The sequence below is a fragment of the Oxalobacter formigenes genome (genome assembly GCF_002127965.1).
GTDB classification, from domain to species: domain Bacteria; phylum Pseudomonadota; class Gammaproteobacteria; order Burkholderiales; family Burkholderiaceae_D; genus Oxalobacter; species Oxalobacter formigenes.
In genome coordinates, this window is the sequence record NZ_CP018787.1 from 1 (window position 1) to 57,476 (window position 57,476).

Annotated in this window: 63 protein-coding genes and 1 other annotated feature (1 of these 64 running past the window's edge); of the genes, 18 read left to right on the forward strand and 45 right to left on the reverse strand. The window is 48.6% G+C overall.

Annotated features, from left to right (window positions below):
• Positions 1-558, reverse strand: a sequence feature (16S ribosomal RNA rRNA prediction is too short).
• Between the two features lie 607 nt (positions 559-1,165).
• Both ychF and BRW83_RS00020 read left to right on the forward strand, forming a co-directional pair.
• Positions 1,166-2,257, forward strand: a complete 1,092-nt coding sequence (gene ychF, locus BRW83_RS00015; RefSeq protein WP_005882730.1) for a redox-regulated ATPase YchF — start codon at positions 1,166-1,168, stop codon at positions 2,255-2,257.
• 144 nt (positions 2,258-2,401) lie between these two features.
• Positions 2,402-3,559 carry an HNH endonuclease gene (locus BRW83_RS00020; protein ID WP_005882728.1) on the forward strand — a complete coding sequence of 386 codons (1,158 nt, stop codon included), beginning with the start codon at positions 2,402-2,404 and terminating at the stop codon, positions 3,557-3,559.
• Positions 3,560-3,656: 97 nt separating this feature from the next.
• On the opposite strand, the gene BRW83_RS00025 is transcribed toward BRW83_RS00020, so the two are convergent.
• Genes BRW83_RS00025 through BRW83_RS00045 form a run of 5 tightly spaced genes read right to left on the reverse strand, consistent with a single transcriptional unit; the run spans position 3,657 to position 7,901 of the window.
• Complete coding sequence (locus BRW83_RS00025) at positions 3,657-3,905, reverse strand: YfhL family 4Fe-4S dicluster ferredoxin (protein ID WP_005882726.1); 249 nt, start codon at positions 3,903-3,905, stop codon at positions 3,657-3,659.
• A 59-nt stretch (positions 3,906-3,964) separates the two neighbouring features.
• Positions 3,965-4,453 (reverse strand): pantetheine-phosphate adenylyltransferase, encoded by a 489-nt coding sequence (coaD, locus tag BRW83_RS00030; RefSeq protein ID WP_005882724.1) that lies wholly within the window; start codon positions 4,451-4,453, stop codon positions 3,965-3,967.
• Between the two features lie 38 nt (positions 4,454-4,491).
• Complete coding sequence (rsmD, locus tag BRW83_RS00035) at positions 4,492-5,133, reverse strand: 16S rRNA (guanine(966)-N(2))-methyltransferase RsmD (RefSeq protein WP_050757806.1); 642 nt, start codon at positions 5,131-5,133, stop codon at positions 4,492-4,494.
• Positions 5,134-5,169: 36 nt separating this feature from the next.
• Positions 5,170-6,519, reverse strand: a complete 1,350-nt coding sequence (locus BRW83_RS00040) for a M16 family metallopeptidase (protein ID WP_005882719.1) — start codon at positions 6,517-6,519, stop codon at positions 5,170-5,172.
• A 38-nt stretch (positions 6,520-6,557) separates the two neighbouring features.
• Positions 6,558-7,901: a M16 family metallopeptidase gene (locus tag BRW83_RS00045; RefSeq protein ID WP_005882717.1), complete on the reverse strand. Its 1,344-nt coding sequence runs from the start codon at positions 7,899-7,901 to the stop codon at positions 6,558-6,560.
• 71 nt (positions 7,902-7,972) lie between these two features.
• On the opposite strand from BRW83_RS00045, the gene ftsY reads away from it, so the two are divergent.
• The 4 genes from ftsY (at position 7,973) to rpoH (ending at position 11,754) form a co-directional block, all read left to right on the forward strand.
• The gene (gene ftsY / locus BRW83_RS00050) at positions 7,973-9,028 is read left to right on the forward strand and encodes a signal recognition particle-docking protein FtsY (protein WP_005882714.1); all 1,056 of its coding nucleotides are present in this window, start codon (positions 7,973-7,975) and stop codon (positions 9,026-9,028) included.
• An 11-nt stretch (positions 9,029-9,039) separates the two neighbouring features.
• A complete protein-coding gene (locus tag BRW83_RS00055; RefSeq protein WP_036604126.1) occupies positions 9,040-9,720 on the forward strand; it encodes a cell division ATP-binding protein FtsE in 681 nt (226 codons plus the stop codon).
• Entirely contained in the window at positions 9,717-10,646 is a 930-nt protein-coding gene (locus BRW83_RS00060) for a cell division protein FtsX (RefSeq protein WP_005882710.1), read from the forward strand. The genes BRW83_RS00055 and BRW83_RS00060 overlap by 4 nt, the downstream gene beginning before the upstream one ends.
• Before the next feature lie 208 nt (positions 10,647-10,854).
• Positions 10,855-11,754: an RNA polymerase sigma factor RpoH gene (rpoH, locus tag BRW83_RS00065; RefSeq protein WP_005882708.1), complete on the forward strand. Its 900-nt coding sequence runs from the start codon at positions 10,855-10,857 to the stop codon at positions 11,752-11,754.
• A gap of 21 nt (positions 11,755-11,775) precedes the next feature.
• Here the strand turns inward: rpoH and BRW83_RS00070 are convergent, their stop codons facing one another.
• Positions 11,776-12,552: a methyltransferase domain-containing protein gene (locus BRW83_RS00070; RefSeq protein ID WP_050757757.1), complete on the reverse strand. Its 777-nt coding sequence runs from the start codon at positions 12,550-12,552 to the stop codon at positions 11,776-11,778.
• A 178-nt stretch (positions 12,553-12,730) separates the two neighbouring features.
• Here BRW83_RS00070 and BRW83_RS00075 point away from each other — a divergent pair, with 178 nt between their 5' ends.
• Positions 12,731-13,492 carry a phosphoribosyltransferase family protein gene (locus BRW83_RS00075; protein WP_005882704.1) on the forward strand — a complete coding sequence of 254 codons (762 nt, stop codon included), beginning with the start codon at positions 12,731-12,733 and terminating at the stop codon, positions 13,490-13,492.
• Between the two features lies 1 nt (position 13,493).
• Complete coding sequence (locus tag BRW83_RS00080; RefSeq protein ID WP_005882702.1) at positions 13,494-13,964, forward strand: tRNA (cytidine(34)-2'-O)-methyltransferase; 471 nt, start codon at positions 13,494-13,496, stop codon at positions 13,962-13,964.
• A 72-nt stretch (positions 13,965-14,036) separates the two neighbouring features.
• On the opposite strand, the gene dnaJ is transcribed toward BRW83_RS00080, so the two are convergent.
• The 5 genes from dnaJ to BRW83_RS00105 form a co-directional block, all read right to left on the reverse strand.
• Complete coding sequence (dnaJ, locus tag BRW83_RS00085) at positions 14,037-15,176, reverse strand: molecular chaperone DnaJ (RefSeq protein WP_005882700.1); 1,140 nt, start codon at positions 15,174-15,176, stop codon at positions 14,037-14,039.
• A 176-nt stretch (positions 15,177-15,352) separates the two neighbouring features.
• A complete protein-coding gene (gene dnaK / locus BRW83_RS00090; protein ID WP_005882698.1) occupies positions 15,353-17,299 on the reverse strand; it encodes a molecular chaperone DnaK in 1,947 nt (648 codons plus the stop codon).
• Between the two features lie 133 nt (positions 17,300-17,432).
• A complete protein-coding gene (gene grpE, locus BRW83_RS00095) occupies positions 17,433-17,987 on the reverse strand; it encodes a nucleotide exchange factor GrpE (protein WP_005882696.1) in 555 nt (184 codons plus the stop codon).
• A 110-nt stretch (positions 17,988-18,097) separates the two neighbouring features.
• Positions 18,098-19,753: a DNA repair protein RecN gene (gene recN / locus BRW83_RS00100; protein ID WP_005882694.1), complete on the reverse strand. Its 1,656-nt coding sequence runs from the start codon at positions 19,751-19,753 to the stop codon at positions 18,098-18,100.
• A 53-nt stretch (positions 19,754-19,806) separates the two neighbouring features.
• Entirely contained in the window at positions 19,807-20,700 is an 894-nt protein-coding gene (locus BRW83_RS00105) for an NAD kinase (RefSeq protein ID WP_005882692.1), read from the reverse strand.
• A 331-nt stretch (positions 20,701-21,031) separates the two neighbouring features.
• Between BRW83_RS00105 and hrcA the strand changes: the two genes are divergently transcribed.
• Complete coding sequence (hrcA, locus tag BRW83_RS00110) at positions 21,032-22,054, forward strand: heat-inducible transcriptional repressor HrcA (RefSeq protein WP_005882690.1); 1,023 nt, start codon at positions 21,032-21,034, stop codon at positions 22,052-22,054.
• 3 nt (positions 22,055-22,057) lie between these two features.
• On the opposite strand, the gene pyrF is transcribed toward hrcA, so the two are convergent.
• Positions 22,058-22,888, reverse strand: a complete 831-nt coding sequence (pyrF, locus tag BRW83_RS00115) for an orotidine-5'-phosphate decarboxylase (RefSeq protein WP_005882688.1) — start codon at positions 22,886-22,888, stop codon at positions 22,058-22,060.
• A gap of 51 nt (positions 22,889-22,939) precedes the next feature.
• On the opposite strand from pyrF, the gene BRW83_RS00120 reads away from it, so the two are divergent.
• Positions 22,940-23,863, forward strand: coding sequence for a DMT family transporter (locus BRW83_RS00120; RefSeq protein ID WP_081442210.1), 924 nt, complete (start codon positions 22,940-22,942; stop codon positions 23,861-23,863).
• A gap of 24 nt (positions 23,864-23,887) precedes the next feature.
• On the opposite strand, the gene BRW83_RS00125 is transcribed toward BRW83_RS00120, so the two are convergent.
• The 11 genes from BRW83_RS00125 to ilvD form a co-directional block, all read right to left on the reverse strand.
• A complete protein-coding gene (locus BRW83_RS00125) occupies positions 23,888-25,495 on the reverse strand; it encodes a sensor domain-containing protein (protein WP_005882684.1) in 1,608 nt (535 codons plus the stop codon).
• A 40-nt stretch (positions 25,496-25,535) separates the two neighbouring features.
• Positions 25,536-25,760 (reverse strand): hypothetical protein, encoded by a 225-nt coding sequence (locus BRW83_RS11925; RefSeq protein ID WP_155811816.1) that lies wholly within the window; start codon positions 25,758-25,760, stop codon positions 25,536-25,538.
• Positions 25,723-27,900: a sodium-translocating pyrophosphatase gene (locus tag BRW83_RS00130; protein WP_005882682.1), complete on the reverse strand. Its 2,178-nt coding sequence runs from the start codon at positions 27,898-27,900 to the stop codon at positions 25,723-25,725. The genes BRW83_RS11925 and BRW83_RS00130 overlap by 38 nt, the downstream gene beginning before the upstream one ends.
• A 71-nt stretch (positions 27,901-27,971) precedes the next feature.
• Entirely contained in the window at positions 27,972-28,628 is a 657-nt protein-coding gene (gene adk, locus BRW83_RS00135) for an adenylate kinase (protein ID WP_005882680.1), read from the reverse strand.
• A 153-nt stretch (positions 28,629-28,781) separates the two neighbouring features.
• A complete protein-coding gene (gene kdsB, locus BRW83_RS00140) occupies positions 28,782-29,528 on the reverse strand; it encodes a 3-deoxy-manno-octulosonate cytidylyltransferase (protein WP_036603378.1) in 747 nt (248 codons plus the stop codon).
• A 25-nt stretch (positions 29,529-29,553) separates the two neighbouring features.
• Positions 29,554-29,736: a Trm112 family protein gene (locus BRW83_RS00145; RefSeq protein WP_005882676.1), complete on the reverse strand. Its 183-nt coding sequence runs from the start codon at positions 29,734-29,736 to the stop codon at positions 29,554-29,556.
• Entirely contained in the window at positions 29,717-30,730 is a 1,014-nt protein-coding gene (lpxK, locus tag BRW83_RS00150; protein ID WP_232451491.1) for a tetraacyldisaccharide 4'-kinase, read from the reverse strand. Before lpxK ends, BRW83_RS00145 begins: the two co-directional genes overlap by 20 nt.
• 83 nt (positions 30,731-30,813) lie before the next feature.
• On the reverse strand, positions 30,814-31,242 hold the full coding sequence (locus tag BRW83_RS00155) for an ExbD/TolR family protein (protein ID WP_036603375.1): 429 nt from the start codon (positions 31,240-31,242) through the stop codon (positions 30,814-30,816).
• A 21-nt stretch (positions 31,243-31,263) separates the two neighbouring features.
• Entirely contained in the window at positions 31,264-31,866 is a 603-nt protein-coding gene (locus BRW83_RS00160; RefSeq protein ID WP_036603372.1) for a MotA/TolQ/ExbB proton channel family protein, read from the reverse strand.
• 48 nt (positions 31,867-31,914) lie between these two features.
• A complete protein-coding gene (argH, locus tag BRW83_RS00165; RefSeq protein ID WP_005882668.1) occupies positions 31,915-33,312 on the reverse strand; it encodes an argininosuccinate lyase in 1,398 nt (465 codons plus the stop codon).
• A 126-nt stretch (positions 33,313-33,438) separates the two neighbouring features.
• Complete coding sequence (gene ilvD, locus BRW83_RS00170) at positions 33,439-35,295, reverse strand: dihydroxy-acid dehydratase (RefSeq protein ID WP_005882665.1); 1,857 nt, start codon at positions 35,293-35,295, stop codon at positions 33,439-33,441.
• A 208-nt stretch (positions 35,296-35,503) separates the two neighbouring features.
• Here ilvD and lgt point away from each other — a divergent pair, with 208 nt between their 5' ends.
• The gene (gene lgt / locus BRW83_RS00175) at positions 35,504-36,316 is read left to right on the forward strand and encodes a prolipoprotein diacylglyceryl transferase (RefSeq protein WP_005882663.1); all 813 of its coding nucleotides are present in this window, start codon (positions 35,504-35,506) and stop codon (positions 36,314-36,316) included.
• A gap of 24 nt (positions 36,317-36,340) precedes the next feature.
• Here lgt and recX read toward each other — a convergent pair whose 3' ends face one another.
• Together recX and recA are read right to left on the reverse strand one after the other, a co-directional pair.
• Entirely contained in the window at positions 36,341-36,787 is a 447-nt protein-coding gene (recX, locus tag BRW83_RS00180; RefSeq protein WP_005882661.1) for a recombination regulator RecX, read from the reverse strand.
• 53 nt (positions 36,788-36,840) lie between these two features.
• Positions 36,841-37,902, reverse strand: coding sequence for a recombinase RecA (recA, locus tag BRW83_RS00185; protein WP_005882659.1), 1,062 nt, complete (start codon positions 37,900-37,902; stop codon positions 36,841-36,843).
• A 252-nt stretch (positions 37,903-38,154) separates the two neighbouring features.
• Between recA and BRW83_RS00190 the strand changes: the two genes are divergently transcribed.
• On the forward strand, positions 38,155-38,727 hold the full coding sequence (locus BRW83_RS00190; RefSeq protein ID WP_005882657.1) for a DUF2889 domain-containing protein: 573 nt from the start codon (positions 38,155-38,157) through the stop codon (positions 38,725-38,727).
• A 193-nt stretch (positions 38,728-38,920) separates the two neighbouring features.
• A complete protein-coding gene (gene xseA, locus BRW83_RS00195; RefSeq protein ID WP_005882655.1) occupies positions 38,921-40,255 on the forward strand; it encodes an exodeoxyribonuclease VII large subunit in 1,335 nt (444 codons plus the stop codon).
• A 2-nt stretch (positions 40,256-40,257) separates the two neighbouring features.
• Here xseA and BRW83_RS00200 read toward each other — a convergent pair whose 3' ends face one another.
• Positions 40,258-41,391 (reverse strand): deoxyguanosinetriphosphate triphosphohydrolase, encoded by a 1,134-nt coding sequence (locus BRW83_RS00200; RefSeq protein ID WP_005882653.1) that lies wholly within the window; start codon positions 41,389-41,391, stop codon positions 40,258-40,260.
• Positions 41,392-41,418: 27 nt separating this feature from the next.
• The gene (gene aroKB / locus BRW83_RS00205; RefSeq protein ID WP_005882651.1) at positions 41,419-43,080 is read right to left on the reverse strand and encodes a bifunctional shikimate kinase/3-dehydroquinate synthase AroKB; all 1,662 of its coding nucleotides are present in this window, start codon (positions 43,078-43,080) and stop codon (positions 41,419-41,421) included.
• A 204-nt stretch (positions 43,081-43,284) separates the two neighbouring features.
• On the opposite strand from aroKB, the gene BRW83_RS00210 reads away from it, so the two are divergent.
• The 5 genes from BRW83_RS00210 (at position 43,285) to BRW83_RS00230 (ending at position 48,739) form a co-directional block, all read left to right on the forward strand.
• On the forward strand, positions 43,285-45,639 hold the full coding sequence (locus tag BRW83_RS00210) for a penicillin-binding protein 1A (RefSeq protein ID WP_036603365.1): 2,355 nt from the start codon (positions 43,285-43,287) through the stop codon (positions 45,637-45,639).
• 138 nt (positions 45,640-45,777) lie between these two features.
• Complete coding sequence (gene lptM, locus BRW83_RS00215; RefSeq protein WP_005882648.1) at positions 45,778-46,005, forward strand: LPS translocon maturation chaperone LptM; 228 nt, start codon at positions 45,778-45,780, stop codon at positions 46,003-46,005.
• A gap of 8 nt (positions 46,006-46,013) precedes the next feature.
• Positions 46,014-47,300 (forward strand): diaminopimelate decarboxylase, encoded by a 1,287-nt coding sequence (gene lysA / locus BRW83_RS00220; RefSeq protein WP_005882646.1) that lies wholly within the window; start codon positions 46,014-46,016, stop codon positions 47,298-47,300.
• Between the two features lie 39 nt (positions 47,301-47,339).
• Positions 47,340-48,035 (forward strand): ribosome biogenesis GTP-binding protein YihA/YsxC, encoded by a 696-nt coding sequence (yihA, locus tag BRW83_RS00225; protein WP_005882644.1) that lies wholly within the window; start codon positions 47,340-47,342, stop codon positions 48,033-48,035.
• 107 nt (positions 48,036-48,142) lie between these two features.
• Positions 48,143-48,739 carry a diacylglycerol/polyprenol kinase family protein gene (locus BRW83_RS00230; RefSeq protein WP_231284528.1) on the forward strand — a complete coding sequence of 199 codons (597 nt, stop codon included), beginning with the start codon at positions 48,143-48,145 and terminating at the stop codon, positions 48,737-48,739.
• A gap of 23 nt (positions 48,740-48,762) precedes the next feature.
• Here BRW83_RS00230 and cutA read toward each other — a convergent pair whose 3' ends face one another.
• The 18 genes from cutA to rplX all read right to left on the reverse strand — a co-directional run.
• On the reverse strand, positions 48,763-49,080 hold the full coding sequence (cutA, locus tag BRW83_RS00235) for a divalent-cation tolerance protein CutA (RefSeq protein WP_036603362.1): 318 nt from the start codon (positions 49,078-49,080) through the stop codon (positions 48,763-48,765).
• Between the two features lie 108 nt (positions 49,081-49,188).
• The gene (rplQ, locus tag BRW83_RS00240; protein ID WP_005882637.1) at positions 49,189-49,581 is read right to left on the reverse strand and encodes a 50S ribosomal protein L17; all 393 of its coding nucleotides are present in this window, start codon (positions 49,579-49,581) and stop codon (positions 49,189-49,191) included.
• A gap of 73 nt (positions 49,582-49,654) precedes the next feature.
• On the reverse strand, positions 49,655-50,632 hold the full coding sequence (locus BRW83_RS00245; RefSeq protein WP_005882634.1) for a DNA-directed RNA polymerase subunit alpha: 978 nt from the start codon (positions 50,630-50,632) through the stop codon (positions 49,655-49,657).
• A 67-nt stretch (positions 50,633-50,699) separates the two neighbouring features.
• Positions 50,700-51,323, reverse strand: coding sequence for a 30S ribosomal protein S4 (rpsD, locus tag BRW83_RS00250; RefSeq protein WP_005882632.1), 624 nt, complete (start codon positions 51,321-51,323; stop codon positions 50,700-50,702).
• A 93-nt stretch (positions 51,324-51,416) separates the two neighbouring features.
• Positions 51,417-51,818 carry a 30S ribosomal protein S11 gene (gene rpsK / locus BRW83_RS00255; RefSeq protein WP_005882630.1) on the reverse strand — a complete coding sequence of 134 codons (402 nt, stop codon included), beginning with the start codon at positions 51,816-51,818 and terminating at the stop codon, positions 51,417-51,419.
• Positions 51,819-51,842: 24 nt separating this feature from the next.
• A complete protein-coding gene (gene rpsM / locus BRW83_RS00260; RefSeq protein WP_005882628.1) occupies positions 51,843-52,208 on the reverse strand; it encodes a 30S ribosomal protein S13 in 366 nt (121 codons plus the stop codon).
• Positions 52,209-52,233: 25 nt separating this feature from the next.
• Positions 52,234-52,347, reverse strand: coding sequence for a 50S ribosomal protein L36 (rpmJ, locus tag BRW83_RS00265; protein WP_081442209.1), 114 nt, complete (start codon positions 52,345-52,347; stop codon positions 52,234-52,236).
• A gap of 33 nt (positions 52,348-52,380) precedes the next feature.
• Positions 52,381-52,599 carry a translation initiation factor IF-1 gene (gene infA, locus BRW83_RS00270; protein ID WP_005882626.1) on the reverse strand — a complete coding sequence of 73 codons (219 nt, stop codon included), beginning with the start codon at positions 52,597-52,599 and terminating at the stop codon, positions 52,381-52,383.
• 38 nt (positions 52,600-52,637) lie between these two features.
• Complete coding sequence (secY, locus tag BRW83_RS00275; protein WP_005882624.1) at positions 52,638-53,963, reverse strand: preprotein translocase subunit SecY; 1,326 nt, start codon at positions 53,961-53,963, stop codon at positions 52,638-52,640.
• Positions 53,964-53,988: 25 nt separating this feature from the next.
• Positions 53,989-54,420, reverse strand: a complete 432-nt coding sequence (gene rplO, locus BRW83_RS00280) for a 50S ribosomal protein L15 (RefSeq protein ID WP_005882623.1) — start codon at positions 54,418-54,420, stop codon at positions 53,989-53,991.
• Positions 54,421-54,444: 24 nt separating this feature from the next.
• Entirely contained in the window at positions 54,445-54,624 is a 180-nt protein-coding gene (rpmD, locus tag BRW83_RS00285; protein WP_005882621.1) for a 50S ribosomal protein L30, read from the reverse strand.
• Between the two features lie 11 nt (positions 54,625-54,635).
• Entirely contained in the window at positions 54,636-55,154 is a 519-nt protein-coding gene (gene rpsE, locus BRW83_RS00290) for a 30S ribosomal protein S5 (RefSeq protein ID WP_005882619.1), read from the reverse strand.
• A gap of 10 nt (positions 55,155-55,164) precedes the next feature.
• Positions 55,165-55,521: a 50S ribosomal protein L18 gene (gene rplR, locus BRW83_RS00295; RefSeq protein ID WP_005882617.1), complete on the reverse strand. Its 357-nt coding sequence runs from the start codon at positions 55,519-55,521 to the stop codon at positions 55,165-55,167.
• A gap of 12 nt (positions 55,522-55,533) precedes the next feature.
• Entirely contained in the window at positions 55,534-56,067 is a 534-nt protein-coding gene (gene rplF, locus BRW83_RS00300) for a 50S ribosomal protein L6 (protein WP_005882615.1), read from the reverse strand.
• A 10-nt stretch (positions 56,068-56,077) separates the two neighbouring features.
• Positions 56,078-56,473 carry a 30S ribosomal protein S8 gene (rpsH, locus tag BRW83_RS00305; RefSeq protein ID WP_005882613.1) on the reverse strand — a complete coding sequence of 132 codons (396 nt, stop codon included), beginning with the start codon at positions 56,471-56,473 and terminating at the stop codon, positions 56,078-56,080.
• Positions 56,474-56,487: 14 nt separating this feature from the next.
• Positions 56,488-56,793: a 30S ribosomal protein S14 gene (rpsN, locus tag BRW83_RS00310; protein WP_005882611.1), complete on the reverse strand. Its 306-nt coding sequence runs from the start codon at positions 56,791-56,793 to the stop codon at positions 56,488-56,490.
• 7 nt (positions 56,794-56,800) lie between these two features.
• Positions 56,801-57,340 (reverse strand): 50S ribosomal protein L5, encoded by a 540-nt coding sequence (gene rplE, locus BRW83_RS00315; protein ID WP_005882609.1) that lies wholly within the window; start codon positions 57,338-57,340, stop codon positions 56,801-56,803.
• 2 nt (positions 57,341-57,342) lie between these two features.
• On the reverse strand, positions 57,343-57,476 hold the end of the coding sequence (gene rplX / locus BRW83_RS00320) for a 50S ribosomal protein L24 (RefSeq protein WP_005882607.1). It continues 181 nt past the right edge of the window; the window shows 134 of its 315 coding nt (coding positions 182-315); its start codon lies off the right edge, out of view — the gene reads right to left on this strand; it ends in the stop codon at positions 57,343-57,345.

A 57,476-nucleotide genomic window follows, 5' to 3' on the forward strand; every position in this document is an offset into this window, starting at 1 on the left:
GTAATTCCGATTAACGCTCGCACCCTACGTATTACCGCGGCTGCTGGCACGTAGTTAGCCGGTGCTTATTCTTCAGGTACCGTCATCTAATCGGGATATTAGCCCAATCAATTTCTTCCCTGACAAAAGAGCTTTACAACCCGAAGGCCTTCTTCACTCACGCGGCATTGCTGGATCAGGGTTTCCCCCATTGTCCAAAATTCCCCACTGCTGCCTCCCGTAGGAGTCTGGGCCGTGTCTCAGTCCCAGTGTGGCTGATCGTCCTCTCAGACCAGCTACTGATCATCGCCTTGGTAGGCCTTTACCCCACCAACTAGCTAATCAGCTATCGGCCGCTCCAGGAGCGTGAGGCCCGAAGGTCCCCCACTTTCATCCTTAGATCGTATGCGGTATTAGCCAATCTTTCGACTGGTTGTCCCCCACTCTTGGGTACGTTCCGATATATTACTCACCCGTTCGCCACTCGCCATCAGGGTTGCCCCCATGCTGCCGTTCGACTTGCATGTGTAAAGCATGCCGCCAGCGTTCAATCTGAGCCAGGATCAAACTCTTCAGTTCAATCTCTGTTTCGATTGCAATACATTTCTGTATCAATCATTTCTCAAAATACTGACAAGGTTTCTTCTTTCGAAGTCCTTACTTTCTTCTGTGAACGTTTGTTTCTTTAGTTTCGCAACTAACAAACGTCCACGCTTATCATCTGTTTTCTTTTTAAAGATCGTCTCGCTTTACCACCTCTGCTCTTCCAACAAAGCGTTTTGTTTGTCATCAGCACAGAAACGAAATTATGAACCTCTTTTTAATCCTTGTCAACAACTTTTTTTATTTTATTTTTTTAAAACACCAAAAAACAAACTCTAAAATCGCTGCCAACTCCCCACCTTCCTCACCTCAAAACCACTTCAGTGCAGCGGAGAAATGAGATTATGGGCTTACCGCTCATCCTTGTCAACACCATCTCTTCACTTATTTCTTTTTTTGCCTTTTCACAACACTTTTACAACATTGTGACACCTGTGCCTCTTTCTGATCTTTTTGCTTTTGTGAAGACTTCCTATATATATAGAGGTATGCCAAACATTGACATCACTTATATAATTGTTAAAGTGCCTGGCACAGTATTAATTCTTATAGTTCTTTACAGACAATTTCAGAAAGACTTTCCATGAGTTTGAAATGCGGTATCGTCGGTTTGCCTAACGTCGGCAAGTCCACCCTTTTTAACGCCCTGACCAAGGCAGGCATTCCTGCAGAAAATTATCCTTTCTGTACCATCGAGCCCAATGTAGGTATCGTCGAGGTTCCCGATAACAGATTGAATGACCTGGCATCTATCGTCAAACCGGAACGTATCCTGCCCGCTGTTGTCGAATTCGTCGATATCGCCGGTCTTGTTGCCGGTGCATCGAAAGGTGAAGGACTGGGCAACCAGTTTCTGGCCCATATCCGCGAAACGGATGCCATCGTTCAGGTCGTCCGCTGTTTCCAGAACGATAATGTAGTGCACGTCGCAGGCAAAGTCGATCCCTTAAGTGATATCGAAGTCATTCAGACCGAACTGGCGCTGGCCGATCTGAATACCGTTGAAAGAACGATCGCACGGGAAATCAAGAAAGCACAGTCCGGCAATAAAGAATCCGCACGTCTTTGCAATATTCTTGAACGGGTTGCGGCGCATCTGAACAAAGCAGAACCTGTCCGTTCGATGGGGCTCGACAAGGAAGAAATGGAACTGATCCGCCCGTTATGCCTCATTACGGCAAAACCGACGATGTATGTCGCCAACGTTTCCGAAGACGGCTTTACCGACAATCCTTTACTGGACCAACTGAAACAATACGCCGAGTCCCAGAATGCACCGATTGTCGCAATCTGTGCAGCAATTGAATCTGAAATTGTCGAACTGCCTGAAGAAGACCGGGCTGAATTCCTTTCTGATATGGGCATGGACGAACCGGGTTTGAACAGGCTCATCAGGGCCGCGTTCAAACTGCTGGGATTGCAGACATACTTTACAGCAGGAGTAAAAGAAGTCCGCGCATGGACAATTCATATCGGTGATACGGCACCGCAGGCAGCAGGCGTGATTCATACCGATTTTGAACGAGGCTTCATTCGCGCACAAACTATTTCCTTTGACGACTATATCACCTGCAAGGGCGAAGTCGGTGCCAAGGAAGCCGGAAAAATGCGTGCGGAAGGCAAGGAATATATCGTCAAAGACGGTGACGTTCTGAACTTCCTGTTCAATGTGTGATTGATGCTATGAAATTTACAGAGCATATAGTTATATGCTCTTTATTTTTTAAAGCAAACTTACAAAAAAATTTTGAACTTTATTAAGTATCTACAGCGTTTTCCCCATAAAAACATGCTTTATTAATCATCATTATTTTTAGAAATGAAAAGATGTATTTATTGTCGTCAAGAAAAAGATGATGATCAATTCACATTAGAGCATGTTATACCTCAATTTTTAGGGGGTGCTTATACGCCCGAAAGTTTCAAAATTCGAGATGTCTGTAAAAATTGTAATAACAATTTAGGCTTATTTGTAGATGCCGGATTTGAAAAAAATTGGCTTGTCTCAAACAACTTAAGACAAGCAGCCTATGCCTTCTTTGACCCAGAGAATCCTACGGGATTGCCATTAATCTGTATGGGCAATTCTGATCTTGTACCCCCGCAATTACATGAGCATGAAGTATGTGAAACCTGGTTGGGTCCTTTAGGTGAGCAAATATTCTGGATACGACCTCATGATGAACGCTTATTTTGGTATGCCGGAGGCAATCCACGCACAGCAAAGAAAGTCGAGAGCCGAGCTTATTTTTTATTTTCTGAACGCTCTCTAAAAAATCCTCTGATCACTTGGCTAGCATTTCGCGATGCTTTTGAGGGAAGGAGGGTCAAAAAAATCATGTGCACCACTGTTTATGGGTCTAATCCGGAAGACATTGGTTTCAAGCGACCAGATGAATTAGATCAACTACGTATTGTGTTCTTTAATAAAGCATGTGCCGGGATGCAACTAAGGCAAAACCAAATCCCTTTTTACACCCATTTTGATTTCAGGTTTCTTGCTAAACTCGGAATTGGAATTTCTTATGCATTATTTGGAGAAAAGACCCTAAACACCAAATATGCAGACGAACTTTACAAAGGTTTGTGGCACAAAGAAGGAGATCCTCAACCACAAATTAATGGCAAAACAGCTCTATTTCATAAAAGTGATCCGATTTTCCAAAAGCTAACTGGAGAAGAAAATTCAGTGACTATTATTATCCAGCCTTTTCCTGAAGGCATTACGTTAAGTTTAAACTTAGGAACATCGCTAAATTGGATTATCAAATTTGCTGAGTTAAATAACTTATCTTCTAAAGAAATCGAACTTATCAAAGATGGATATGTAATATTGTTATTTCGACAGCTCAAAAGAGGAATTACAATGACCTTGGCAGACTATTTAGCTCATAAGACCGGTTTAAAGAAACATGCTGAACTTCTCGAAATTTCCTCCATGTTTGAGTTACATAAAGATTATTTTAAGAATCTATAAGAAATTTGATTCGAATTACTAAAAGAAAAATGAGAATTCATCAATAAAAAACTGTTAAAAAAAGGCCGCACAAGCGGCCTTTTTTTGTATTCCGGTCTTATTTTTTCTGAAGCCGGTTGAATTTGTCCATGAGCTGTTCAGGTGTTTCCCTGTGCGCCGGATCGCTGACGATACAGTCCATCGGACAAACCTGTTTGCATTGCGGCTCCGGATAATGACCGACACATTCCGTACACTTATCCGGATCGATTTCGCAAACTTTCTTGCCTAATGTAATGGCTTCGTTAGGGCATTCCGGAACGCAGATATCACAACAGATACATTCGTGAGTAATTAATAATGCCATTTACTTGCTGATGTCTTTCGTAAAATTACTGATATATCGGCTTCAGTCAGTCAAATCGCTTACGATTTCATTTCAATGACTTTTTTCTTCAGCCATTTTTCCACTGACGGGAAAACGAACTTGGAAACATCCCCGCCCAAAAAGGCGATTTCACGAACGATTGTACCGGAAATGAACTGATACTGGTCTGAAGGTGTCATGAACAGCGTTTCCGCTTCCGGCATCAAATACCGGTTCATGCCCGCCATCTGGAATTCATATTCAAAATCGGATACGGCACGCAAGCCGCGGATAATCACGCTTGCATTGTGGACTCGGACGAAGTCCTTCAACAGCCCGGTAAAACTTTCGACACGGACGTTCGGGTAATGTCCCAGAACCTCCTTGGCGATTTGCATGCGTTCTTCCATGGAAAAAAACGGTTTTTTGACACGGCTGTCGGCGACTCCGACAATCAATTCGTCAAACAGGCCGGATGCACGACGCACAAGATCCTCATGCCCTCTTGTCAATGGGTCGAATGTTCCCGGGTATACAGCAATAACCATTTTTTACTCTTTCAGAATTGAACTTTGTATATTATGCCTCAAGATTGGCCTGATGCCTTCATTTCAAGAAGATGATAATAAACCTGACCGGCTTTATTTTCCCTGCAAATGTGACATTTTTGCCCTTCCGGCAATAATTGATCCAGTTTTTCATCGCTGACGGCTTCATTCGACTCAACGTAAATCAATCCTCCGTCAGAAAGAAGTTTGACACACATCGGCAAAATCACGGGTAAAAAATTTTCCTGAAAAGGCGGATCGAGAAAAATCACATCAAACCGCTCGTTTGCCTCAATAAGCCGATCAGCAAAAGCGAAGGCATCGGCATGAACGATTTTTACCTGTTCGGCATTCAACTTTTTTTTGACCGCTTCCAGATGGGAATAAGCTGTCCGGCTTTCTTCAACTGTCACCACTTGCGAAAAACCACGGCTGGCCGCTTCAAAACTCAATGCCCCCGTCCCGGCAAACAAATCCAGACAACGCATCCGGCTGAATGTGTTTCCCTTTAAATGCGTGAGCCAGTTGAAAAGCGTTTCTCTTACCCGATCCGGGGTCGGCCTGAGTCCAGGTACGTCTGCAACCGCCAGTGGCGTTCGTTTCCAGATGCCACCGACAATCCGGACCTGATGAACCGTTATTTTGGAAGAAGTTTTTGTTTTGTCTTTTTTTAATGCCATTCTCTTTGATACCGTCATTCGTAAAACCGGCCTGTGTTATTTCTGATTGCCGACTACCACGGTAACCAATTCATTTTCAATCACTTTCTGGTGAAATGCCTTCTGTACATCTTTTATGGTTACCTTTTTGACCTTATCCGTCCAGGTATCCAGATAATCAATCGGCAGGCGATAATAACCAATCATCGAGACCAGATCCAGAATTTTACGGTTGTTATCCATTTTCATGGCAAAACTGTTGACCAGATGGTCTTTTGCCGCCTTCAGTTCAGCCTGTGTCGGTCCATTTTTCAGAAAATTGTCCAATGTTGAATTAACCACTTTCAAAGCCGCGTCGGCCTGTTTCTTTTCCGTTTGCAAACCAATCAGAAAAGGGCCTTTCTGAATCATCGGAGAAAAAGAACTGTACACACCATAAGTCAGCCCCCGTTTTTCACGAACTTCCTGCATGAGGCGGGAAGAAAAACCGCCACCGCCAAGAATGTAATTACCGACTGTCAGCGCAAAAAAATCGGGGTCACCCCGTTTTACTGAAGGCATCCCCATGAGAATATGCGCCTGAGTTGCCGGATGTGGAATGCTATCGGTTTTGGCGACGGTGGTTTTTACCTCCGGCATCACAGGCAAATCGTTTTTTGCAACAGCCAGTTTTTCACTGATCCGGTTGGCAATTTTTTTCGCACCATTTAAATCGGTATCGCCGACAATTGTGATGACGGCCCGGTTGGCGACATAGTGATTCTGGTGAAAGGAAACAAGATCGTCTCTGGAAATGGAATTGACCGTTTCAGGAGTAGCGCTGACGCCATAGGGATGTGACGGATAAATGTTCTTTTTGAAAGCCCTGGCGGCAATGGACTCCGGACGGGTTTCTTCTTCCCTGATGGAAGCGACAAGCCGTGCCTTGTCCCGATTGAGCAGTTCAGCCGGGAAAGAAGGCTTTGCCAACAAATCCGACAACAGTCCGATTGCCCTGTCCGATTGCTCCTGACCGGACAATACCCTCAGGGAATAACCGGCCTTGTCCATATCAACACTGTTGCTTCTCACTGCACCGACATCAGCAAACGTATCGAGAATCTTCGCTTCCGAAATTATCGCACCGCCTGCATCTCTGATGCCCTTGTCCAATGAAGCATTTGTCAGGCCGGCCAATCCGCTTTTTGCAGCCGGATCACGTCTTGAACCGGCATCGAAGTTCACATTGATATCGATAACCGGAATGGCATGCGTTTCGACAAACAGAACCTTTGTTCCATTTTGTGTCGTCCATTGCTGAATGGGAATGGCTGCCCATGCCGTTGTACTGACTCCAAGAAAAAACAGGATACCGACAAGCTTCCCTCTCAATGCCAGGGCAAGAAATTTTTCAGCGATTTTTTTCATATAAAACCTTCATCCATCCGTATAAGGAGCTGTCCTCTTTATTTTTTCTTTTCAGTCAATGCAACTGGCACCAGATTGGCCACTGTCAGTGAATCATCGGAAAAATATTTTTTTGCAACCGCCTGAACCTGTTCCGGTGTCACTTCTTTCAATTTTTCGATAATGCGGTCGATTTGTTTCTGTCCTATTCCCGACATTTCAAATACACCGATTTCCATCGCCTGACCGAACATGGAGTCCCGTTTGTAAATCTGGGAAGAAATCAGTTGTGTTTTGACCCTTTGCAATTCTTCCGGAGAAATGCCTTTCCCGGCAACATTCGCAATTTCCTGCTTCAGTCTTTTTTCCAGTTCGGCCACCGAAACGCCTTTTGCCGGGGTTCCTTCGATGACAAACAATGCCGGGCCACGACTGATGGCCGAATAATCCGCGCCCACTGCAATGGCTACCTGATCCTTTCGAACCAGAGAAGAAGACAGACGCGCATTGTCATAACCATCCAGCACCGTTGCCAGAACATCGAGGGCATAAACGTCACTATCCTTTTCAACATCTTTCAGAGCCGGAACCTTGTATGCCAGAACGACAGAAGGATTTTCTGCGGGTGCCTTGACCGCGACTCGTCTCTCGCCTTTTTGTATCGGTTCAACCTGCGGTTTTGTCGGGACCATTTTTTTCGGCTTGATGCGGCCAAAATGTTTTTCAGCCAGTTTTTTCACTTCCGCCGCTTTCACATCCCCGACGACGACCATCGTGGCATTGTTCGGCGCGTACCATCTTTCATACCAGTTTCGGGCATCGTTTACCGTCATATTCTGCAAATCGTTCATCCAGCCAACGACAGGCCAGTGATAAGGATGGGCATTGAATGCCGTTGCCCGCAATGCTTCGTCGACCAGTGCATTAGGCTGATCGTCCGTCCGCCAGCGGCGTTCTTCCATAACGACCCTGATCTCTTTCTGGAAATCCGCGTCCTTAAATTGCAAATTCTCCATACGGTCCGCTTCCAGCTCCATCATCTTCTCAAGATTTGCCTTCGGAATCTGTTGAAAATAGGCGGTGTAATCCGTATTGGTAAAGGCGTTGTCCTTTCCGCCCAAACCGGCGACGATCTTGGAAAGGCTGCCGTCGGGATATTTTTTCGTTCCCTTGAACATCATGTGTTCAAGCACATGGGCGACGCCCGTCGTTCCGTTCGTTTCATCCATCGAACCGACACGATACCAGACCATATGGGCGACAACCGGAGCCCGGTGATCTTCCCTGACAACGACTTTCATACCGTTGTTCAGGACGAATTCCTGAGCCGGTTCTGCCTGAACGCCATTCTGTACCCAGAATAGGACAAACATCAGACCAAACAACATTTTTCGAATTTTCATATTTGCAGCTCTGCTAGAATGATATTTTCTACGGATCTATTTAAACGTTTTTATTCAGTCTATTTTTGCCAATGTTTAGCTTCTTCAAAAAGAAAACCGGCGATATTCCGCCCGAACAGGATAACAGTGAATCCTCTTTGGCAGACTCGTCATTGACGCCACATGAGTCTTCTGAAGTCTCTCCCGGTAATATAGATGCATCTTCAGGCATTGCCAAGCAAGATACTGAAAAAAAGCAATCCTGGCTGAGTCGCCTCAAAAGCGGGCTTGCCAAAACCTCGGCCAATCTGAATATTTTCGGTGGAACCACCATCGATGAAGAATTGTTCGAAGAACTGGAAACAGCTTTGCTCGTTTCAGATGTCGGAATGCCCGCCACGGAATATCTTCTTGACGAACTTCGCCGGAAAGTGAAAGAAGAAAAGCTGACGCAGCCTTCTGAAATCAAGACGGCACTTGCCGCTTTATTGACCGATCTGCTGGCTCCCTTGCAAAAAAACCTCGAAATCGGCCGCCATAACCCTCTGGTTATCATGATGGCCGGTGTGAATGGCGCAGGTAAAACAACGACCATCGGCAAACTGGCGCAGCACCTGCAAAACAACGATCAGACCGTCCTTCTGGCAGCCGGTGACACTTTCCGTGCTGCCGCACGGGAACAGCTTGCCGTCTGGGGCGACCGGAATAAAATTACCGTCATCGCGCAGGAATCCGGCGATCCGGCTGCCGTCGCTTTCGACGCCGTTCAGTCAGCAAAAGCAAAAAACATCAACGTCGTCATGGTCGACACGGCAGGCAGGTTGCCGACGCAATCGCATTTGATGGAAGAACTTAAAAAGGTAAAACGGGTCATTGGTAAAGGGATGGATGAAGCGCCACACGAAATCATCCTTGTCATCGATGGAAACACGGGGCAAAACGCACTGGCACAGGTCAAGGCATTCGACGAAACCCTGGGCCTGACAGGCCTGATCGTCACGAAGCTGGACGGCACGCCGAAAGGCGGCATTCTGGCTGCCATCGCGAAAAATCATCCTGTTCCCGTTTATTTTATCGGTGTCGGTGAAAAAATCGACGATTTGCAACCCTTTGTTGCCGAAGAATTTTCAAACGCATTGTTGAGCTAATCATGAGCGCAATGATTCAATTTCAAAACGTATCCAAGTGCTATCCGGGCAATATCGTTGCCGTACAGGACGTTTCGCTTTCCATCAGTCAGGGTGAATTCGTCTTTTTGTCAGGCCCATCCGGAGCCGGAAAATCGACCCTGTTGAAAATGATCGCCGCCATCGAGCGGCCGGACACCGGGACATTGACGGTCAATGGACAGGAAATCGGCCAGCTGAAACCGGCGGGCATACCATATCTGAGACGGAATCTGGGCCTGATTCTCCAGAAGCAAAACCTGCTTCCGGACAGAACCATTCTCGCCAATGTCATGCTCCCCATGCTGGTGACCGGCACACCCAAAGACGAAGCCGATTCACGCGCACGGGCCGCCCTTGAAAAAGTGGATCTTGCCCATCGGGCAGAAGCTTTTTCCCCCACTCTGTCAGAAGGGGAACAGCAGCGTGTTGCAGTCGCCCGTGCCATCGTCAACCGGCCGCAAATCATTCTGGCCGACGAACCGACCGCCAATCTCGACCGGGCCAATGCAAACAAGGTCATCGACGCCATTACCTTCTTCCAGTCAGCTGGCGTAACCTGTGTCATTTCAACCCATGATGAGCAGCTCTTCGGCAAAGCGGACCGAATTGTTTTCCTGAATCAGGGAAAAATCGATCATATTGAACAACCCATGAATGGTAAACAAGCATGAATATCTGGTTTACAAATCATATTAATGCCATCGGCAATGCACTTGGCCAGTTTCGCCGTTCCCCCGGACATTTCTTTTTCAATATTCTTGTTCTGGCAATGACACTGGCGCTACCATTCGGTGGCATCACGCTGCTGGATAACATTCAGTCAGTCACAAGGCAATTGTCCGTTTCCCCTGAAATCAGCGTTTTTCTCAAAGCCGACACATCGCCAGCAGACGCTGCCGCTACAGAACAATCCATTACAAAAATATTTCAGGCGAAAAACCAGAATATCGAACTTGTATTCATAGCGAAAGATGCCGCATTGCAATCCCTTCAGAAAAAAACCGGACTTGCAGACGTCGTCGACTCCCTCGGAAGCAATCCACTGCCTGACAGCTACATTATCCGTCTGAAGGACGGTGCAGAAAGCCGCAACCTGTCTGCACAGATCGAATCGGCTGCCGCTCAATTGCAAAAAATCCCTTCCGTCGATAAAGTTCAGGTCGATTCCGACTGGACAAAACGGCTGGCCGCCCTGTTGAGCGTCATGCGAATGGGGCTGTTATTCCTCGCCATCATTCTCAGCGTGGTCGTCATCGTCGTCACGTTCAACACTGTCCGGCTTCAGGTCTTGATGCACCTCGATGAAATTACCGTCTCCTGGCACATCGGCGCCAGCAGGGCCTATATACGGCGTCCGTTTTATTACATGGGCATTTTTCTTGGCCTTTTCTCGGGAATAATCGCTCTCGTACTCATTGATGCATGCCTTTATCCATTCAATACCGTCATTGTTGAACTGGCGCAGCTGTACGGTTCCAGTTTTCAGCTGACACCGGTAAGCCCCCTTGTTTCTGCCATCCTGTTGGCAGGAAGTGCTGCGCTGGGCTGGCTCGGCGCCATCCTGTCTGTCAACCGCCAGCTCTGGAAAATCAACTGAATTTTCAGGACGCCGGTTTTGCGTTTTTCCATTCAAATGAGATAAAACAAAAGATCGGCGACCCTTTTCGAATAAAGTGAATGCTTCCCCGATGAAAGTTCCGTTTCTTTCAAAATCGGACAGCTCTGTTCATAATTAGCACTCTCATCACAAGAGTGCTAAAATAGAGCTTAATTAATTCAACCAAATAAAAAACAAAGGAGGAAGAATGAGCGCAAAGTCCGCACAAGCTTCATTGCTGCCGGTTAGCCGTCATGCCTTGGCTCCTGTTTTGACAGGTTCACTGGGTAATATTGAGGCTTACATCGCGGAAATCAACCGCTTGCCGATGTTGACTCAGGAACGTGAAACCGAACTGGCACAGCGTTACCATGAAAATAACGATCTCGCCGCGGCACAGGAACTCGTCCTGTCACATCTGAGACTGGTGGCTTCGATTGCCCGCAATTATCTCGGTTACGGCCTTCCACACGCCGACCTGATACAGGAAGGCAATATCGGATTGATGAAAGCCGTCAAACGTTTCGATCCGAAAATGGGCGTTCGACTGGTTTCGTATGCCATTCACTGGATCAAGGCTGAAATACATGAATACATTCTCCGCAACTGGAGAATGGTCAAGGTCGCGACAACCAAGGCGCAAAGAAAGCTGTTTTTCAACTTGCGCAGTCATAAAAGCGGCAATGAGGCCATGACAAGAGAACAGATTCGTTCCCTTGCCGAAAAACTGAATGTGAAAGATGAAGAAGTTTCCGAAATGGAAACGCGATTAAGCGGTCACGACATCGCTTTGGAAACGCAGCATGACGATGATGACGACAATTTCGCACCGATCGCGTATCTTTCATCTGAACAAACAGAACCGACGCGGGTTCTGGAAGCCAAACAGCATGATCGCCTGCAATCGGAAGGTCTGGCTGAAGCATTGGACAAACTGGATGACCGGTCAAAACGGATCATCGAGGCCCGCTGGCTGAAAAATGACGACGGCAGTGGCGCGACGCTGCACGATCTGGCTGAAGAATTCGGCGTTTCAGCCGAACGCATTCGTCAGATAGAAGCCGCCGCGCTGAAAAAAATGAAAAATACATTGGCCGCTTTCAGTTAAAAAGGTGCTTCACGCACCTTTTTAATTTTCCGGATAATTTCGTCCATAAAACTGCATCACTTTTTCCCCTGCTGGCAAGGAACTGTCTTTTTTAAAAGCATGAGCGACAATAATTTCGAATCCCAGCGATAAGTTCCCATTGCCGTCCCGGCTCTTTTCAAGCGATTTCAACAGTTTTTCATATTCGTTTTTTCCGAAAAGTCCCATGCGACGACCGGACATGGCATTCCCGCCGAAAGCTCGCACATCCGACAGCAATTTTTCCACGTCTTTATACGTAACATCGATCCATTCTCTCTCCAGCACCGGCTCCGTAAAACCGGCCTCGACCAGACCATCTCCCAGCGGAATCATGTCTGCAAATGAATGGACATGGGAATAAGAGTCGATGTTGGAAAAAGACTTTTTCAACTCCTCAAAAGTACCACTGCCGAAACAGGAAAACATCAAAAGCCCATTCGGCTTCAAAACACGATTCCATTCCCTGAAAACCTCAATGGGTGCAGGATGCCAGTGCAAAGCCAGATTGGACCAGATCAAATCGATCGAATTCGCTTCAAGCGGCAAAACCGCGAAATTCCCGCATACGAAACCTGTTACCGATCCGGATTTTTCCTGTTGCGCCTTAACCAGAACGGGCCATGACATATCGAGCCCAATCATATGAGCGCCGTCAAAACGCTTTGCCAGAAGAAGCGTATCCGCTGAATAACCGCATCCCGCATCCAGAATATAAGACGGATCGATTCTGACCAGCGACAAACGCTCGTCCATTCGGCTCGCGACTTCGCGTCTCATGAACTGTGAATCTCCGGTTTTCTCCGGTCTGTCAAATAATGATCGAACCTTTTCTAACTCAACAGGCATACAATCCACTTCTTTAAATGATCCGTTATCGAACAGTCAGTGTAATAATGATGTCCTGGATGGCATTGATGAATAAACAGATTTTACAGACAAGATGGAATACATGACGATGAATTTTAATTTTCTTCAATGTATTCCTTTCCTGACCGGGCTCATCAAAAACATTCCATCGCCCTGCGCCTTGTGTCATTCCGACAGTAACGACGGGATTTGTGACGATTGTTATCACCGGTACTTCTCTGCACAATGTCCGCGCTGTTCTAGATGCGCAAATGCCCTCCCCTTTCACGATCCTGAAAATGAGAATTTGCTGTGTGGTGATTGTGTGAAAAAACTCCCGTCGTTCGATGAAACGATTGTCGCTATCGATTATGAACCACCATTGGACCAACTCGTCCATTTGCTGAAATTCCATGCCAACTTGACCATGGCACCCATTATGGGAAAGCTGATAGTCAAGGCAATCGGGAAAAACAGGCGTCCGGTTTGCCCCGACTTTCTCATTGCCGTACCCCTTGGAAAACGACGACTGATCGAAAGAGGTTTCAACCAGTCTCTGGAAATAGCCAAAACACTTTCCCGTTCCCTGAAAGCCGATCTCGTTTTCGATCTGGTTGAAAGAATCCGGGAAACGGAAAAACAATCGACTATTTCGTTTAAAGAAAGAAAAAAGAACGTCCGTAACGCCTTCGGGATTGTTGAAACCAACAGGCACCTGATTCACAACAGCCACATCGGAATCATCGACGATGTCATGACAACTGGCGAGACACTCGAAGAAATTGCCGCCTTGCTGAAAAAAGCCGGGGCAGCACGGATTACCAATTTTGTTTTTGCCCGCACTCCACCCAAAAATTTGCAGGAGATTTAAATTGTTTCATGTCGTACTGGTAGAACCCGAAATACCGCCCAACACCGGCAATATCATCCGGCTTTGCGCCAATTCAGGAGCACAACTCCACCTGATCGAGCCCCTCGGCTTTCCGCTCGACGATGCAAAAATGCGCCGTGCCGGTCTGGACTATCATGAGTTTGCCACCATGAAAGTCTATAAAAACTGGAATGACTTTCTGGAAAAAATGACGCCAGACCCTTCCCGTATGTTCGCTTTCACGACCCGTGGAAGTTCGATCTTTTCCACACTGGAATTCAGGCCCGGAGATATGTTCATTTTCGGTTCCGAAACCAAAGGACTGTCTCCTGAAATTCATGCCTTTTTTCAGGACGGCCACCGTGTACGGCTGCCGATGAGACCGGACAACCGGAGCCTGAACCTGTCCAACAGTGTTGCGATTGCCGTTTATGAAGCCTGGCGGCAAAACGGATTCACCGGGGGCAATTGAACACAAGACAAATAAAAAACCCGGTTTTGAATATCTTTATTCAAAACCGGGTCAGGTACTAAAGGAAAGAAACTAGCCGAACATACCCTTGATCTTGTCCATCCAGGATTTCGCCTGAGGAGTATGTCTTGCGCCACCTTCGACAACCAGTTTGTCGAATTCACGCATCAATTCTTTTTCCCTGTCAGTCAGCTTGACAGGCGTTTCCACTTTTACATGGCAATACAGATCACCGGGCTGTGAGGCACGGACGCCCTTGATGCCTTTTCCGCGCAGACGGAAGGTTTTGCCTGTTTGAGTCCCTTCAGGAATATTGAAGGCAAGCCTGCTGCCCAAAGTCGGGACTTCGATTTCACCGCCCAAAGCGGCAATACCGAAAGAGATCGGAATTTCGCAATGAAGGTCATCCCCTTCACGCCGGAAAATGGCATGCGGCAATACCCGGATTTCGACATACAGGTCGCCCGGAGGCCCACCATTCTGACCCGGTTCGCCATTTCCTGCCGAACGGATACGCATTCCATCGGCAATACCTGCCGGAATCTTGACTTCGAGCGTCTTGTTTCTGCGGATTTTCCCGGCCCCCATACAGGTCGGACACGGTTCCTTGATCTCCTTGCCTGTTCCATGACACGTCGGGCAAGGTTGCTGGATACTGAAAAACCCCTGCTGCATCCGTACCTGCCCCTGACCGCCGCAGGTTGTACAGGTCGTCGGCGACGTACCGGGTTTTGCACCCGAGCCATGACAGGTTCCGCAGTTATCCCATGAAGGGACACGAATTGTTTTGGTACTGCCCTTGGCCGCTTCGTCAAGCGTGATATCAAGGTTGTAACGCATATCGGCGCCACGGTACATTTGCGGACTGCCACTTCTCTGTCCGCCACGTCCACCGCCGCCGAAAATATCGCCAAAGATGTCGCCAAACGCGTCGGAGAAATCAGCCGCACCCGCGCCGCCCGGATGCCCCCCCATATTCATATTGGGATCGACACCTGCATGACCGAAACGGTCATACGCTTCGCGCTTGTGCTCGTCCGAAAGCATTTCATATGCTTCCTTGACTTCCTTGAACTTTTCTTCAGCCGTTTTGCTGTCGGGATTGCGATCGGGATGATACTTCATCGCAAGCTTGCGATAAGCCTTTTTAATTTCATCATCCGAGGCATTTTTTGCAACCCCTAAAACCTCGTAAAAATCTCGCTTTGCCATCTTGTCCCACATAAAAAAAAGCGATTGTCGCAAAATCAGAATGTTCCAGATACCATTGTCGTTTCCAGAAGGAGCAGATTGGCATCGACATATCCGAAACTACGAAACCACAACGCCGGGCAGAAAATTCAATTCATTTTGATTTTCCTGCCCGGCGGATAAAGGCTGACAGTTTATCAGTCTTTGTCTTTTACTTCCTTGAAGTCTGCATCGACAACATCGTCTTCCAGTTCAGGTTCCGGTGCCGCTCCGGCCGAAGCGCCAGCTCCAGCCGCACCTGCAGCAGCCCCTTCCGGTGCCTGATCAGCGTACATCTTTTCACCCAGTTTCTGCGCAGCGGCAGAAAGTGCACTCATCTTCGAATCGATATCCGCCTTGTCGTCACCCTTCAAGGATTCTTCCAGATCCTTGATGGCGCTTTCAATGCTTTCTTTCGCAGGAGCATCCAGCTTGTCGCCATACTCTTCCATCGATTTTTTCGTCGTATGGACCAGTGCATCACCCTGATTGCGGGCTTCGGTCAATTCACGAACCTTGTGATCTTCCGCTGCATTGACTTCGGCATCCTTGATCATCCGCTGGATTTCGTCTTCCGACAGACCGGAATTCGCCTTGATGGTGATCTTGTTTTCCTTGCCGGTAGCCTTGTCTTTCGCACTGACATGCAAAATACCGTTGGCGTCGATATCGAAAGTCACTTCGATTTGCGGCATACCGCGTGGAGAAGCCGGAATACCTTCCAGATTAAATTCACCCAAAGCCTTGTTGCCGGCAGCCATTTCACGTTCACCCTGATAGACCTTGATCGTTACGGCAGGCTGATTGTCTTCAGCTGTCGAGAAAATCTGGCTGAACTTGGTTGGAATGGTCGTGTTTTTCTGGATCATCTTCGTCATGACACCACCCAGGGTTTCGATACCCAGAGACAACGGGGTCACATCCAGCAGCAACAGGTCTTTACGATCGCCGGAAAGAACCGCACCCTGCAAAGCTGCACCGACAGCAACCGCTTCATCAGGGTTGATGTCTTTACGAGGTTCCTTACCGAAAAACGCCTTGACCTTGTCCTGAACGGCAGGCATACGGGTCATACCGCCGACCAGAATGACATCGTCAATATCGGAAACGGAAAGACCCGCATCTTTCAAGGCAATACGGCATGGTTCGATCGTCTGGTCAATCAGGCCTTCAGCCAGAGATTCCAGTTTTGCACGGGTCAGTTTCATGTTCAGATGAACTGGCGCGCCATTTGCCATCGCAATATATGGTTCATTGATTTCCGTCTGTTGCGAAGACGACAGTTCGATTTTCGCTCTTTCAGCGGAAGCCTTGATACGTTGCAGGGCAATCGGATCTTTCTTCAGGTCAATACCGTTGATCTTGTTGAATTCATCAATGATGAAGTCGATGATACGCTGGTCGAAATCTTCACCGCCGAGGAAGGTATCGCCGTTGGTCGACAAAACTTCAAACTGTTTGTCGCCATCCAGATCGGCGATTTCGATAATGGAAATATCGAAGGTACCGCCACCGAGGTCATAAACGGCAATTTTCTTGTCGCCCTTGCCAGCCTTGTCCAGACCGAACGCCAAAGCGGCCGCCGTCGGTTCGTTGATGATACGTTTGACGTCCAGACCGGCGATACGGCCCGCATCCTTGGTTGCCTGACGTTGTGCATCGTTAAAATAGGCCGGAACGGTAATGACAGCTTCGGTCACTTCTTCACCGAGGTAATCTTCAGCCGTTTTCTTCATTTTGCGCAAAACTTCGGCAGACACCTGGGGAGGAGCCAGTTTCTTGTCGTTCAGAACGGAAACCCATGCATCATTGTTCTCAGCCTTGATAATGGAAAAAGGCATGATCGGGATGTCACGCTGGACTTCCTTGTCGTCGAATTTACGGCCGATCAGACGTTTGATCGCATACAGCGTATTCTTCGGATTGGTGACAGCCTGACGTTTGGCAGGTGCGCCAACCAGAATTTCGCCATCGTCCAGATAAGCGATGACGGAAGGTGTCGTACGATTACCTTCAGAGTTTTCGACAACACGTGGCTGGCTACCTTCAATAATGGCGACGCAGGAATTGGTCGTTCCCAGGTCGATACCGATGATTTTTGACATATTCTTTCCTTTCAATACCGTAAATTTTTTCAGGATTGGGTGTGAAAACCTCAACCGAATGATCTTTTCAACACTACCTGTTTGATCACTCCAATCCGCTACTGTTCCTTAGATAGCGATTTTTTTTTAAATTTCAAGACTTCTTCGGAGCTGCGACAACCACAACGGCCGGCCTTAACAAACGATCGGCCAGCGTATAACCCTTTTGCAAAACGGAAACGACTGTATTCGGGTCCTGATCGGCTTCAACCATCTGAATAGCCTGATGTTTCATAGGGTCCAGCTTTTCACCCTGTTCAGGAACGATTTCGAAAATCTTGTTTTGTTCGAATACCTGATTCAGCTGACGAAGAGTGGCATCAACCCCATCCTTGATGGAATCGACGGAAGGCACTTCTGTCTTCAATGCCATTTCCAGACTGTCTTTTACGCCAACCATGGACTGGGCAAAATTCTCGATCGCGAATTTATGCGCCTTGGCAATATCTTCCTGAGCGCGTCTGCGAATGTTTTCACCTTCGGCCTTGGCACGCAAAAACGCTTCCTGCATTTCGGCCGCCTGCTTTTCAGCATTTGCCAGTTTTTCTGCAAAAGCATCGTCTTCTTTTTCAACAGTTTCTTCCTCTGGCATTTCCACTTCCTCTACCAAAGGGTTGGCACTGTTATTTTCATTTTCCGGGTTTTGCACTGTGACCTCCACGTCAATATCTTTCAGAATTCTTTTGACATGGGGACAAGTGGAATAATTTCAAGGGAAAAAGGGAAAATAATTTTTCTTTGTGCAAAACGACAGAAAAATCAATGGGTTTTTAACATTTCCCGTGCGTGATTCAGGGTTGCGTCAGTGATTTCAACACCACCGAGCATACGGGCGATCTCCTGTATACGTTCATCGTCGGCCAGTTCGACAATACGGGAAACCGGATGGGGGACTTTATCAACAGACACCTTGCTGACCTGAAAATGGCGGTTTGCCTGACTCGCAACCTGGGGAAGATGGGTAACACACAAAACCTGGTGATCTTTTCCAAGTCTTTTCAACAAGCGCCCGACCACTTCGGCAACTGCACCGCCGACTCCCGAATCCACTTCGTCGAAAATCAGCGTCGGCGTTGCCGTCGCTTTCGAGGCAATCACGGAAATAGCCAGTGAAATGCGGGCCAGCTCGCCACCCGAAGCCACTTTCGCCAGCGGCCTCAATGTGGTGCCCGCATGGCCGGCAACCAGAAACTCAACCTGATCGACACCATAGGCATGAGGCGCTCCGACTGACACTTCAATCGAGAACCGGCCTCCAGACATATGGAGATCTTCCATAATGGAAGTCACCATATCACTCAATTCTTTTGCCGCTTCACGCCGTTTTCGTGAAACCGTCTCAGCCAGCTGAAAATACCGCTTTTGCGCTTCAGTTTCCTGTTTGTGCAATCCGTCTATATCGAAAAGCTCGCCAAGCTTTTGCAGCGCCGCTTTCTTTTCACTCAACTCGGCATGCAAAAATTCCGGCTGTACCTTGAACTGGCGTGAGGCGGAATGCAGCGCTTCCATTCTTTTTTCGACCGTATTCAAAAGCCCGGGATCGAGATCGGCACGGGAAAGATAATCTTTAAGAGCGTAAGACGCTTCCTGCAACTGGATTTTCGCCGACTCCAGCAATTCAACGACAGGAGCCAGTTTCTGGTCGTAAGCCGTCAGTTTCGATAAATTCTGTTCAAGCGCATGCAAACGGGACAAGACAGGCTGATCGGATTCAACAATCTCCGAAACGGCAGCTCCTGCGCCTTCAATCAGGCTTGCCGCATGAGAAAGGCGGTCATAATCGCTGTTGACCCGTTCCCATTCGCCCTCTTTCGGATCGAGCTTTTCCAGTTCATTGACCTGCCATTCGAGATGTTCTTTTTCAGCAAGAATTTTTCTGGAATCGTTCTCGACTTCTTCGATTTGTCGGGATAAAGCCTGCCAGACCCGATATCGGATGGACAACTCTTCCAGTTCAGCTTGCAAACCGGCATGTCTGTCCAGAAGCAGGCGCTGCTCATCCTGTTTCAGCAACAACTGGTGGGCATGCTGGCCGTGGATATCGACCAGAAGGGAAGCCAGTTCACGCATCTGGGAAGTCGTGACAGCCACCCCATTGATAAATCCCCGTGACCGCCCCGAACTGTCAATCGTTCGGCGAATCAGCACAGAATCGTCCCCGGCATCGATTTCATTAGCCCTTAGCCATTCCGTAACCGCTTCGTTTACAGAAAATTCCGCACCGATATCAGCCTTGCTGGCTCCCTCGCGAACGACACTGGAATCCCCACGGCCACCCAGCGTCAATTGCAGCGCGTCGATCAGGATCGACTTGCCCGCACCGGTTTCACCCGTCAATGCGGAAAAGCCGGAACTGAAGTCCAGTTCCATGCTGTCGACAATAACAAAATCATGAACAGTGAGCGCTCGGAGCATGTGAATTTACGGTTTCAATGAATCGGCTGACAATCAATGAATAAGGCAAAATCCTAGTCAACGACTTTTTCACGTCTGGAAATCTCGTTCCAGTGCAACTTGTTACGCAAAGTATCGTAATAACTCCATCCCATTGGATGAAGGAAAGTAATCGTGTCTGCCGAACGCTTGATGAATATCCGGTCGGAATTTCTCAGGCTGGCAAAAGACTGGGAATCGAAATTGATGCTCGGCTGATTGGCTTCCACGACTTCCACAACGATTTCACTGGTATCCGGAATGACAATAGGCCGGTTCGATAGCGTATGCGGAGCGATCGAAACAAGCACAATCCCGCCAAGATTCGGATGCAACATCGGACCACCGGCAGAGAGGGAGTAGGCAGTCGACCCCGTCGGCGTCGAAATAATGAGGCCATCCGAACGCTGCTGATACATAAAGTGACCGTCCACATGGACACGAATGTCGATCATGCCCGAGCCACCTCCACGGGAAATGACGATATCGTTAAACGCTATGGCATGATGAACGGTTTCACCGGCGCGGATAATGGAACCTTCCAGCAGAAAACGCTGCTCGGAAATATATTTCCCTTTCAGCATTTTATCCAGCACCAGCAACATGCGGTTCAACGGAATATCCGCCATGAACCCCAGATGGCCGTGATTGATCCCGATCATCGGAACGCTATAAGGAGCCAGCTGCCGGGCAATCCCCAGCATGGTTCCGTCGCCACCGATAACGATAGCCGCTTCAGCCTGTGCACCGATCTCTTCCAGATTCATCGATACAATGCCCGGCGTCGAAATATTGGCTGCCGTTTCAGATTCGTAGACAACAGTATGACCTGCCTCCGCCAGGAAGTTGGCGACCTTCTCCATCGACTGGATAATACTGCTGATATATACCCTCGATACGAGTGCGAAAACTTTCTTTTTTGGCTGCATTTTTATCCGTGAATTAGCTATAACGAACAGTTTCAGATTACACCAAAAATCCCTTTCTGAAACAGAAAATATTCCAATCAAATAACATAATCCGTCAAAACCCTGATTTTCTCCTTTATTTTATCCGGAAGAGTGCAGTTAAAATCCCACAAAAACAGGGGATTTTTCCGGGGAGAAAGACAATTTTCCTGCATTTTGAAATTTTTAAAACATTCCGTAGTCAAAAAAGCCTTATAAATCATTAAAGATCATATTGTTCTCAAAACATGGAAATCAACAGGATATATAATTAACAATTACATCATTTCACGAAAAGAAAAACAAAGTCAAAATGTCTCTTGAACCGCGTGCACTGACCTTATTGAAAACTCTGGTTGAACGGTATATTGCCGAAGGTCAGCCCGTCGGTTCGCGTGCCCTGTCCAAATTATCCAAGCTGGATCTGTCTCCTGCGACTATCCGCAATATCATGGCCGATCTGGAAGAAATGGGTTTTGTCTCGAGTCCGCACACCTCTGCCGGAAGAATACCGACCCCGCGAGGCTATCGTGTATTCGTCGATACGCTTTTGACCGTCCAGCCAGTCAGTGAAAATGCGATCGAGTCGAATCTCCAGCTAAGCCCGCAACTTGGAAAACCCCAAAAGATCATTTCCAATGCAGCCCAGATGTTATCCTCGCTGACACAATTTGCGGGAGTCGTACTGTCCCCACAACATGAATCCGCATTTCAGCAAATTGAATTTTTACGTCTTTCCGAAAAACGGATATTGCTGGTTATCGTGACCCCGGACGGCGACGTCCAGAACCGCCTGCTTCTGACCGAAGTCGATTACACGCCCTCGCAACTGAACGAAGCCGCCAATTACATTAACAGCCAATACAATGGCCTGAGCTTTAATGAAATCCGGCTGCGACTGCAAAGCGAGCTGAAAGAAATCCACAGTGATCTCTCCAAGCTGATGCAAACCGCCATCGAAGCCGGTGACGAAGCGGTATCGGACAATAGTGAAGATGTCGTCATTGCTGGCGAAAACAACCTGTTGAGCGTCAACGACTTTGCCTACGACATCCATTCCCTGCGCAAGCTGTTCGACATGTTCGAACAGAAAACGGCACTGATGCAATTGCTGGATGTTTCCAGCAAGGCCAGCGGCATCCAGATATACATCGGAGGCGAGTCACAACTGCTCCCGATGGACGACATGAGTGTCGTCACGGCTCCTTATCAGGTCAACGGAAAAATAGTCGGCACACTGGGTGTCATCGGGCCGACACGGATGGCCTATCAGAAAGTCATTCCCATCGTGGATATTACAGCGCGCCTGCTGTCAAACGCGCTTTCCCATCCTTGAAAATTAACGGAAACGATTGATTTCGTCACGTGTTTTGATGGCGGCCTGACGGGAAACGCTGGCGTAATTCTCGTTCTGGTCAATGCCTGCGTACAGAATGGCACGCGAAGAATTGATCATCATTCCACGCCCATTGGCCGTGCGGCCGGCGTTGACCGTCGCTTCGATATCGCCGCCCTGGGCGCCAATACCCGGAATCAGCAAAGGCATATCCCCGATAATGGAGCGGACTTCTGCGATCTCATGAGGAAACGTTGCGCCAACCACCAGGGCACACTGCCCGTGCGTATTCCATTTTTCAGCGACCAGATGAGCCACGTGTTGATAAAGCGGAATGGTTTTTCCGGATTCGCTGACTTTCAGGAACTGGAGGTCAGATCCGCCGGGATTGGAAGTACGTGCCAGAACAATCGCTCCCTTGCCCGTATATTCCAGATAAGGTTCGACCGAGTCGAATCCCATATAAGGGCTCAGAGTAACGGCATCGGCGTTATAACGTTCAAAAACTTCCCTGGCATATTGCTGCGCCGTTGCGCCGATGTCGCCACGCTTGGCATCCAGAATGACAGGGATGTCCGGATAATTCTCACGGATATAACTGCAGATGTCTTCAAGTTGATTTTCCGCTCTGGCTGCATGAAAATAGGCAATCTGGGGTTTGAATGCACAGACAAGATCGGCCGTTGAATCGATAATGTTCTTGCAAAAAGCAAAAATACTGTCGGGTTGCCCACGGAGATATTCCGGGAAACGTTTTGTATCCGGATCCAGCCCGACACACAAAAGCGAATTGCTTTTTTCCCACGCAGCCGATAGTTTTTCAATAAATGTCACTGTAATATCTCCGTAAATAAAAATTGCACCACATCATATTATCGCCCAGCTATGTCACAGTTATCCAGAAAAGAATGGTTTTTGCTCCTGTTTCTTACCGTTTGTTGGGGACTTAGCTGGCCAATCATGAAATTCGGCATCCGTTATTTCCCGCCGATCACATTCCGGACACTGGGTTTGCTTGCTGCCTTGCCCATCCTGTTCATATTTGCACGATCACAACACGCCTCGCTCGCCATTCCAAAAGGTCATCTTCTGTCACTGATCAAGTTGTCCATACCGAATGTGCTCGTCTGGAATACGATGATCATTCTGGGTATCGGGATGCTTTCTTCAGGTCGTGCTGCCATTCTCGGATACACCATGCCCATCTGGGCCGTTCTGGCCGGATTCATTCTGTACAAAGACAAATTGAGCCCTATGGCATGGCTGGGTGTAATTTGTGCCGGTTCAGGCGCAATCCTTCTTTTATCCGGTGAATTTTCCAATATTGCCGGCAAACCGCTCGGCACCATTCTCGTTTTGATCGGAGCCTGCAGCTGGGGTTATGGAACTGTTGAAATGCGAAAAACCGTCCTTGCGATGCCGTCGATCTCCGTCACATTCTGGATGATCGCCATCAGCGCCATTCCATTGACGATTTATACCGTCATTTTCGAGCATTCAAAATGGCATCAGGTTGATGCATGGGGATGGGCAACCATTGCCTACAATGGACTGATGGTCTTCGGTATGGCGAATATCATCTGGATCCAGATGGCAAGGAAACTGCCTCCCGTTGTATCGAGCCTGTCAGTCATGATGATCCCCGTTGTCGGTGTTTTTTCCGGAACATTGCTGCTGGCTGAAGCACCTAGATGGCAGGATTATGCCGCACTGGTATTGATACTGGCATCAATGAGTACCGTCTTGCTGAAACCCTCACGAAACCATAAAGAAGAGGCTGAAGACATTCCCCGAAAAGATCCGCAATGATAGCGAATTCCGATTGCAGAGATACTAGCGCCCGCGCCGGTCAACCAGATTCTGCAATTCATCCGTATAAACACAGTATTGTGCTTTTCCGCTGCGCTTGGCTGATAAAAGAGCAAGATCACTTTGCTTGATCAATTGATCGATATGCATTTTGGGATCTCTCGAAAAGGCGATACCCACACTGACCGACAATATTTTCAGGTTCTCCGAAGCGTCAAACACCTTTTGCATTTCTTCCAGAATATGAGCAGCCTTATGCTCGAGTTCTCGCTGATTGCATTCTTCCACCATAGCAATCAGGAATTCATCGCCGCCGATACGGCAAATCAGATCATCGGGACAACAAAATCCCAGAATGTCACCCACCGTTTTCAGGGTATCATCGCCGACCTGATGACCGTGCAAGTCATTGATGAGCTTGAAATTATCCAGATCGACGTAAAGAAGGCTGACCTGAGGAGCATGGCAATTTTCTATTCTTTCATAGAAATAACGCCTGTTATACAAACCGGTCAAAACATCCGTATTGGCACTCAGCATCAGGCGCTCCTCGAATGTCCTCTCTGTCGTCACATCCCGGCAAATACACAGTTTGCCGATAAAACTGTCAAATACATCGACAATCGGTTCTTCCGATATTTCGACAATTCGCGTGATACCTTTATTCTTCAGGCAAACCTCGATTTTGCCTGTCTCATTCACTTTCGAATTCTTCAGAATGGATTTTTTCCATTTTTCGAAGTCCACGCCGATCACATTAATCGGTTTTACTTCAAAATATTCCTCGAATTTTCGATTGATGTCAGTGATTCGTCCCTTGTCGTCATACACCAGAATGGCAAAAGGCATGCTCCTGAGGATGATTTCCAGTTCAACCGTCATATTGCCCAGATCGGTCACGTCATGCGCGACACCGACTGTCCCCATCAATTCACCATCTTCGTCAAACAACGGCGACTTGTAAGTCTTGAACTGGCGCATTCCCTGCTTGCTTTTGACCCTTTCATCGAACACACAGGTTTTGCGGGCCTGCAAAACCATTTCCTCGGATTCCAGACAGATATATTCGCCACAGGCATACTCATCCGGTTCAATATCCCAGATATAGTAATGTCCACGCCCTTCTACATCGCTTCTGGTTTTTCCGACCGCATTGCAAAAGGCATTGTTGACCTTGAGATGAGAACCACGAATGTCCTTGAACCAGACAAGATCCGGAATACTGTCCATAGCCGTATGCAGATAAGTATGAGTCAGATAAGCATCTTTTCTCAACTTGATCTGTTTAAATACCTGTTGAAAATGAAATGAGACAAGTTGCGGAGAGAGCGGAGTCATCCAGATATCGCTACACGACTCCATATCGTTTTTCGACAAGCCGTCGGCTTGCCCGGAAGAACCGCAAAAAATCAGGAAGGCATTCTGTTTACACAAGCGGCGAATATTGGCCAGGCTCTCCTGCACGGGAACATCGATTATGACAATATCCCCTTTCCGGGCTTCATCCGGATTGAATTCAGACAGAACAACAGGAAAATATTCAAAATTTTCCAATGGTTCGATTTTCCGGATTTGTGACAACCAGATATCGTCACGACTGAAAATTTTAATGGCGAGTTTGCACCGGTACATAAATTCTCCACAACACAAATATAGAGATGCCTTTTATCTTTCAATCGCAAGCGACAAGGCGGCCACTTGTAAAAAACTTTAATTCCCCAGTTTCTCTATAGAGAATATCATTTTTATAATTTTTTGCTATAAAAAAACATTCAGAATAGTTCCACGTTGCAATATTTGTTAAAAGCACAACAAAAAAGGCAGCTTTCGCTGCCTTTTTCAAAACAAAGTTATTTTGTTTACTTTTTTTCAACCTTTGCATCTTTGGATTGAGCATTACAATCATTTTCAATAATGATGACACTTGGCGGTTTTACCGCATCTGTCGCAGCTGGAGCGACAACAGCCGCCGGTTTTTCTACCGGTGCGACATAACCGGCCGTCATGGGCAACATCGGAACGACCAGCAGGGCAACGATATTGATAATCTTGATCAATGGGTTGACTGCAGGGCCAGCCGTATCCTTGTATGGATCGCCGACTGTATCGCCTGTGACAGCGGCCTTGTGAGCTTCAGAGCCCTTGCCACCGAAGAAACCGTCTTCGATATATTTCTTGGCATTATCCCAGGCACCGCCACCCGTCGTCATCGAAATGGCAACGAACAAACCGGTCACAATCGTACCCATCAACACACCACCCAAAGCCGCAGGCCCTAAAGCCAGACCGACAACGATCGGAACGATAACCGGCAACAGGGACGGAATAATCATTTCCTTGATCGCGGCAGACGTCAGCATATCGACAGCCTTGTCGTACTGTGGCTTGGCCGTGCCTTCCATAATGCCAGGGATTTCCTTGAACTGTCTGCGAACTTCAACGACAACGGAACCGGCTGCACGACCGACTGCTTCCATCGCCATTGCGCCGAACAGGTAAGGGATCAGACCGCCGATAATCAGGCCGATAATGACTCTTGGATTGGACAAATCGAACGACGTCGACAAGCCAATGGAATCCAGTGCATGGGTATAATCGGCAAACAGAACCAGTGCTGCCAGACCGGCCGAACCGATAGCGTAACCTTTCGTCACAGCTTTCGTCGTATTGCCGACAGCATCCAGCGGATCGGTAACGGCACGGACGGAATCCGGCATACCGGCCATTTCAGCGATACCACCGGCATTATCGGTAATCGGACCGTATGCATCGAGTGCAACGACGATACCGGCCATGGATAACATGGACGTTGCAGCAATCGCGACCCCGTACAATCCACCACAGAACTGATAAGTAATGTAAATGGCGGCACACACGGCGAGAACCGGATAAGCGGTCGATTTCATGGAAACGCCCAGACCGGCAATGATGTTGGTGCCATGACCTGTCGTGGAAGCTTCAGCGATATGCTTGACCGGTTTGAAATCCGTACCGGTATAGTATTCCGTGATGTAAACCATCAAACCGGTCAGAACGATACCGACCACGGCTGCACCCATCATCTGGTAACGCATGTCTTCCGGCATGATCCACCATGTGACGCCGACGAAACCGATCAGCGACAGGATCGCGGACCACCACAAGCCTTTGTACAGGGCAGACATGACTTTCTTGTTTGGATCGGCCTTGACCATTGAACAACCGATAATGGAACCGATAATCGAAACGCCACCGAGCAATAAAGGATAAATGATGGCCTGTGTCGTCGCATTCGTAATCAACAGGGAACCCAGCAGCATCGTTGCGATCAGCGTCACGACGTAGGTTTCGAAAAGGTCAGCCGCCATACCTGCGCAGTCGCCGACATTGTCACCGACATTATCGGCAATAACGGCAGGATTGCGTGGGTCGTCTTCAGGAATACCGGCTTCGACCTTGCCGACCAGATCGGCGCCGACGTCAGCACCCTTGGTGAAGATACCACCACCCAGACGGGCAAAAATGGAAATCAGGGAAGCGCCGAAAGCCAGACCGACCAGAGGTTTGATCAGGTCATGAGGAGAAAGGCTGGCAGCCGATGGCAGATAGGAAAGGACAATATAAAAAAGGGAAACGCCCAGAAGTCCCAGACCGGCTACGAGCATGCCGGTAATCGCCCCACCGCGGAATGCAACGTTTAAGGCACTTTGCATGCCATTCACCGCTGCCTGTGCCGTACGGACATTGGCGCGAACCGAAACGTTCATCCCGATAAAACCGCAGGCTCCGGACAAAACCGCACCGACCAGAAAGCCGATTGCCGTCGCCCAGCCCAGACCGGGAATAAAGCCGATGATGATAAACAGCACAACACCTACAATACCGATCGTCCGGTATTGCCGTGCCAGATACGCGGCGGCGCCTTGCTGAATTGCGTGGGCAATCTCCTGCATCCTTTCATTTCCGGCGTCCTTTGCCAGAATCCAGCTACGGGTGACCAGACCGTAAATAACGGCCAGCACACCGCATGCAACGGCAAACCACAAACCTACAGCCATAATGACTCCTTTATCAGATTGACGTTCTACTTCTTCAGTTTAATGAGAATGTCGGTTGCCCACGAATGAGATCAATTCTTCAGCGCGTCGATAATACCTGCGCGGATCTGTTCAATCGGGCCGACGCCGGAGAGCTTGCGATACTGGGGGGCACCCGGTGCACCGGACTGGGCCCATTTGCTGTAATAGCCAACGAGCACTTCAGTCTGGTCGTGATAAACAGCCAGTCTCTTCTTGACGGTTTCTTCCTTGTCGTCGTCACGAATGATGAGATCTTCTCCCGTCAGGTCATCCTTGCCTTCTGTTTTGGGGGGATAGAATTCGACGTGATACGTTCTTCCGGAACCCGGATGGACACGTCTGCCGCTCATGCGGGCAACAATCGTTTCGTCCGGCACATCGATTTCAACAACATAATCGATAGCGATACCGGCATCTTTCATCGCTTCGGCTTGACCGATCGTACGAGGGAATCCATCGAACAGATACCCTTTTTCACAATCAGGCTGTTTCAAACGATCCTTGACCAGATTGATAATCAGTTCATCGGAAACCAGACCACCGGATTCCATGATTTTTTTCGCTTCGAGACCAAGAGGTGTGCCTGCAGCGACAGCTGCACGCAACATATCGCCGGTTGAAATCTGCGGAATACCGTATTGTTCACGGATAAAAGCCGCCTGTGTGCCTTTGCCTGCACCCGGAGCTCCCAACAATATTAGACGCATTACAAAATTCCTAAAAATATGAATAAAAAAAATGACGGCCTGTTCTCTGTTTGCGGTCAACTCACGCCAATATACGACAAGCCATCTTTGAAATAACTGATTCTACCTTGGAATCCAAACAAATTCGACAATTGTCAATAAGGATTGTTGCAATTAAAAAGCACGCCTGACGCGTTCCAGATCCTCTGGCGTATCGACACCGGCCTCGGGAATCTTTTCCGTTACGTGCACGGCAATCGGATAACCATGCCAGAGTACACGCAACTGTTCCAGTGATTCAATCTGCTCTATCGGGGAAATGGAAAGGGAAGAGTATGTCTGAAGGAAATCGTTGCGGAATGCATACAGGCCGATATGACGCAAGGCATTGAATGGATTGGGAAAGGTTTTGTCCGGTTTTGAATAACCGTCCCGGTACCAGGGAATGGCTGCCCGTGAAAAGTACAGCGCCTTGTTGAACCGGTCCAGAACGACTTTGACGAAATTGGGATTGAAGATCTCATCCGGCTGTTCCATCCGGTGTGCGGCAGTCGCCATCGGCACGTTTTCCGAAACAAGCGCCGCCGTTGCCGATATCAGTTCTGGATCGATCAGGGGTTCGTCTCCCTGAACGTTAACCACCACATCGGTGGCAGACCAATTCATTTTTGCCGATACCTCGGCAATACGGTCAGTACCCGAAACGTGGTCTTTTCTTGTCAGCACAGCTTTAACCGCCTGTTTTTCGCAGGCATCGACAATCGACTGATCGTCTGTAGCCACAATGATATCTTTCGCTCCAGCCAAAGCAGCCTTTTCAGCCACTCTGACCACCATAGGTTTTCCGCCTATATCCGCAAGCGGCTTGTTCGGCAAACGGGTCGATGCCAGCCGTGCGGGAATAACGACATAAAAGGACATAATCAATTAAAAGAAAGGATGAAATTCAATATTTGTCAGGCAACTCTTCCAGCACACGCGCCTGATCCTCCCACATAATGGGAATACCGTCCCGAACCGGATAGGCCAGTCTGTCCCCACGACAGATCAGTTCCTGTTTTTCCCTGTCGTATTGCAATTTGCCCTTGCATAAAGGACAAACCAGTATTTCAAGCAAGTCTGCATTCACGGCATTTCTCCACTATCCGGCGTTCCAGCTCATCATTATTATCGATTTCCACCCTGGCAGGAACCACCCATATACGTCCATCCGACACTATTTCTTCAATTTGGGCACACTTCACGGCATCTTTTTCAGTGATCAGGATAATATCGGCGTCCAGTTTGCCAAACGGATTCGATGAAAAAGCGAAATGATCCGGCAAGGGCATTTCCGTGAAATCCAGTCTTGCCATGCGCAAGGAAGCGAAAAAGCGGGACGGATTGCCGATCCCGGCCGCTGCGACGGTTTTCAGCGTTTCTCCTGAAGAACCTGTCTGGATTTCCTTCAATTTTTTGACGTGTGTCCGGTCTTTCAACTGTTCTGCCCTGTCGGTGACCATTCGCATAAGAAACATGTCATCCACGTAAATGGGATTGCCCGGAGCCGGGCTGTTATTTCCGTTGATGACGGTAAAATCACGGCGTCGCGAAACCGGTTCACGCAAAGGGCCAGCCGGCAACATCCATCCATTTCCGCCGCCGCGTCCGTCAAATAACATGATTTCCACATCGCGGGCCAAAGCGTAATGCTGCATGCCATCATCAGAAATAATAATATCTACTTCAGGATGGTGCGACAGCAAAAACAGGCCTGCTTTTACCCGATTGCGACAAACGACAAGCGAACATCCGGTCTTGGAAACGATCAGCAACGGCTCGTCACCAGCCCGATCCGATTTCGAGTGGTCCGTCACCAGCGCAGGATCGTCGTTCGAAGCGCCATACCCTCTTGAAATGACACCGGGATTGAAACCTGCTTTCCGGAGCGTATCGACAAGCCAGATGACCAGAGGAGTCTTGCCCGTTCCACCCACAAAGACATTCCCGACAATAAGGACAGGAACAGGAAGACGATACGATTTGAACCACCTGTTTTTATAGGCAAAACGGCGGAAAGCGACGACAAGCCTGAAAAGCAGGGACAAGGGCCACAGAAGCGCGGAAAACAATCCACGTTTCATCCAGATGTTCATCCATCCACTTGCTTTGCTGTTTTGCTGGCTCAAAAAGACCCTTTCGCTTCCTTATACCGCACAAAAGACCATTATTCAGATTTTACCTGTGTAGCAAACGTCAATCTGTCCAGACCGGCAAGTCGCGCAGCCTCGAGAATATGAATGACATTCTGGTGACGGGCAGCGCCATCGGCAGAGATGATCACAACCGGCCCTTTTCCATCATCCGTCTTCGGCACCCGTTTCTGCATTTCAGAAGCGAGCTGGGAAGGGCTGACGTAAGGGATACGCTCATTATTGATGGCAAAATCACCTTTGGCATCGACAGACACATTCAATTCCAGCATACGCTGTGGCGATTTTTCGGCATTGGCCACAGGCAAGGTAATCTGCAATTCGGAAAACTTGCTGTACGTCGTGGTCACCATCAAAAAAATCAGGATAACCAGAAGCACATCGATAAAAGGAATCAGGTTGATTTCAGGCTGCTCATGGTTTTTTCCGCGTCGAAAATTCATGTTCACCTCTTTCTTTCCCGATTAACGTGAGGAACAGATCACATCGACAAGCCTTGCCGATTGTCTTTCCATCTCGATCAGAAAACTGTCGACAAGCGCCCGGAAATGACGATAAAAAACGAGAGTCGGCATGGCAATCAGCAAACCGAAGCCGGTATTGTAAAGCGCCACAGAAATCCCGTGAGCCAGTTCCGCAGGATTGGCCCCTCCGGCATTTTGTGAACCGAAAATCTCGATCATCCCGACAACCGTACCGAACAGGCCCATCAGGGGAGCCAGCGTGGCAATCGTCCCGATCGTCGTCAGAAAGCGTTCCATCTGGAGAGCGACACTGCGGCCGGTTTCTTCCATCGCTTCCTTCATATTGTCGCGGGAAACATCGGAATGCTGCAATCCGGTCGCCAGCACTGTCCCCAAAGGCGAACCCTTTTCCAGTTTGTCGATTGTCGCCGCATCCACACGACCTTCACGATACTCACGTATGACCTGATCCAGAAGATGTGGCGGCAAAATCTTTCGGCGTCTCAGATAAATGAGACGTTCGATAATCAGGGCCAATGCAATAACAGAGGCGATCAGCAAAAACCAGATCGGCCATCCTGCCGCTTGAATGATTGAAAACACGAAAGCCTCCAGACGAAAATCAAAACTTGTTTATCAGTCAGCCTGCTTTTATAACCCGAGCCGTTCTCTCATGTTGGCGATGGCATTTTTAACCTGGAGAGGTGCCGTACCACCGATGTGATCCCGCGCCTTGACCGATCCTTCGAGTGTCAGAATTTCCATCACATCCGATTCGATCAGGTTTGAAAATTCCCGCATCTGTTCCAGCGTCATTTCACTCAGATCACAGCCTTTTTCCACACAAAACCGTACCGCTCTTGCGACCGCTTCATGTGCGTCACGGAAAGGAAGTCCTTTTTTAACCAGATAATCGGCCAGATCGGTTGCCGTAGCATACCCCTGAAACGCCGCCTGACGCATCATTTCCGGTTTGACCGTAATCGCGCTGACCATATCCGCAAAAATACGCAAGGTATCCGATACCGTATCGACCGTATCGAAAAGCGGTTCCTTGTCTTCCTGATTGTCCTTGTTATACGCCAGAGGTTGGCCTTTCATCAGCATCAGCAGTCCTATCAGATGACCATTGACGCGACCGGTTTTGCCTCTTGCCAGTTCCGGCACATCCGGATTTTTCTTTTGCGGCATAATCGATGAACCGGTACAAAAGCGATCCGCAATATCGATAAAACCGACTCTCGGGCTCATCCAGATAATCAGTTCTTCCGACATTCTGGAAATATGTGTCATGATCAGGGCGGCATCGGCGCAGAACTCGATAGCGAAATCCCGATCGGAAACCGCGTCCAGCGAATTGCGGCACACTTCTTCGAATTCCAGCGTTTTCGCCACTCTTTCCCGATCGATTGGAAATGTCGTGCCTGCCAGTGCAGCGGCGCCCAGCGGGAGACGATTGACGCGTTTTCTGCAATCCCTCAAACGTTCGATGTCACGATTGAACATTTCGGCATACGCCAGCAAATGATGGCCGAAGGTAACAGGCTGGGCGACCTGCATATGGGTGAAACCGGGCAAAATCGTGTCGAAATGCTTTTCGGCCAGATTGAGCAGGGATTCGCACAAACGATGCAATAAATGGTCGATATCGTCGATTGCGCTACGCATGTACAGACGGATATCGGTCGCGACCTGATCGTTTCTGGAACGTCCCGTATGCAAACGCTTTCCGGCATCCCCGATCAGATCGGTCAGACGGCGTTCAATATTCATATGAACGTCTTCGAGCGCAATCTGCCAGTCGAAACTGTCATTGGCGATTTCCTCCGAAATCTGTTTCAGGCCGCGCATGATATCGGCAAGATCCTGCGTACTGATAATCTTCTGTGCACATAGCATTTCGGCATGTGCAAGAGACCCCTGAATATCGAAAGCGGCCATCCGCTTGTCGAACGTCACCGACGCCGTATAACGTTGAACCAGTTCGTCCACCGGTTCCGAGAACCGTCCGGACCATACATCGCTTTTAGTTGAAGATTTTTCGCTCATAATAAAATCCTGTTGAATAGGCAGGATTATAGAACAAGCTGCCCCAAACAAGGAAACACGTCAGAAAATAAAGCCTGATAAGAAAATCCCCGCTTTTCGCGGGGATTTCCATTCAGTTGAGATAAATCAGGAAATATCCCTAACCGCGCCACGGTCGGCCGAAGCGGCCGTTGCCGCGTAAGCTTTCAATGCCTTGGAAACCTGACGGTCACGATTGACCGGTTTCCATGCATCGGCGCCTTTGGCTTCCATCTTCTGGCGACGCGCTTTCAACTCATCGTCAGAAACCCGGAGCTGGATGCTGCGAGCCGGAATATCGATATCGATCATATCGCCTTCCTCGATCAGGCCGATAGCGCCACCGGAAGCCGCTTCAGGAGAAGCATGACCGATCACCAGACCGGAAGAACCACCGGAAAAACGACCATCGGTAAACAGGGCGCAAGACGTACCCAATCCCTTGGATTTGATATATGAGGTCGGATACAGCATTTCCTGCATACCCGGGCCACCTTTCGGGCCTTCGTAACGAATGATGATGACGTCACCCGCATGAACCTTGTCGCCTAAAATCGCATCGACAGCATCTTCCTGACTTTCGAAAATCCGGGCTTTGCCGGAAAATTTCAGAATGCTGGAATCGACGCCTGCCGTTTTGACGATACTGCCCTTTTCAGCGATATTGCCATAGAGCACAGCAAGACCACCATCTTGTGAATAGGCATGAGCCTTGTCGCGGATACAGCCGGACACGCGATCGGTATCCAGTTCCTCAAAACGGGAATTCTGCGAAAAGGCCTCGACCGTCCTGACACCACCCGGAGCGGCCTTGAAGAAAGTTTTGACATTTTCATCAGCCGTCGTCATGACATCGTACTGTTTGATCGCATCGCCCAGCGTTTTACTGTGAACCGTCGAGGTATCCGGATCGATCAGACCTGCGCGGTTCAATTCAGCCATAATGCCGAGAATGCCGCCGGCACGGTGAACGTCTTCAACGAAATAATCATGGGTTGCCGGCGATACCTTGCAAACACAGGGAACACGACGGGAAACCTGATCGATGTCGGCCATCACGAAAGGCACTTCACCTTCATTGGCGACTGCCAGCAAATGCAAGACCGTATTGGTCGACCCCCCCATAGCCACGTCCAGAGCCATCGCATTTTCGAGCGCAGCCTTGGTGACGATACTTCTAGGCAAAACGGAATTGTCGTCCTGTTCATAATAACGTCTGGTGATTTCAACGATCGTTCTGCCCGCTTTCAAAAACAGTTCCTTGCGGTCGGCATGCGTTGCCAGCAAGGTGCCGTTGCCGGGAAGCGACATGCCCAACGCTTCTGTCAGACAGTTCATCGAGTTGGCCGTGAACATGCCCGAACAGGAACCGCAGGTCGGGCAGGCCGATCTTTCGTAGTCCGCGACCTGTTCATCGGTAATATTCGGATTGCCAGCCTGAATCATGGTATCGATCAGATCGACCTTGATCACGTTCTTGTCGCTCTGTCCGTGGAAAGCACCCAGAATCTTGCCCGCTTCCATCGGACCGCCTGACACGAAAATGCTCGGGATATTCAGGCGCATGGCAGCCATCAACATTCCCGGAGTGATTTTGTCACAGTTGGAAATGCACACCATCGCATCGGCGCAATGGGCATTCACCATATATTCCACGGAATCGGCAATCAATTCACGGGATGGAAGGGAATACAACATACCGCCATGACCCATGGCAATACCGTCATCCACCGCAATCGTGTTGAATTCCTTGGCAATACCGCCTGCCGCTTCAATTTCGCGCGCCACCATCTGGCCGAGATCTTTAAGATGAACGTGACCGGGAACGAATTGGGTAAAGGAATTGACGACAGCGATAATCGGTTTGTCGAAATCACCATCTTTCACACCGGTTGCACGCCAGAGCGCGCGCGCACCTGCCATATTCCTTCCATGCGTGGAAGTCCAGGAACGATATTGAGGCATTTGAAATCTCCAGTTTATTTTTGCAATAACGGAATATTTTGACACGAAATGCAAAAGGAAACATCTTTATTAACTGTGCAGCTTTCAAACAATAGCGTTAAACTCGCACTTTATTTGTTCTACAGCTGTGCCATATAAAAAACATGTGACACAATTGCCACCTTGAAGAAACAGATCAGGTGTCATTTCCAGATGCACCCTTAAAATTATGCTAGTACATCCATTACCCGATCCGGTCGCGTTTTCCATCGGCCCCCTTCCCGTACACTGGTACGGCCTCATGTATCTCTTTGGCTTCATTCAATTTATCGTTCTGGGCAGAATACGGTTAAAACAACCCCACATCGAACGCGAAGGCTGGAAAAAATCCGATCTGGACGATATGTTGTTTTACGGCGTTTTAGGCGTGATCATCGGTGGCAGGCTCGGTGAGGTATTTTTCTACAACCCGTCGTACTTCCTGTCCCATCCCATCCAGATTTTTGAAGTATGGCACGGAGGCATGTCTTATCACGGCGGATTTATCGGTGTCATCATCGCTGCTGCAATCTGGTGCTACAAGAGAAAAAGAAACATGGTCCAGACACTGGACTTCATAGCGCCATTGATACCGCTCGCTTATGCGGCAGGCCGTATCGGCAACTTCATCAACGGCGAACTGCCGGGCCGCATCGCCGACGCATCTCTGCCCTGGGCCATGATCTGGCCGAACGTCGATGCCTTGCCACGTCACCCATCCCCTATTTATCAGGCCTTGTGCGATGGATTGCTGATGTTCATTATTTTATGGGTTTATGCCAGAAAAGAACGACCGCTCGGCGCCGTCAGCGCCATGTATGCTTTCTTGTACGGTTCCGCCCGTTTCTTTACTGAATACTTCCGGGTACCGGACTATGAAGTAAGCTTCTTCGGCATAACGATTTCTGCCGGGCAAATGCTTTCGATTCCAATGATTGTATTCGGCCTTTTGGCATGGATACTGATCATCAGGCATGCAAGGAAAAAGAACATTTTCCGCTAGCCAAAAAACAAAAAGGGAAGAACACTAGTCATGTTCTTCCCTATTCAGGACACGGCGAATGATATCGCCGGAAAATCCCCTCTGCATCAGGAAACGGATCTGTTTTGCCTTTTCCGAAGCGTCAACAGGCTTGCTGCCAAACTTTTTTTTCCAGACACCTAGCGCCCTGTCAAATTCATTTTCAGACATCACGCCTTTTGCTTCATCCAGCGTTTTTTCATCCACGCCATGCATTTCGAGTTCGCGAAGGACACGCCCACTTCCATAACGTGCTGAACGCTTCCTGACAAAGGCTTCGGCAAAACGTTCTTCGGAAAGAAATCCCTGCTTTTGCAACCACTCCATCAAGGCGGCCAGATCATCCCCTTCTTCCACATAAGAAGATAATTTTCTGGCAAGCTCTTTCGGGCTGTATTCCCGGATGGACAAATACCTTAACGCACGAGCTTTTAAAGTCGTTTTCGGTTTCATTGAGTCATACCCTTCAATTTGTCAAAAACGACTTCTCATTTCTCCGGACTGGATTATTTTGCCTCTTCGGCACTTTCTTCCTTATCTTTTATCGGAGGCAATTCCCGGACACCATACGAAGCACGGACCTTGTTTTCGATTTCACGGGCCAGTTTCGGATTGGCACGTAGATAGTTGCGGGCATTGTCCTTGCCCTGCCCGATCTTCTCACCATTGTAGCTGTACCATGCCCCTGCCTTGTCGACAATCTTGGCTTCGGAGCCCAGATCCAGAATTTCCCCTTCGCGGGAAGTGCCTTCACCATACAGGATGTCGAAATACGCTTCCTTGAATGGAGGCGCCGTCTTGTTCTTGACAACCTTGACACGGGTTTCACTGCCGATGACTTCATCTCCGGACTTGATGGAACCGGTACGGCGAATATCCAGACGGACCGATGAATAGAATTTCAGTGCATTACCACCCGTCGTCGTTTCGGGATTGCCGAACATGACGCCGATTTTCATACGGATCTGGTTAATGAAAATAACGGATGTATTGGTCTTGTTGATACTGCCGGTCAATTTGCGCAAGGCCTGCGACATCAGGCGCGCCTGAAGACCGGGAAGTGAATCGCCCATATCGCCTTCGATTTCGGCTTTTGGCGTCAATGCGGCAACCGAGTCGATGACGATCAGATCGACGCCACCGGAACGAACCAGTGCATCCGTAATTTCAAGGGCCTGTTCGCCTGTATCCGGCTGGGAAATCAGCAAATCCTGCAAATGAACACCCAGTTTCTGTGCATAGCCTACATCAAGAGCGTGTTCGGCGTCGATGAAGGCGCAGGTTCCGCCCAGTTTCTGCATTTCTGCGATGACCTGCAAGGTCAGGGTTGTTTTACCGGACGATTCAGGACCGTAAATTTCGATAACCCGGCCTCTTGGCAAACCGCCAACGCCCAAAGCGATATCCAGTCCCAGAGACCCTGTTGAAACGGAAGGAATTTCTTCCACAACAACACCGGGCGCCATCCGCATAACGGAACCTTTGCCGAATTGCTTTTCAATTTGAGCCAACGCAGCTGAGAGTGCCTTGTTTTTCTCCTGATTGGATGCGTTTTTATTATCGTCCATAAGATTCTTTCAATTTAAATAGCGCAGAAAAAATTCAAAATCATGTTGCTGTATATATTAACAGTATTTTTGAAAAAATAATTTAATATTTTATCGATATCGTCAAAATTATTACCGGGCCCGATTCTTTTAATCGAGGGGCATTTTCGCTATAATAACGCTAACACCATGGCACAAACGGTTGTTGATCTGCATGAGTGTTGGCAGCTTGTTTTGCCTTACCGGTAAACTGTACACCAAGAACAGGTACCTATGCCACTTCCACCCCCGACCAATCCGCGTGTTTTGAAACACACGAGAAATATTCAGGTTCAGTTTTTCCATAGAGACGACGAGCTCTGGGACATCGACGCGCGTTTCACCGACATCAAAACGCACGATCTGTTTTTGACATCGATCGTGATCCCGGCAAAACGGGCATTGCACGATTTCTGGTTGCGCCTGACCATCAACGCCCAGGCCACGATTGTGGATGCCATCGTCGTTTTCGATGAAGTGCCTTTTGAAGGCTTTTGCGAAACCATTCATTCCCGATACAAGCAATTGATCGGTTTGAATATCCTGCATCATTTCCGGCATGAACTGAAAGACAGGTTTGCCGGTATTAACGGCTGTACCCACATGAACGAACTGGCGGAAGCCGTCCCTTCCGTTGCGATGCAGGTTTTCGTTTTCGGTGAGGAAGAAGCACGCGTCAAGGCCGCTTTCCAGAAAAAGGGCGAAAGGCCTTTCCACATGGATGGTTGTCACACCATGAATGCCGCAGGCCCGGCTGTCGAAAAATTTTATCCGACCTGGTCCATCAAACCGGAAGAGAAAGAATAAAATCATCGCCATCAACTGTCGCGTTATTCAACATGACGACATCCTGTGGATAACTTTGTGAACAAATCTGTGAACTAAATCCGTTTTCAAAATAAAGTATTTATAATTCATATAGTTATTCTAAAAATACAGACCTTTCAAGTAGGAATTTCTACTTTTATTCATCATTTCCGGCAATCGCGAACACACCTTTATGGATGAATCCACACCTGTTTTGACCGTATCGGAACTCAATAGCACGGCGGCGAAAATACTGGAACACAGCTTTCCCCTCTTGTGGGTTTCAGGCGAAATATCCAACCTGACGAAAGCCGCTTCGGGTCACTGGTACTTCACGCTCAAAGACAATAACGCACAAGTCCGTTCTGTCATGTTTCGTGGAAAAGCGCAATCGGTTGGATTCATTCCCAAAGATGGTGACAAGGTGGAGGTCCGCGCAGTCGTCACGCTTTATACAGCAAGGGGGGAATTCCAGCTTAATGTCGAAGCGATGAGACACGCAGGTTTGGGGAGCTTGTACGAAGCTTTTTTGCGGCTGAAGGCAAAACTGGGAGATGAGGGCCTGTTTGATGAAGAAAGAAAACGGAATTTGCCGGTGTTTGCACGTACCATTGGAATCGTCACCAGCCCTCAGGCAGCCGCCTTGCGGGATATTCTGACAACGCTTTCAAGACGCGCTCCTCACGTCAATGTGATTTTGTATCCCACTCCGGTTCAGGGAGAAGACGCGGCAGGGAAAATAGCGTCCGCCGTCACGCTGGCCTCGGTTCGCGCCGAATGCGACGTGCTGCTCATTTGCCGCGGCGGAGGCAGTATCGAAGATTTGTGGAGTTTTAATGAAGAAGTTGTCGCACGCGCCATAGCCACCTGTTCCATTCCAACTATTTCCGGAGTCGGACACGAAACCGATTTCACCATAGCCGATTTTGCGGCAGATGTTCGCGCACCGACACCGACCGGCGCCGCTGAAATGGCCTCCAGAGCGCATCAGGACTGGATGGACAACCTTGAAACTCTTGCCGACGATCTCCGGATGGCAATGGAACGGCTCTTGCGAAACGCTTTCCAGAATACCGACCTGCTGGCCCGCAGGCTTATCAGCCCATCGTCTTATATCGAACGGGAAAAAATCCGGCTGCAATCCCTTGCTGCCAAGCTGACTCATACTAACGACACGATACTGGCATCCTCACATTACCGGCTGAATCATTTGGGTACCCGTCTGAAAGCACAATTGCCTGACACCCGGCACTACCGTTCACTGCTTGAAACCGGCTTGCACAAAATGAAAACCGGTATCGATACCCAACTGAAACAGCGGAAACAGGAAATATCGTCGCTGGCGCAACAGCTTGAACTGCTGAGCACGAAACGGACGCTTGAACGCGGTTATGCCATCATCACGAACAGGAACGGGCAGATCGTCCGGTCTCCATCTCAACTACCGGTGCGCAAACCGTTATCCGTCCAGCTGGCAGAGGGAAGTGCACAGATCAGCATTGAAACCGTCCAGCCGGAACTCGAATAAAATCAGACTTCCTCGATTTCGTAGAGTTTCCGGTATTGCCTCATCGCATACCGGTCTGTCATACCGGCAATATAGTCTGCGATTTTCCGCGCCTGCTCATATTTGTCGTTTGAATTGGCTCGATGTTCAGGCGCCAGCAACTGGGGCTCGGCCATAAAAATCGTGAACAACCGCTGGATAATACGGCGTGCCTTGCTGCTCATCCGGTTGACCTGATAATGGCGGTACAGGTTCTGGAAAAGAAACTGTTTCAGCGAACGGGACTTTTCACCCATTTCATCTGAAAAAGCGATCAGCAACGGGGCATTCCGTACGTCAAGAATCGACTGTGGATCGACTTCTTCAATCCGTTTCAATGACGTTTTCGTCAAATCGACGATCAGCGCTCCAATCATCCGGCGAATGGTTTCGTAAATCGCACGCCTTTCGTTAATTCCCGGCATCAGCTTCTGCACCTCGAACCAGTACTTTGCAAACAGATCGATTTCGGTCAGTTGCGCGACTGTCAGCAAACCGGAACGCAGCCCATCGTCGACATCGTGATTGTTATACGCGATTTCATCCGCGACATTAGCCAGTTGCGCTTCAAGTGACGGACGTTTGTCTTTCAGAAAACGCTCTCCGACATCGCCCAGTTTTGCGGCATCTTCTTTAGAACAATGCTTTAAAATGCCTTCGCGAGTTTCGAACGTCAGGTTCAATCCGTCGAACGTGCCATAACGCTCTTCAAGTACGTCAACCACGCGAAGGCTCTGCAAATTATGTTCGAACCCGCCATACTCTTTCATGCATTCATTCAGGGCATCCTGCCCCGCGTGTCCGAAAGGAGTATGGCCCAGATCGTGAGCCAGCGAGATCGCTTCAGTCAAATCTTCATTCAAGCGGAGATTACGTGCCACCGAACGGCCAATCTGGGCCACTTCGATACTGTGGGTCAGACGTGTCCTGAACAGATCGCCCTCATGATTGACGAAAACCTGTGTTTTGTATTCCAGTCGCCGGAACGCCCCTGAATGGACAATCCGGTCGCGATCCCGCTGATATTCCGTCCGGGAGGAATCTTTCTGTTCTTCATAACGACGGCCCTTCGATAACCCCGGGTCACAGGCATACGCAGCCAATGGCAAAGAACTCATTCACTCTCCCACAACTATGACATCAAATCATCTTTGAACGGTACAGGCTTTCAAAGTTTCAAGCAGCAGATTTTGCGGCACTCTGGTGACGAAAGCGCTACCTATTGATTTTAGCAGAACGAACTGGATTTCACCGCCAACATTTTTCTTGTCCACTTCCATCAATCCGATCCAGCAGTCGTTTCCAAGGTCAGGAGCCACTGTCGGCAATCCGGCCTTTTCGACCAGATTTCTGATACGGTCCCGGGATACCTCATCCAGAAGTCCCATCCGGCAAGAGAGATCGGCTGCCATAACCATACCGCACCCGACTGCCTCGCCGTGCAACCATTTCCCATAGCCGAGACCAGCTTCAATGGCATGCCCGAAGGTATGCCCGAAATTGAGAAGCGCCCTGATGCCACTTTCCCGCTCATCCTGACGAACGATATCGGCCTTGATCTCACACGAACGTTTAATGGCATACGCCAGCGCGACACTATCCCGGCCCAATAATTTTCCAATATTTCGCTCAATCCAGTCGAAAAATTTTGCATCAATGATGGGGCCATATTTGATGACCTCAGCCAGCCCGGCAGACAGTTCCTTGTCTGGCAGCGTATTCAATGTCGACGTGTCGGCCAGAACCGCTTCAGGCTGATAAAAGGCGCCGATCATGTTTTTGCCGAGAGGATGATTGATGCCGGTCTTGCCTCCGACGGAAGAATCCACTTCTGCCAGCAGGGTTGTCGGCACCTGTACAAAGGGAACCCCTCTCATGAAACTGGCAGCCGCATAGCCTGTCATATCGCCAATGACACCGCCGCCTAATGCAACCAGAGTCGTTTTCCTGTCGCATTTGTTTTCCATGAGAAAATCGAAAATCCTCATCAGACTTTCCCAGTTTTTTTCCTTTTCACCATCCGGCAAAACAATCGAAATGACTTCTTTGCCGGCTTCTTTGAGCGAAGCCGTCAATTTGTCGAGATAAAGCGGTGCTACTACGTCATTGGTAATGATCGCCAGGCGTTTTCCCTTAATCGTACGCGACAATAACTTCACGTCTTTCAAAAGTCCGGTTCCGATCTCAATAGGATAAGAGCGCTCGCCCAGATCGACTTTCAAGTGAGCACTGTTCGTTGATGTATTCATATTGTTCTTGTCATTCCGGTTTAAAGGCCGTTTTTTCTGCCTGTCGAAGGAATTCTTTTTCCTGTCCGGATTCGCCAGCTGATTCATGATCGTCTGGACCATGGCATGCACATTCGGGCGTCCGGTATCGATAATGATATCCGCCACTTCACTGTAAAACTTTTCCCGCTGCCGGGACAGTTCCTCGATTTTCTGGCGCCTGTTTTCCGTCTGGAGCAGGGGGCGGCTTTTATCGTGCATCGTTCGCTGGAGGATATTGTTGACCGTGGCTCTCAAATAAATGACCGTCCCCCGTGCTTTCAGGTTCTTCCTGTTTTCAGGATGAACGACAGCTCCGCCACCTGTTGCCAGGACGACACCTTTTTGAGAAGTCAAATCATCAATCGTCTCGACTTCACGACGCCGGAAACTGTCTTCTCCCTCGATTTCGAAAATCCATGAAACTGTCGCCCCGGTTCTGGCCTCGATTTCATGATCGGAATCGACAAAGCGCATCCCCAGCTTTTTTGCCAGCAAACGTCCGACTGTCGTTTTCCCCGACCCCATCAGACCGACCAAAAAGATATTTTGTTGCATAAGAAATATAATATGTCACCGTTACACTGCCGAATATATCAGATAAGAAGACAAGGAAGCCTTTTTCAGCGACAATTCTTTTCCTGTTACTGCAGTTCACAATCAGAAACAGATACTTACAACTTTGTGTGCATAGAAACCCGGTTTAAAGGATAATGCGCATATTGCAATTTTTTGCTGGCTAGCATGTTTACCAAAAATCAGACTCCATCCCCCGAGGATGGAAATCAATCCCGCAAAACGCTCATCAAACGTTTGTTGATCACCGGTGCCGCAATCGGAACGGGTATCGCATTGATCGGTGCGTTGATCATCATCTTGTCCATGGCCCTGATTTATCCGAATCTGCCGCCTATGGATCAGTTGACCGACTACCATCCGAAAATGCCGCTGCGCATTTACACTGCCGATCACGTTTTGATGGGTGAATTCGGTGAAGAACGCAGGAACCTTGTCCGCATCAATAAAGTCCCCGAGGTCATGAAAAAAGCCGTTCTGGCCATCGAGGATGACCGTTTCTACCAGCATGGTGGCGTCGATTACATCGGTATTTTGCGGGCAGCGCTTCACAATCTCGTCAGCAGCAACCGTCAGGGCGCTTCAACGATTACACAACAGGTTGCCCGCAATTTCTTTTTGACCAGCGAACAGACCTTCAAACGTAAAATTTATGAAGTCCTTCTTGCCTGGAAAATCGAAAAGGCCCTGACCAAGGACCAGATCTTTGAAATTTATCTCAACCAGATTTATCTGGGACAGAGAGCTTTCGGCTTTGCAGCAGCAGCACAGGTTTATTTCGGCAAGCCACTTGAAGACATCACTCTGGCAGAAGCCGCCATGCTCGCCGGTTTGCCAAAAGCGCCGTCGGCAAATAACCCCATCACCAACCCGACCCGAGCCAAACAGCGGCAACAATATATCCTGCTTCGCATGAAACAGCTGGGTTACATCACTGACCAGCAATACGAACAGGCCAAAAACGAATCGATCAAGGTCAAAACGAGCCGAAACGAATTCAACGTTCATGCCAAATACGTCGCTGAAATGGTCCGGATGATGGTGTATGACCAATACAAGGACGAAACCTATACCCGCGGCCTGAATGTATACACGACGATCACCCAGAAAGATCAGGAAGCGGCCTATCAGGCAGTCCGTCGCGGCGTTCTCGACTATGACAGGCGGCATGGATACCGGGGACCGGAAGGCTCGATGGACATCCCGGCCAATGCCGAAGCCGTTGCAGATGCGATTGAAGACGAATTGTCCCGTTATCCGGACAGTGACGACCTGCTTGCCGCTGTCGTACTCGAAGCCTCGCCAAAACAGGTCAAGGCTGTCGTCTCGTCCGGTGAACAGATCACGATCACCGGCAATGGACTTAACTTCGCCGCTGCGGGTTTGAGTTCCAATGCTTCTGCCGGTAAACAGATCAAGCGCGGCTCCATTATCCGGGTCATAAAGGACAGCAACAATAACTGGAGCGTTTCCCAGATGCCACAGCTTGAAGCGGCATTCGTTTCCATGAATCCAAACGACGGCGCCATCAAATCGCTGGTCGGCGGTTTCGATTTCACGCAAAAGAAATTCAACCACGTAACACAGGCATGGCGCCAGCCGGGTTCCTCTTTCAAACCGTTCATTTACTCTGCCGGTCTTGAAAAAGGTTTTGCTCCGGCCAGTATCATCAACGATTCACCAGTGTCCTTTGCAGGACAGGCAAGTGGACAATCGTGGGACCCGAAAAATTTCGATTCCCGTTATGAAGGCCCGATGACCATGAGGCGCGGCCTGATGAAATCCAAAAACATGATTTCGATCCGTATCCTGGACAAAATCGGCGCACAGTTCGGTCAGGAGCATGTCACCAAATTCGGATTCGACGCGGCAAAGAACCCGCCTTATCTGACTCTGGCATTGGGTGCGGGATCTGTCACTCCTCTGCAGATGGCGACAGCTTATTCCGTTTTCGCCAACGGCGGTTATCTGATCAAGCCTTACCTTATCTCCTATATCGCCGATTCGGATGGAAAAGTCCTGTCGCAGGCAAGACCGGAAAAAGCCGGAAATGAAGGCATCCGGGTCATCGACGCCCGCAATGCATTCATTATGACGACCATGTTGAAAGACGTAGTCAGAGGCGGTACGGCAGCAAGAGCCAATTCACTCGGCCGATCCGATCTGGCCGGTAAAACCGGTACGACGAATGACTCGGTCGATGCCTGGTTCGCCGGATATCAGCCCCAGCTCGTCGGCGTGGCATGGCTCGGTTTCGACCAGCCGAAAAATATGGGCGGTCACGAAACGGGTAGTGGTCTGGCTCTTCCTGTCTGGATCAATTACATGCAAAAGGCGCTTGCCGGCGTACCGGTTGAAGAAAGACCTGTCCCACCGGGAGTCGTTTTCGAAGGAGGTGATTGGTACTATGCGGAAATACCTTCAGGAAAAATCCTTACCAACGTCGGCGTAGGACAAAAAGATCTCGACAAAATGTATGAAACCGAAAATAACAGCGTCAAGGATGAAATTTTCGAAGACTGACGTGCCTGCGACAAAAAACTGACCAGAAAATGCCGGTTTTCCTTACATTCAGAAAACCGGCATTTCAATCCCGACGAAACGTCGTGTTAAACTCTTTCATCAGCTGAATTCACCGGTTTCCGGCTACAGGATTATAAAATGCATACTATTCGTTATTTGAAGGGCGGACTGGCAGCATCCTTGATGGTTTTGCTGTGCGGTACGCTTTCCGCCTGCGGACAGAAAGGTCCTTTGATCCTGCCCCCGTCAGAGGCGGAAAGGATGCCTGTCACTCAACAGAACCTGCCAGAACCGGAAACAGACAAACCAGAGTCAGAAAGAGCTCCTTTGGGCATTCTTCCTGGCAGTGATCCGACATTACCGTAAACAATAATATGACACAGCATTTTTCCTATCAGGATGATACCCTGAACATAGACGGGATTTCCCTCAAAGAACTCGCCATTGAATATGGCACGCCTTTGTACGTCTATTCCAAAAAAGCGCTTGTCGAGAATTTCAGACAATACGCCGATACCTGCAAACGATTTGAATCGGACAAGATTCATTCTCTCGTCTGTTACTCGGTCAAATCCAATTCCAATCTGGCCATTCTGAACATTCTGGGTCAGGAAGGCGCCGGATTCGACATTGTTTCCGGAGGCGAATTACAAAGAGTGATTGCCGCGGGCTGCGATCCCCGTAAAGTCATTTTCTCCGGAGTCGGAAAAACCGCAAATGAAATCGGACTGGCATTAAAACACGACATTCACTGCTTCAATATCGAATCGTTCGCCGAACTGCACCGTATCAATCAGGTTGCACAGGAAATGGGCAAACAGGCGCGAGTCTCTTTCCGCGTCAACCCGAATGTCGACCCAAAGACGCATCCTTACATTTCAACCGGACTGAAAGAAAACAAATTCGGCATTCCATATGAAGAAGCGCTTGCCTGCTACAAGGCGGCCGCTTCCATGACGAATATCGACGTTACCGGTATCGACTGCCATATCGGCTCACAATTGCTCGACGATGCCCCATTGCTGGAAGCACTGGACAAATTATTGCATCTGGTCGATCAGCTCTCCGAAGAGGGCATTACCCTGAAACATATTGACATCGGTGGCGGCATCGGCATCACATACGACGATGAAAAACCGGTTGCCATATCGGATTACCTGACACGACTTTTCACCCGGGTAGAAAACTGGAGAAAACAAAAACATCCGGACCAGTCGATTGGTCTGATGTTCGAACCGGGGCGTTCCATTTCCGGAAATGCCGGATTGCTTCTGACACAGGTTCAATATCTGAAAACCAATTCCGACAAGAACTTTGCCATTGTGGATGCGGCCATGAACGATCTGATGCGCCCATCCCTGTATGAAGCCTGGCACAAAGTACTTCCGGTATCCAACCGCAAGGGAGAAGCGACTTCATACGATATCGTCGGTCCGGTATGCGAATCGGGTGACTGGCTGGCCAAACAGCGGGAACTTGTCATACAGGCGGACGACATTCTCGCCATCATGAGTGCCGGCGCATATGGCATGGCCATGGCGTCCAATTATAATACCCGTGGCCGTGCAGCTGAAGTACTGGTCGACAACGGCAATGCCTATTTGATTCGTCGCCGCGAAACGCCTGAAGAATTGTTCGCGCTTGAAAGCGTTTTGCCCTGACCATAATCCCCTTCATCCAAAAGCAACCGGGAACGTATCATGTCCAAATTATGGCAAGCCAGATTTTACAAAACGGTGAATCATTTGCGTGATTTGCCGAAACTGGACGTTCCTGAAGTCGCTTTCGTGGGCCGTTCCAATGCGGGAAAATCGTCGGCCATCAATACTCTCTGCAATCAGAAAAGCCTGGCTTTCGCTTCCAAAACACCTGGCAGGACCCAGCACATCAATTTTTTTTCCATCGGTGGCGCACATGTCGGCCAGCACCGGCACGATCCTGTCAGGGAAAGCGAAATCGACATGTTTCTGGTCGATTTGCCCGGATACGGTTTTGCACAGGTTTCCGGCTCGGCCAAGGAGCACTGGCAAAAGCTTTTGAGCGACTATCTGATTCATCGGCAACAATTGACAGGCCTTGTGCTCGTCATGGATGCAAGACACCCTTTCCAGCCGCTCGACGTCCAGCTTCTCGAATGGTTTGCCGTCACCGGGAAACCCGTTCATTGTCTCCTGACAAAAGCGGACAAACTGAATCGCAGTGAATCCACGAATGCCCTGAAACAGGTCGACACTATCCTGAAAAGCTATGTCGATGAAGAAGGGAATCCGTTTCCGTTCACCGCACAACTTTTTTCTTCGACAAAGCGAATCGGCATCAAGGAAGCGACAGACACTATCTTGCAACTTGCAGGCGGAAACGAGCCCCCTGACACGCCCGATCTGCCGGAACAATAATTTGCCCTCTTCAAACACTTTAGTTGCATAATATTGCTTATTTTCAAGCGCGTATCGGGTGTATCTTGAACAATCCTGTCTTTAACGTGAACCGGCAAATTTCATATTTGTATGAAGTTCTCCGCAAATCCATCCATCTGAGTTCTCTCTGGATGGTGGTTTTCATCGGTGTTTTTCCAGCCGTTTTGAACATCCTTCTGTTCTCGTTCCTTCTTTTCGCCATCTGCTTCATCGAATACGGCAACCACAAGAAATGGCCTCTGTTTGCCGAAACTTACGGCAGACTGTTCAACAGGATATTGCGTGAACAGGAGACACAGGAAAAATTCAGGTTCAGCGGCGCCCCCTATGTTATTGCCGCCGCCTTGATGGTAACGATCCTGTTTTCGGATGTCGTCGCCATGACAGCCCTTTCCACCATGCTGGTCGGCGATACGGCTGCAGCATTGATCGGCCGGAAATACGGAAAACGCAAAATCAACCAGAACAGGAAAAGTGTCGAGGGAAGCCTTGCCTTCTGGATCACCTCTTTTTTCATCCTGCTCTTTTTCGGACTGCTCTACAGCCAGCCCATCTGGTTCTATATGTATGGCATTCTGGGCATAACCGCTGCGATGTTTGCCGAAATTTACGAAAACCGTATCCGGATCGACGACAATTTCTCCATCCCGCTTGTCATGGGACTGTTTCTCAGTCTGGCCTGACGAGACCGGGAACTTGCCATTTACTACTCTGTTTCAGAGACAATCCAGTCGAGATAGGGTTTCAGGCCATTATCCAGTTCGACTGCCACGATTTCCGGTACATCGTAAGGATGAAGAGAAACAATCAATTCTTCAATAGCGGAATAATTTTCCCTGACCGTTTTGATGGTCAGTGCAAGCTCCATCGCCTCTTCAATCACACCCTGCCAGCGATAAATCGATTGGACAGGTGAACCGAAACTGACACATGCCGCCAAACGGTTTTCGACCAGTTTTCGTCCAATTGCGACAGCGGTATCCTTGTCCGGAACCGTGCAATAGATAAAAATCGCCTGCTTCATGCCTTTACCTTTCAAATATGAGCATGCCTTTAATCATACCTGTTTTTTCTGGCAATAAAAAAGGCCGGTAATACCGGCCTTTTTGAAGCTCTTTGAAACAGCAAGCTATTATTTTGCTGCTTCAGCCTTTTCTTCTGGCTGTTCTGGTCTGTCGAGCAGTTCGACATATGCCATAGGCGCATTGTCACCAACACGGAAACCCATTTTCAGGATACGCAGATAGCCACCGTTACGGTTGGCGAATCTTGGTCCCAATTCATTAAACAGCTTGACGACGATTTCACGATCACGCAGTCTGTTGAAAGCCAGACGTTTGTTGGCGACGGAATCGATCTTGCCCAGAGTAATGATGGGTTCAACGACACGACGCAATTCTTTTGCTTTCGGCAGAGTGGTTTTGATCGCTTCATGACGCAGCAGGGATACGGTCATGTTGCGGAGCATTGCGAGACGGTGAGACGAAGTTCTGTTTAATTTTCTTAAACCATGACGATGACGCATGATGTTTTCCTTTTAAATCTTGTCAATCCGGCTCTTCTATCAGTTGTGACTGCGGGCCGGTTTTATTAAAAAATTATTTTTCGAATCCGGCTGGTGGCCAGTTATCCAGACGCATGCCCAAAGTCAGGCCACGGGATGCCAGCACTTCCTTGATTTCATTCAGGGATTTACGACCCAGATTCGGTGTTTTCAGCAATTCATTTTCACTGCGTTGAATCAGATCGCCAATATAGTTGATGTTTTCCGCTTTCAGGCAGTTGGCCGAACGGACAGTCAATTCAAGATCGTCAACCGGACGCAACAGGATTGGATCAACAGCCGGAACCTGTGTCAGCGCTTCGGAAGTCGTTTCGGTTCCTTCCAGAGCAGCGAAAACGCTCAACTGGTCAACAAGGATACGGGCAGACTGGCGAATGGCTTCTTCAGCCGAAATGACACCATTGGTTTCGATATTGATAATCAGCTTGTCCAGATCGGTACGTTGTTCGACACGAGCGGATTCAACAGCATAGGAAACACGGCGGACAGGTGAGAAAGAAGCGTCCAGAATAATGCGGCCAATGGTTTTGTTCGCATCTTCAGACAGTCTTCTGACATTACCAGGGACGTAACCGCGACCTTTTTCAACCTTGATCTGCATATCCAGCTTGCCGTTGTCGGTCAGGTTGGCGATGACATGTTCAGGGTTGATGATTTCAACGTCATGTGGCAATTCGATATCGGATGCCAGAACGACGCCTGCGCCCGATTTTTTCAACGTCAATGTAATTGAATCACGATTGTGCAACTTGAATACAACCCCCTTCAGGTTCAGGAGAAGATCGACAACGTCTTCCTGAACGCCATCCAGGGTGGAATATTCATGGACGACACCGGCAATGGTAACTTCAGTTGGAGCATAGCCAACCATGGAAGACAGCAATACGCGTCTCAAGGCATTGCCCAGTGTGTGTCCATAACCGCGTTCGAACGGTTCCATTTCAACGACAGAACGGCCCGCTCCGAGCGATTCTACGTTGATGATACGCGGTTTCAGAAAAGTGTTTTGCATAATTTGTCCTTTTCAATACCCTTGGCTCGTTACACCAATAAGGCTGATGGTACGGATAATGCCGAAATTAACGTGAATACAATTCGATGATCAGCGATTCATTGACATCGTTTGCGAATTCGCTACGGTCAGGGATACGTTTGAAAACGCCTTCCATTTTCTTCGAATCGACAGATACCCAGTCAGCCATGCCGATCTGTTCTGCCAGAGACAAGGATTCAACGATACGATTCTGTTTTTTGGATTTTTCACGAATCGTGATGACGTCTTCCGGTTTGACCAGATAAGAAGGGATGTTAACGACCTTGCCATTAACCATCAGGGCCTGATGGCTTACCAGCTGACGGCTTTCAGCACGGGTAGAACCGAAACCCATACGATAGACGACATTGTCAAGGCGGGATTCAAGCAACTGCATCAGGTTGTCGCCGGTGTTGCCTTTGCGACGTTCAGCTTCAGCGAAATAACGACGGAACTGTCTTTCGAGAATGCCATACATGCGTTTGACTTTTTGTTTTTCACGCAACTGGTTACCGTAGTCAGAGGTACGGGCACCCGATTTAGCGCCATGTTGGCCGGGTTTGGTATCCAGTTTGCATTTGGAATCCAGAGAACGTCTTGCGCTCTTCAGGAATAAATCTGTGCCTTCACGACGGGAAAGCTTTGCTTTTGGTCCGATATAGCGTGCCACAATATTTCCTTTTATTCGTTAATTGACGCCTCGATAATCCAGGCGCAAGTCATGCCATGAAGCATGACAGTGGTCTTCATTTAATTCTGAAAATTAAATACGACGACGTTTTGGAGGACGACAGCCATTGTGTGGAATTGGCGTGATGTCCTGAATCTGGGTAATACGGATTCCCAAATTGTTCAGGGCACGAACTGCCGATTCACGACCAGGGCCAGGTCCCTTGATCTTAACTTCCAGAGTTTTGATACCATATTCCTGAGCTACCTTGCCTGCAGCTTCTGCTGCGACCTGCGCGGCAAATGGAGTGGATTTGCGAGAACCCTTGAAACCTGCTCCACCGGAAGTTGCCCATGTCAAGGCATTGCCCTGGCGATCAGTAATGGTGATGATGGTGTTATTAAAGGAAGCATGCACATGTACAACACCTTCTGCAATGTTTCTCTTCACCTTCTTGCGCACGCGAGCTGCTGCACTATTTGATGCTTTTGCCATAAAATTTCCTCGATCCGTCTACTATTATTTCTTCAATGATTGAGCGGCCTTACGTGGACCTTTTCTGGTTCGCGCATTTGTACGGGTACGTTGACCTCTGACAGGCAACCCTCTGCGATGACGCAAACCACGATAACAACCCAGGTCCATCAATCGCTTGATGCTCATAGAAACTTCGCGACGCAAATCGCCTTCGATTACGAATTTACCGATTTCATCACGGAGTTTTTCGAGATCGTTGTCATCCAAGTCCTTGACTTTCTTGGTTGGATCGACACCAGTCGCAGCACAAATTTCCTCTGCGCGTGGACGTCCAATACCAAAAATAGCCGTCAGGCCAATGACAATGTGTTGATGGTTGGGAATGTTTACCCCTGCAATACGTGCCATTCGTTCTGTCCTAAATTGACGTTAATTAACCTTGTCTTTGTTTATGACGTGCTTCCGTGCAAATTACACGAACGACGCCCTTTCTCTTGATGATTTTACAGTTGCGGCAAATCCGCTTGACTGATGCCTGAACCTTCATTTTTTCCCTCTTTCTTCCAAACTATTGTTTCAGTTACTTCGTCCTGAAGACAATACGAGCCCTACTTAAATCATAAGGGGTCAATTCGACCGTTACCTTATCTCCCGGGAGAATGCGAATGTAGTTCATCCGCATTTTTCCTGAGATGTGCCCAAGAACCACATGTCCATTTTCCAGCTTCACGCGAAAAGTCGCATTGGGCAAGTTATCGAGTATCTCGCCCTGCATCTGGATAACGTCATCTTTAGCCATAAAATCCGATTTCTTTTATGTAATTATTAGCGTGGCGGTTAGTTGTTGCTCTTGAAATTCGACTTCCGCAGAAGAGAATCATACTGCTGCGACATGACGTAATTCTGGATTTGTGCCATGAAGTCCATCGTCACAACAACAATAATCAAGAGAGATGTACCACCAAAGTAAAATGGAACCTGCCAACGCGCCACCAGAAATTCTGGCAGTAAACAGACTAATGTAACATAAATCGCGCCTGCAAGTGTCAATCTCATTAAAATTTTGTCGACATATCGTGCTGTTTGTTCTCCCGGACGAATACCTGGAATGAAAGCACCGCTCTTTTTCAGGTTGTCGGCCGTTTCACGGCTGTTGAAAACCAGCGCCGTATAGAAAAAACAGAAAAATATGATCGCTGCAGCATACAAAATCGCATGAACCGGCTCACCTGGTGCCAGAGAAGCGGACAGATCTTTCAGAAAACGGACAAACATGTTATCCGATTCCGAACCGGTGGCAAACCAGCCGGCAATCGTGGCAGGAAACAAAATAATCGATGAAGCGAAGATCGGTGGAATAACACCGGCCATGTTCACTTTCAAAGGCAGGAAACTGCTTTGTCCACCGTAAATTTTGTTACCAACCTGACGTTTGGCATAGTTGACCAGAATCCGGCGTTGCCCACTTTCGATATAAACAACCAGATACGTAACCAGAGCGACAATCACACAGATGATGATAGCTGTCAGTGTGCTCATGGAACCGGTACGAACCAGCTCGATAAGACCACCGATGGCATTTGGCAGACCGGCAGCAATACCCGCAAAGATGATCATCGAAATACCGTTTCCAAGACCTCTTTCCGTGATTTGTTCGCCGAGCCACATCAGGAACATGGTACCGGTCACCAGCGTGACAACCGCCGTAAACCTGAAAGCCATGCCCGGATCAATCACCAGACCAGGCTGGGATTCGAGTGCCACCGCAATACCAAGTCCCTGGAATGCTGCAAGAACAAGCGTTCCATAACGGGTGTATTGCGTCATCTTTCTTCTGCCGGCTTCGCCTTCTTTTTTCAATGCATCAATCGCAGGCGATACAATGCCCAGCATCTGCATGATAATCGAAGCCGAAATGTACGGCATAATGCCAAGGGCAAAGATCGTAAAACGCGAGAGTGCGCCACCCGAGAACATGTTGAACATGCCGAGGATACCGCCCTGGTTCTGATTGAACAGCAAGGCAAGCTGTTCAGAATCAATACCAGGAACCGGGATATGCGCACCGATGCGGAATACTACCAATGCTCCCAGCAAAAAGAATAACCGCCCCCAGGGAAAACCTGCTGTAGCGCCTTTTGCTGAATTTGATGACGTAGCCAAGTGTATACCTCTGTGTATTTATACTTTAAGCGACTTTGCCGCCCTTGCTTTCAATAGCAGCTTTGGCACCTTTGGTAACGGACAAACCGGTCACGTTGACGCTTTTGGTGATTTCGCCAGAAAGAATAACCTTGACGTTCTTGGCCAATACAGGAACAAGACCAGCCTGTTTCAATACCAGCAAATCGACATCGGCAACACCCAGGTTTTCCAGATCGGACAAGCGAATTTCAGCGCGAGTCAGAGCCAGCGGGGATTTGAAGCCACGTTTTGGCAGACGACGTTGCAAAGGCATCTGACCGCCTTCGAAACCAACGCGATGAAAACCGCCCGCCCTGGATTTCTGACCCTTGTGGCCGCGGCCAGCTGTCTTGCCCAGACCGGAACCAATACCACGTCCAACTCTACGTTTTGCCTGTTTTGCGCCAAAAGCAGGTTGCAAATTATTTAAGTTCATAATTCATCCTGTTAGCAGTCTCTATCAAGCAACGACTTGAACGAGATACGATACTTTTTTAATCATTCCACGAACTGCAGGGGTATCCTCCAGCGTGGAAACGGAGTTCATTCGGCGAAGACCGAGACCGCGAACCGTATCACGATGTGATTTCTGGGTTCCGATCAGGCTCTTGACCAATTTCACTGTAATTTGATTAGACATAATCGATCACCTTATCCAATGATTTCTTCAACTGATTTGCCACGTTTGGCAGCGATATCAGCAGGAGTATTCATCGAAGCCAGGGCGTTTAGCGTTGCCCTGACCATGTTGTATGGATTGCTTGAGCCGAAAGACTTGGCCACAACGTTGGTAACACCCATTACGTCGAAAATAGCGCGCATTGCACCGCCAGCGATCACACCGGTACCTTGCTTGGCCGGATTCAACATCACTTTGGACGCACCATGCTTGCCGATAATGGTGTGTTGCAGAGTACCGTCCTTCAACGATACCTTGATCATGTTGCGACGGGCTTCTTCCATTGCTTTTTGCACGGCAACAGGAACTTCTTTTGCCTTGCCCTTGCCCATACCGATACGACCATCACCGTCACCGACAACCGTCAAGGCCGCAAAACCCATAATACGACCACCTTTGACGACCTTGGTTACGCGGTTGATTGCGATCATTTTTTCACGCAATCCGTCATCCGGACGATCACCCTGTGTCTTTTGTTGCATTTTTGCCATGGTTATATCCTTAGAACTTCAGACCTGCTTCGCGAGCAGCTTCAGCCAATGCTTTGACACGGCCGTGATAACGAAAACCGGAACGATCGAAAGCAACTTCAGTTACTCCAGCCTGCAGAGCCTTTTCAGCTACCCTCTTTCCGACGAGCGTTGCAGCAGCGACGTTACCGCCGTTTTTACCATCCAGCTGCTGACGAATATCGGCTTCCAGTGTTGAAGAAGAAGCCAGTATTTTTGCATCTGGTCCAATAACATTTGCATAAATATGCAAATTGGTACGATGCACCGACAAGCGAGTTGCTTTCAAAACAGCAATCTTGGCTCGAGTCTGACGTCCGCGGCGCAAACGTGATTGTTTCTTGTTCATCAATCGCCCCTATTACTTCTTCTTAGTTTCTTTGATCTTAACGACTTCTTCTACATAGCGAACACCCTTGCCTTTATAAGGTTCAGGTTTACGATATGCACGAACATCAGCCGCTACCTGTCCGACCATATGCTTGTCGACGCCCTTGATCACGATTTCAGTCTGCGAAGGCGTTTCACATTTGACGCCAGCAGGCATCTGGTGAACGACAGGATGAGAAAAACCAAGAGCCATGTTCAATTTGTCGCCCTGAGCCTGTGCGCGAAAACCCACGCCGATCAGGTTCAGACGTTTTTCAAACCCCTTGGAAACACCGGTAACCATGTTGTTCAACAGTGCACGGGTGGTACCCCACATCGCTGCAGCTTCACGGGAATCGTTGGCTGCTTCGACTTTCAGGGATTTGTCTTCCTGTTTTACTACAACGAGATCTGAAAGATCGCGTGACAAAGAGCCCAAAGGTCCCTTGACGGTAATCTGGCCATTTGCAATGGTTGCGGTTGTACCATCAGGAATCGCAATCGGCATTTTTCCAACTCTAGACATGCTTCACTCCTTAGGCAACATAGCAAAGAACTTCGCCACCGACTCCCGTTGCTCTCGCTTTACGATCAGTCATGACACCCTTTGGCGTAGAGACGATAGCAACACCCAAACCGTTCATGACGCTAGGGAGATCGTCACGCCCCTTGTAAATACGAAGACCAGGGCGGGAAACGCGTTCCAGTCTTTCGATAACAGGACGGCCAACATAATATTTCAGTGCGATGTTGAGTTCAGCCTTGCCAGCTTCTTCCTTGACATCGAAAGAATCGATATAACCTTCATCTTTCAATACAGTAGCGATTGCCACCTTGACCTTGGAAGACGGCATGCTTACCGCACTCTTTTTAACTTGCTGCGCATTTCGGATGCGAGTCAGCATATCTGCGATAGGATCGCTCATACTCATAACTATTCCTCCTGCTACCAGCTAGCTTTGGTGATTCCGGGAATTTCGCCATTCATGGCGTATTCCCTCAGTTTGGTACGACCCAAACCGAATTTACGATAGGTACCGCGCGGACGACCAGTCAACGCGCAACGGTTACGTTGACGTGTTGGGTTGGCGTTACGAGGCAGCGCCTGCAATTTCAAACGAGCTTCAAAACGTTCTTCTTCAGATTTGCTTTGATCGTCGATAATAGCTTTGAGCTCAGCGCGTTTGCCTGCGTATTTCTTCACAAGCGTAGCGCGTTTCAATTCACGATTAATTAATGCCAGTTTTGCCATGGCTATCTCAATTTCTAAACGGAAATTTAAATGCGGAGAGAAGTGCTTTGGACTCCTCATCGGTCTTAGCTGTTGTGGTAATGCTGATATTCAAACCACGCAGAGCATCGATTTTTTCATATTCGATTTCAGGGAATATAATCTGCTCTTTAATGCCAAGATTGTAGTTACCTCTGCCGTCAAAGGAACGACCGTTAACTCCACGGAAGTCTCTGACGCGCGGCAAGGCGATCGTAACCAGACGATCTAAAAACTCATACATTTTTGCGCCACGCAGAGTAACCATGCAGCCAATTGGATAACCATCACGAATCTTGAAACCCGCAATAGATTTGCGCGCTTTGGTTACAACTGGTTTCTGACCGGCAATCTTGCCCAGATCACCAGTTGCGTGGTCGATAACTTTTTTGTCAGCAACAGCTTCCGACAACCCCATATTCAAGGTGATCTTGGTAATGCGAGGAACTTCCATCGCAGACTTGTAGGAAAATTTTGCCATCAGATCGGCAACCACTTTTTCCTTATAAAATTCCTGTAGACGCGCCATAATTATTTAGCCCCGACAACTTCACCATTCGATTTAAAGACGCGAACTTTTTTACCATCCACTTCTTTAAAACCCACGCGATCAGCTTTACCTGTTTTTTCGTTGTACAAAGCAACGTTGGAAACATGGATAGGCA

Coding starts and splice junctions, on each gene's coding strand:
- dnaK (WP_005882698.1), bottom strand. CDS start 17,299: ATGTCAAAAATCATCGGTATCGACCTGGGAACGACCAATTCCTGCGTC.
- BRW83_RS00040 (WP_005882719.1), bottom strand. CDS start 6,519: ATGAAAAAAATCGCTGAAAAATTTCTTGCCCTGGCATTGAGAGGGAAG.
- BRW83_RS00020 (WP_005882728.1), top strand. CDS start 2,402: ATGAAAAGATGTATTTATTGTCGTCAAGAAAAAGATGATGATCAATTC.
- argH (WP_005882668.1), bottom strand. CDS start 33,312: ATGAGCGAAAAATCTTCAACTAAAAGCGATGTATGGTCCGGACGGTTC.
- BRW83_RS00190 (WP_005882657.1), top strand. CDS start 38,155: ATGCCACTTCCACCCCCGACCAATCCGCGTGTTTTGAAACACACGAGA.
- rpsH (WP_005882613.1), bottom strand. CDS start 56,473: ATGAGTATGAGCGATCCTATCGCAGATATGCTGACTCGCATCCGAAAT.
- BRW83_RS00125 (WP_005882684.1), bottom strand. CDS start 25,495: ATGTACCGGTGCAAACTCGCCATTAAAATTTTCAGTCGTGACGATATC.
- BRW83_RS11925 (WP_155811816.1), bottom strand. CDS start 25,760: ATGCTCAATCCAAAGATGCAAAGGTTGAAAAAAAGTAAACAAAATAAC.
- lysA (WP_005882646.1), top strand. CDS start 46,014: ATGACACAGCATTTTTCCTATCAGGATGATACCCTGAACATAGACGGG.
- rplE (WP_005882609.1), bottom strand. CDS start 57,340: ATGGCGCGTCTACAGGAATTTTATAAGGAAAAAGTGGTTGCCGATCTG.
- BRW83_RS00025 (WP_005882726.1), bottom strand. CDS start 3,905: ATGGCATTATTAATTACTCACGAATGTATCTGTTGTGATATCTGCGTT.
- ychF (WP_005882730.1), top strand. CDS start 1,166: ATGAGTTTGAAATGCGGTATCGTCGGTTTGCCTAACGTCGGCAAGTCC.
- BRW83_RS00155 (WP_036603375.1), bottom strand. CDS start 31,242: ATGAATTTTCGACGCGGAAAAAACCATGAGCAGCCTGAAATCAACCTG.
- recN (WP_005882694.1), bottom strand. CDS start 19,753: ATGCTCCGAGCGCTCACTGTTCATGATTTTGTTATTGTCGACAGCATG.
- rpmD (WP_005882621.1), bottom strand. CDS start 54,624: ATGTCTAATCAAATTACAGTGAAATTGGTCAAGAGCCTGATCGGAACC.
- rplF (WP_005882615.1), bottom strand. CDS start 56,067: ATGTCTAGAGTTGGAAAAATGCCGATTGCGATTCCTGATGGTACAACC.
- xseA (WP_005882655.1), top strand. CDS start 38,921: ATGGATGAATCCACACCTGTTTTGACCGTATCGGAACTCAATAGCACG.
- recX (WP_005882661.1), bottom strand. CDS start 36,787: ATGAAACCGAAAACGACTTTAAAAGCTCGTGCGTTAAGGTATTTGTCC.
- BRW83_RS00055 (WP_036604126.1), top strand. CDS start 9,040: ATGATTCAATTTCAAAACGTATCCAAGTGCTATCCGGGCAATATCGTT.
- dnaJ (WP_005882700.1), bottom strand. CDS start 15,176: ATGGCAAAGCGAGATTTTTACGAGGTTTTAGGGGTTGCAAAAAATGCC.
- rpsM (WP_005882628.1), bottom strand. CDS start 52,208: ATGGCACGTATTGCAGGGGTAAACATTCCCAACCATCAACACATTGTC.
- rsmD (WP_050757806.1), bottom strand. CDS start 5,133: ATGGCATTAAAAAAAGACAAAACAAAAACTTCTTCCAAAATAACGGTT.
- lpxK (WP_232451491.1), bottom strand. CDS start 30,730: ATGAAACGTGGATTGTTTTCCGCGCTTCTGTGGCCCTTGTCCCTGCTT.
- rplR (WP_005882617.1), bottom strand. CDS start 55,521: ATGAACAAGAAACAATCACGTTTGCGCCGCGGACGTCAGACTCGAGCC.
- lptM (WP_005882648.1), top strand. CDS start 45,778: ATGCATACTATTCGTTATTTGAAGGGCGGACTGGCAGCATCCTTGATG.
- rpoH (WP_005882708.1), top strand. CDS start 10,855: ATGAGCGCAAAGTCCGCACAAGCTTCATTGCTGCCGGTTAGCCGTCAT.
- BRW83_RS00210 (WP_036603365.1), top strand. CDS start 43,285: ATGTTTACCAAAAATCAGACTCCATCCCCCGAGGATGGAAATCAATCC.
- coaD (WP_005882724.1), bottom strand. CDS start 4,453: ATGGTTATTGCTGTATACCCGGGAACATTCGACCCATTGACAAGAGGG.
- kdsB (WP_036603378.1), bottom strand. CDS start 29,528: ATGTCCTTTTATGTCGTTATTCCCGCACGGCTGGCATCGACCCGTTTG.
- ilvD (WP_005882665.1), bottom strand. CDS start 35,295: ATGCCTCAATATCGTTCCTGGACTTCCACGCATGGAAGGAATATGGCA.
- BRW83_RS00060 (WP_005882710.1), top strand. CDS start 9,717: ATGAATATCTGGTTTACAAATCATATTAATGCCATCGGCAATGCACTT.
- BRW83_RS00075 (WP_005882704.1), top strand. CDS start 12,731: ATGAATTTTAATTTTCTTCAATGTATTCCTTTCCTGACCGGGCTCATC.
- recA (WP_005882659.1), bottom strand. CDS start 37,902: ATGGACGATAATAAAAACGCATCCAATCAGGAGAAAAACAAGGCACTC.
- cutA (WP_036603362.1), bottom strand. CDS start 49,080: ATGAAGCAGGCGATTTTTATCTATTGCACGGTTCCGGACAAGGATACC.
- ftsY (WP_005882714.1), top strand. CDS start 7,973: ATGTTTAGCTTCTTCAAAAAGAAAACCGGCGATATTCCGCCCGAACAG.
- BRW83_RS00245 (WP_005882634.1), bottom strand. CDS start 50,632: ATGCAAAACACTTTTCTGAAACCGCGTATCATCAACGTAGAATCGCTC.
- BRW83_RS00120 (WP_081442210.1), top strand. CDS start 22,940: ATGTCACAGTTATCCAGAAAAGAATGGTTTTTGCTCCTGTTTCTTACC.
- rplO (WP_005882623.1), bottom strand. CDS start 54,420: ATGAACTTAAATAATTTGCAACCTGCTTTTGGCGCAAAACAGGCAAAA.
- BRW83_RS00045 (WP_005882717.1), bottom strand. CDS start 7,901: ATGAAAATTCGAAAAATGTTGTTTGGTCTGATGTTTGTCCTATTCTGG.
- BRW83_RS00105 (WP_005882692.1), bottom strand. CDS start 20,700: ATGCAGCCAAAAAAGAAAGTTTTCGCACTCGTATCGAGGGTATATATC.
- rpsN (WP_005882611.1), bottom strand. CDS start 56,793: ATGGCAAAACTGGCATTAATTAATCGTGAATTGAAACGCGCTACGCTT.
- BRW83_RS00200 (WP_005882653.1), bottom strand. CDS start 41,391: ATGAGTTCTTTGCCATTGGCTGCGTATGCCTGTGACCCGGGGTTATCG.
- rplQ (WP_005882637.1), bottom strand. CDS start 49,581: ATGCGTCATCGTCATGGTTTAAGAAAATTAAACAGAACTTCGTCTCAC.
- rpsK (WP_005882630.1), bottom strand. CDS start 51,818: ATGGCAAAAGCATCAAATAGTGCAGCAGCTCGCGTGCGCAAGAAGGTG.
- adk (WP_005882680.1), bottom strand. CDS start 28,628: ATGCGTCTAATATTGTTGGGAGCTCCGGGTGCAGGCAAAGGCACACAG.
- lgt (WP_005882663.1), top strand. CDS start 35,504: ATGCTAGTACATCCATTACCCGATCCGGTCGCGTTTTCCATCGGCCCC.
- hrcA (WP_005882690.1), top strand. CDS start 21,032: ATGTCTCTTGAACCGCGTGCACTGACCTTATTGAAAACTCTGGTTGAA.
- BRW83_RS00070 (WP_050757757.1), bottom strand. CDS start 12,552: ATGAGACGCGAAGTCGCGAGCCGAATGGACGAGCGTTTGTCGCTGGTC.
- infA (WP_005882626.1), bottom strand. CDS start 52,599: ATGGCTAAAGATGACGTTATCCAGATGCAGGGCGAGATACTCGATAAC.
- BRW83_RS00130 (WP_005882682.1), bottom strand. CDS start 27,900: ATGGCTGTAGGTTTGTGGTTTGCCGTTGCATGCGGTGTGCTGGCCGTT.
- yihA (WP_005882644.1), top strand. CDS start 47,340: ATGTCCAAATTATGGCAAGCCAGATTTTACAAAACGGTGAATCATTTG.
- rpmJ (WP_081442209.1), bottom strand. CDS start 52,347: ATGAAGGTTCAGGCATCAGTCAAGCGGATTTGCCGCAACTGTAAAATC.
- rpsE (WP_005882619.1), bottom strand. CDS start 55,154: ATGGCAAAAATGCAACAAAAGACACAGGGTGATCGTCCGGATGACGGA.